The 57,671-nt window shown below is 54.8% G+C and carries 57 protein-coding genes (1 of these 57 running past the window's edge); 43 read left to right on the top strand and 14 right to left on the bottom strand.

The genetic code is table 11. The annotated features are described in order from the left end of the window. The 13 genes from rfbB to HZB34_00880 form a co-directional block, all read left to right on the top strand. Positions 1–332 carry the 3' end of a dTDP-glucose 4,6-dehydratase gene (gene rfbB, locus HZB34_00940; protein ID MBI5314518.1) on the top strand. 781 nt of this gene lie to the left of the window's left edge, so 332 of the gene's 1,113 nt are visible here — the last part of the coding sequence; the start codon falls outside the window, past its left edge; its stop codon occupies positions 330–332. Positions 333–503: 171 nt separating this feature from the next. Further along, entirely contained in the window at positions 504–1,403 is a 900-nt protein-coding gene (gene rfbD, locus HZB34_00935) for a dTDP-4-dehydrorhamnose reductase (protein ID MBI5314517.1), read from the top strand. A 66-nt stretch (positions 1,404–1,469) separates the two neighbouring features. Next, positions 1,470–1,781 carry a four helix bundle protein gene (locus HZB34_00930; protein MBI5314516.1) on the top strand — a complete coding sequence of 104 codons (312 nt, stop codon included), beginning with the start codon at positions 1,470–1,472 and terminating at the stop codon, positions 1,779–1,781. Then, positions 1,778–2,710 carry a glucose-1-phosphate thymidylyltransferase RfbA gene (gene rfbA / locus HZB34_00925; protein MBI5314515.1) on the top strand — a complete coding sequence of 311 codons (933 nt, stop codon included), beginning with the start codon at positions 1,778–1,780 and terminating at the stop codon, positions 2,708–2,710. The genes HZB34_00930 and rfbA overlap by 4 nt, the downstream gene beginning before the upstream one ends. Before the next feature lie 314 nt (positions 2,711–3,024). After that, positions 3,025–3,537, top strand: a complete 513-nt coding sequence (locus tag HZB34_00920) for an HAD hydrolase family protein (GenBank protein ID MBI5314514.1) — start codon at positions 3,025–3,027, stop codon at positions 3,535–3,537. 16 nt (positions 3,538–3,553) lie between these two features. After that, positions 3,554–5,041, top strand: coding sequence for a mannose-1-phosphate guanylyltransferase/mannose-6-phosphate isomerase (locus tag HZB34_00915; GenBank protein ID MBI5314513.1), 1,488 nt, complete (start codon positions 3,554–3,556; stop codon positions 5,039–5,041). A gap of 95 nt (positions 5,042–5,136) precedes the next feature. Further along, positions 5,137–6,540, top strand: a complete 1,404-nt coding sequence (locus tag HZB34_00910; GenBank protein ID MBI5314512.1) for a phosphomannomutase/phosphoglucomutase — start codon at positions 5,137–5,139, stop codon at positions 6,538–6,540. A 126-nt stretch (positions 6,541–6,666) separates the two neighbouring features. Then, positions 6,667–7,446: a DUF3108 domain-containing protein gene (locus HZB34_00905; GenBank protein ID MBI5314511.1), complete on the top strand. Its 780-nt coding sequence runs from the start codon at positions 6,667–6,669 to the stop codon at positions 7,444–7,446. 55 nt (positions 7,447–7,501) lie between these two features. Further along, on the top strand, positions 7,502–8,506 hold the full coding sequence (fbp, locus tag HZB34_00900) for a class 1 fructose-bisphosphatase (protein MBI5314510.1): 1,005 nt from the start codon (positions 7,502–7,504) through the stop codon (positions 8,504–8,506). A 118-nt stretch (positions 8,507–8,624) separates the two neighbouring features. Next, a complete protein-coding gene (locus HZB34_00895) occupies positions 8,625–9,548 on the top strand; it encodes a class I fructose-bisphosphate aldolase (GenBank protein ID MBI5314509.1) in 924 nt (307 codons plus the stop codon). A 76-nt stretch (positions 9,549–9,624) separates the two neighbouring features. Then, positions 9,625–11,142 carry a DegQ family serine endoprotease gene (locus HZB34_00890; protein MBI5314508.1) on the top strand — a complete coding sequence of 506 codons (1,518 nt, stop codon included), beginning with the start codon at positions 9,625–9,627 and terminating at the stop codon, positions 11,140–11,142. Positions 11,143–11,397: 255 nt separating this feature from the next. After that, positions 11,398–12,132: a 2-C-methyl-D-erythritol 4-phosphate cytidylyltransferase gene (gene ispD, locus HZB34_00885; GenBank protein MBI5314507.1), complete on the top strand. Its 735-nt coding sequence runs from the start codon at positions 11,398–11,400 to the stop codon at positions 12,130–12,132. A 32-nt stretch (positions 12,133–12,164) separates the two neighbouring features. Then, a complete protein-coding gene (locus HZB34_00880) occupies positions 12,165–12,644 on the top strand; it encodes a 2-C-methyl-D-erythritol 2,4-cyclodiphosphate synthase (GenBank protein ID MBI5314506.1) in 480 nt (159 codons plus the stop codon). Positions 12,645–12,806: 162 nt separating this feature from the next. Here HZB34_00880 and HZB34_00875 read toward each other — a convergent pair whose 3' ends face one another. The 3 genes from HZB34_00875 to HZB34_00865 all read right to left on the bottom strand — a co-directional run bounded on the left by HZB34_00875 (position 12,807) and on the right by HZB34_00865 (position 15,479). Continuing rightward, positions 12,807–13,127 (bottom strand): phosphate starvation-inducible protein PsiF, encoded by a 321-nt coding sequence (locus HZB34_00875; GenBank protein ID MBI5314505.1) that lies wholly within the window; start codon positions 13,125–13,127, stop codon positions 12,807–12,809. A gap of 302 nt (positions 13,128–13,429) precedes the next feature. Beyond that, positions 13,430–14,167 (bottom strand): tRNA pseudouridine(38-40) synthase TruA, encoded by a 738-nt coding sequence (gene truA / locus HZB34_00870; protein ID MBI5314504.1) that lies wholly within the window; start codon positions 14,165–14,167, stop codon positions 13,430–13,432. 28 nt (positions 14,168–14,195) lie between these two features. Further along, the gene (locus tag HZB34_00865) at positions 14,196–15,479 is read right to left on the bottom strand and encodes an N-acetylmuramoyl-L-alanine amidase (protein ID MBI5314503.1); all 1,284 of its coding nucleotides are present in this window, start codon (positions 15,477–15,479) and stop codon (positions 14,196–14,198) included. A gap of 242 nt (positions 15,480–15,721) precedes the next feature. Here HZB34_00865 and HZB34_00860 point away from each other — a divergent pair, with 242 nt between their 5' ends. Further along, positions 15,722–16,255, top strand: a complete 534-nt coding sequence (locus tag HZB34_00860) for an NYN domain-containing protein (GenBank protein ID MBI5314502.1) — start codon at positions 15,722–15,724, stop codon at positions 16,253–16,255. Here HZB34_00860 and HZB34_00855 read toward each other — a convergent pair. Both HZB34_00855 and HZB34_00850 read right to left on the bottom strand, forming a co-directional pair. Next, positions 16,242–17,021, bottom strand: a complete 780-nt coding sequence (locus tag HZB34_00855; protein ID MBI5314501.1) for a TatD family hydrolase — start codon at positions 17,019–17,021, stop codon at positions 16,242–16,244. The two genes, HZB34_00860 and HZB34_00855, sit on opposite strands and share 14 nt — an antisense overlap. Positions 17,022–17,114: 93 nt before the next feature. Then, positions 17,115–18,173, bottom strand: coding sequence for a 3-deoxy-7-phosphoheptulonate synthase (locus tag HZB34_00850; GenBank protein ID MBI5314500.1), 1,059 nt, complete (start codon positions 18,171–18,173; stop codon positions 17,115–17,117). A gap of 199 nt (positions 18,174–18,372) precedes the next feature. On the opposite strand from HZB34_00850, the gene HZB34_00845 reads away from it, so the two are divergent. From HZB34_00845 to HZB34_00830, 4 genes are all read left to right on the top strand, one after another. Continuing rightward, complete coding sequence (locus tag HZB34_00845) at positions 18,373–18,705, top strand: hypothetical protein (protein ID MBI5314499.1); 333 nt, start codon at positions 18,373–18,375, stop codon at positions 18,703–18,705. Positions 18,706–18,801: 96 nt separating this feature from the next. Then, on the top strand, positions 18,802–21,216 hold the full coding sequence (locus HZB34_00840) for a TonB-dependent receptor (protein MBI5314498.1): 2,415 nt from the start codon (positions 18,802–18,804) through the stop codon (positions 21,214–21,216). Between the two features lie 335 nt (positions 21,217–21,551). Next, positions 21,552–21,980, top strand: a complete 429-nt coding sequence (locus HZB34_00835) for an energy transducer TonB (protein ID MBI5314497.1) — start codon at positions 21,552–21,554, stop codon at positions 21,978–21,980. Positions 21,981–22,119: 139 nt separating this feature from the next. Continuing rightward, a complete protein-coding gene (locus tag HZB34_00830) occupies positions 22,120–22,665 on the top strand; it encodes a phosphatase PAP2 family protein (GenBank protein MBI5314496.1) in 546 nt (181 codons plus the stop codon). On the opposite strand, the gene HZB34_00825 is transcribed toward HZB34_00830, so the two are convergent. The 7 genes from HZB34_00825 to HZB34_00795 form a co-directional block, all read right to left on the bottom strand. Then, positions 22,658–23,632 carry a GTP-binding protein gene (locus HZB34_00825; protein MBI5314495.1) on the bottom strand — a complete coding sequence of 325 codons (975 nt, stop codon included), beginning with the start codon at positions 23,630–23,632 and terminating at the stop codon, positions 22,658–22,660. The two genes, HZB34_00830 and HZB34_00825, sit on opposite strands and share 8 nt — an antisense overlap. A gap of 151 nt (positions 23,633–23,783) precedes the next feature. Then, complete coding sequence (locus HZB34_00820; protein MBI5314494.1) at positions 23,784–24,728, bottom strand: cation transporter; 945 nt, start codon at positions 24,726–24,728, stop codon at positions 23,784–23,786. Positions 24,729–24,913: 185 nt separating this feature from the next. After that, on the bottom strand, positions 24,914–25,579 hold the full coding sequence (locus HZB34_00815; protein MBI5314493.1) for a methyltransferase domain-containing protein: 666 nt from the start codon (positions 25,577–25,579) through the stop codon (positions 24,914–24,916). Further along, entirely contained in the window at positions 25,576–26,316 is a 741-nt protein-coding gene (locus HZB34_00810) for a hypothetical protein (protein MBI5314492.1), read from the bottom strand. Before HZB34_00810 ends, HZB34_00815 begins: the two co-directional genes overlap by 4 nt. Positions 26,317–26,438: 122 nt before the next feature. Next, a complete protein-coding gene (metG, locus tag HZB34_00805) occupies positions 26,439–28,436 on the bottom strand; it encodes a methionine--tRNA ligase (GenBank protein MBI5314491.1) in 1,998 nt (665 codons plus the stop codon). 37 nt (positions 28,437–28,473) lie between these two features. Beyond that, positions 28,474–29,502: a DNA polymerase III subunit delta' gene (holB, locus tag HZB34_00800; GenBank protein MBI5314490.1), complete on the bottom strand. Its 1,029-nt coding sequence runs from the start codon at positions 29,500–29,502 to the stop codon at positions 28,474–28,476. Then, on the bottom strand, positions 29,489–30,178 hold the full coding sequence (locus HZB34_00795; GenBank protein MBI5314489.1) for a dTMP kinase: 690 nt from the start codon (positions 30,176–30,178) through the stop codon (positions 29,489–29,491). Before HZB34_00795 ends, holB begins: the two co-directional genes overlap by 14 nt. Positions 30,179–30,310: 132 nt before the next feature. On the opposite strand from HZB34_00795, the gene HZB34_00790 reads away from it, so the two are divergent. From HZB34_00790 to glgA, 17 genes are all read left to right on the top strand, one after another. Further along, positions 30,311–30,979 carry a DUF502 domain-containing protein gene (locus HZB34_00790; protein ID MBI5314488.1) on the top strand — a complete coding sequence of 223 codons (669 nt, stop codon included), beginning with the start codon at positions 30,311–30,313 and terminating at the stop codon, positions 30,977–30,979. A gap of 65 nt (positions 30,980–31,044) precedes the next feature. Next, positions 31,045–32,601: a bifunctional UDP-N-acetylglucosamine diphosphorylase/glucosamine-1-phosphate N-acetyltransferase GlmU gene (gene glmU / locus HZB34_00785; protein ID MBI5314487.1), complete on the top strand. Its 1,557-nt coding sequence runs from the start codon at positions 31,045–31,047 to the stop codon at positions 32,599–32,601. A 2-nt stretch (positions 32,602–32,603) separates the two neighbouring features. Beyond that, on the top strand, positions 32,604–34,433 hold the full coding sequence (gene glmS, locus HZB34_00780; GenBank protein ID MBI5314486.1) for a glutamine--fructose-6-phosphate transaminase (isomerizing): 1,830 nt from the start codon (positions 32,604–32,606) through the stop codon (positions 34,431–34,433). Positions 34,434–34,627: 194 nt separating this feature from the next. After that, complete coding sequence (gatC, locus tag HZB34_00775; protein ID MBI5314485.1) at positions 34,628–34,930, top strand: Asp-tRNA(Asn)/Glu-tRNA(Gln) amidotransferase subunit GatC; 303 nt, start codon at positions 34,628–34,630, stop codon at positions 34,928–34,930. 11 nt (positions 34,931–34,941) lie between these two features. After that, positions 34,942–35,307, top strand: a complete 366-nt coding sequence (locus tag HZB34_00770) for an aspartate 1-decarboxylase (protein MBI5314484.1) — start codon at positions 34,942–34,944, stop codon at positions 35,305–35,307. Next, on the top strand, positions 35,307–36,773 hold the full coding sequence (gatA, locus tag HZB34_00765; GenBank protein MBI5314483.1) for an Asp-tRNA(Asn)/Glu-tRNA(Gln) amidotransferase subunit GatA: 1,467 nt from the start codon (positions 35,307–35,309) through the stop codon (positions 36,771–36,773). Before HZB34_00770 ends, gatA begins: the two co-directional genes overlap by 1 nt. Before the next feature lie 64 nt (positions 36,774–36,837). After that, positions 36,838–37,245 (top strand): DUF948 domain-containing protein, encoded by a 408-nt coding sequence (locus HZB34_00760; GenBank protein MBI5314482.1) that lies wholly within the window; start codon positions 36,838–36,840, stop codon positions 37,243–37,245. Next, positions 37,235–37,558 (top strand): YtxH domain-containing protein, encoded by a 324-nt coding sequence (locus HZB34_00755; protein MBI5314481.1) that lies wholly within the window; start codon positions 37,235–37,237, stop codon positions 37,556–37,558. The genes HZB34_00760 and HZB34_00755 overlap by 11 nt, the downstream gene beginning before the upstream one ends. Positions 37,559–37,561: 3 nt before the next feature. After that, entirely contained in the window at positions 37,562–39,049 is a 1,488-nt protein-coding gene (gatB, locus tag HZB34_00750) for an Asp-tRNA(Asn)/Glu-tRNA(Gln) amidotransferase subunit GatB (GenBank protein ID MBI5314480.1), read from the top strand. Between the two features lie 168 nt (positions 39,050–39,217). Then, positions 39,218–40,504 carry a phosphopyruvate hydratase gene (gene eno / locus HZB34_00745; GenBank protein ID MBI5314479.1) on the top strand — a complete coding sequence of 429 codons (1,287 nt, stop codon included), beginning with the start codon at positions 39,218–39,220 and terminating at the stop codon, positions 40,502–40,504. Positions 40,505–40,520: 16 nt separating this feature from the next. Then, complete coding sequence (locus HZB34_00740) at positions 40,521–40,850, top strand: septum formation initiator family protein (GenBank protein ID MBI5314478.1); 330 nt, start codon at positions 40,521–40,523, stop codon at positions 40,848–40,850. 25 nt (positions 40,851–40,875) lie between these two features. Continuing rightward, a complete protein-coding gene (gene era / locus HZB34_00735) occupies positions 40,876–41,760 on the top strand; it encodes a GTPase Era (GenBank protein MBI5314477.1) in 885 nt (294 codons plus the stop codon). A gap of 208 nt (positions 41,761–41,968) precedes the next feature. Beyond that, the gene (mgtE, locus tag HZB34_00730) at positions 41,969–43,306 is read left to right on the top strand and encodes a magnesium transporter (protein ID MBI5314476.1); all 1,338 of its coding nucleotides are present in this window, start codon (positions 41,969–41,971) and stop codon (positions 43,304–43,306) included. 293 nt (positions 43,307–43,599) lie between these two features. Then, a complete protein-coding gene (gene recO, locus HZB34_00725; GenBank protein ID MBI5314475.1) occupies positions 43,600–44,358 on the top strand; it encodes a DNA repair protein RecO in 759 nt (252 codons plus the stop codon). A gap of 192 nt (positions 44,359–44,550) precedes the next feature. Beyond that, complete coding sequence (locus HZB34_00720; protein ID MBI5314474.1) at positions 44,551–44,907, top strand: DUF971 domain-containing protein; 357 nt, start codon at positions 44,551–44,553, stop codon at positions 44,905–44,907. Then, positions 44,904–45,428, top strand: coding sequence for a hypothetical protein (locus tag HZB34_00715; GenBank protein ID MBI5314473.1), 525 nt, complete (start codon positions 44,904–44,906; stop codon positions 45,426–45,428). Before HZB34_00720 ends, HZB34_00715 begins: the two co-directional genes overlap by 4 nt. 277 nt (positions 45,429–45,705) lie before the next feature. Then, on the top strand, positions 45,706–47,205 hold the full coding sequence (gene glgA, locus HZB34_00710) for a glycogen synthase GlgA (GenBank protein MBI5314472.1): 1,500 nt from the start codon (positions 45,706–45,708) through the stop codon (positions 47,203–47,205). Positions 47,206–47,295: 90 nt separating this feature from the next. Here glgA and HZB34_00705 read toward each other — a convergent pair whose 3' ends face one another. Continuing rightward, entirely contained in the window at positions 47,296–47,784 is a 489-nt protein-coding gene (locus tag HZB34_00705) for a hypothetical protein (GenBank protein MBI5314471.1), read from the bottom strand. A 202-nt stretch (positions 47,785–47,986) separates the two neighbouring features. Next, positions 47,987–48,595, bottom strand: coding sequence for a response regulator transcription factor (locus HZB34_00700; protein ID MBI5314470.1), 609 nt, complete (start codon positions 48,593–48,595; stop codon positions 47,987–47,989). Positions 48,596–48,950: 355 nt separating this feature from the next. Here HZB34_00700 and HZB34_00695 point away from each other — a divergent pair, with 355 nt between their 5' ends. From HZB34_00695 to HZB34_00660, 8 genes are all read left to right on the top strand, one after another. Then, positions 48,951–49,298, top strand: a complete 348-nt coding sequence (locus HZB34_00695; GenBank protein MBI5314469.1) for a PilZ domain-containing protein — start codon at positions 48,951–48,953, stop codon at positions 49,296–49,298. A gap of 1,054 nt (positions 49,299–50,352) precedes the next feature. Continuing rightward, positions 50,353–50,979 carry a polysaccharide biosynthesis/export family protein gene (locus tag HZB34_00690; GenBank protein ID MBI5314468.1) on the top strand — a complete coding sequence of 209 codons (627 nt, stop codon included), beginning with the start codon at positions 50,353–50,355 and terminating at the stop codon, positions 50,977–50,979. Between the two features lie 79 nt (positions 50,980–51,058). Further along, positions 51,059–51,658 (top strand): polysaccharide biosynthesis/export family protein, encoded by a 600-nt coding sequence (locus HZB34_00685; GenBank protein ID MBI5314467.1) that lies wholly within the window; start codon positions 51,059–51,061, stop codon positions 51,656–51,658. 238 nt (positions 51,659–51,896) lie between these two features. Beyond that, complete coding sequence (locus HZB34_00680; protein ID MBI5314466.1) at positions 51,897–54,287, top strand: AAA family ATPase; 2,391 nt, start codon at positions 51,897–51,899, stop codon at positions 54,285–54,287. 136 nt (positions 54,288–54,423) lie between these two features. Beyond that, entirely contained in the window at positions 54,424–55,404 is a 981-nt protein-coding gene (locus HZB34_00675) for a TIGR03013 family PEP-CTERM/XrtA system glycosyltransferase (protein ID MBI5314465.1), read from the top strand. Between the two features lie 14 nt (positions 55,405–55,418). Further along, positions 55,419–56,336: a DUF3473 domain-containing protein gene (locus HZB34_00670; GenBank protein MBI5314464.1), complete on the top strand. Its 918-nt coding sequence runs from the start codon at positions 55,419–55,421 to the stop codon at positions 56,334–56,336. 39 nt (positions 56,337–56,375) lie between these two features. Continuing rightward, positions 56,376–56,870, top strand: a complete 495-nt coding sequence (locus HZB34_00665) for a hypothetical protein (GenBank protein MBI5314463.1) — start codon at positions 56,376–56,378, stop codon at positions 56,868–56,870. A 183-nt stretch (positions 56,871–57,053) separates the two neighbouring features. After that, a partial coding sequence (locus tag HZB34_00660) for a hypothetical protein (GenBank protein MBI5314462.1) occupies positions 57,054–57,671 on the top strand: 618 nt, incomplete at its 3' end.

The raw sequence follows: 57,671 nt of genomic DNA, 5'->3' as shown, positions 1-57,671 counted from the left end.
TTGTCCATACCCTCTGCGATATCCTGGATGAGCTAAAGCCGGTGAGTGGTGAGTGGCAAGTGGGAAGTAGGAAGTGGGAAGTAGGAAGTGGGACCCCCCCACTCCCCACTTACCGCTCTCTGATTACCTTTGTGAAGGATCGCCCGGGTCATGATGGCCGTTATGCTATTAACGCCGGCAAGATCGAGCGCGAATTGGGCTGGAAACCTGCTGAAACTTTCGAAACCGGCATACGCAAAACCGTGCAGTGGTACCTGGATAACCAAAGCTGGGTTGCCAACGTAACCAGCGGTGCCTACCGCAACTGGGTCGAAAGGCAATATGGTAAGTAGTGGGTAGCGAGTGGTAAGTAGGAAGTTGGGAACGGCGAGTAGTAAGTAGTGAGTGGGAAGTAGAGAGTAGGGGGGTATGAAATCGGGAATGGCCAATCTTAGACGATCACTCCACACAACGCTTGGGGCATTTTCCACTTGCCACTGGCTACTCACTACTCACCACCGAGCATGAAGATACTATTGACCGGCAAACAGGGCCAGGTCGGTTTTGAGCTACAGCGTGCACTGGCCCCCTTGGGGGAAATCTGTGCCGTAGATCAGCCTGAATGTGATTTGGCCGATGGACTTGCAATCCGTGACCTGGTCCGGTCGTTGAAGCCAGATGTGATCGTCAATCCCGCAGCCTATACCGCAGTGGACAAGGCAGAATCTGAGCCGGAGCTGGCTCACGCCATCAATACCGTCGCTCCCGGAGTGCTCGGAGAAGAAGCGGCGAAACAGGGCGCATGGGTCGTGCATTACTCGACCGACTATGTATTCGATGGCCTCAAGCCTGGCGCTTATACTGAAGATGACCTCACGGACCCGCAAAGTGTCTATGGCCGCACCAAGAGGGCCGGTGAGATCGCGATCCAGCAAAGCGGGGCGCGACACTTGATCTTTCGTACGAGTTGGGTGGTTGGAGCGCATGGGAGGAATTTTGCAAAAACCATCCTGCGACTGGCTGTCGAGCGCGATAGTTTGAACGTGGTAGCGGATCAATATGGCGCGCCAACTTCTGCTGCCTTGCTGGCTGATGTAACGGCGCAGCTGGTTCGGCAGCAATGGCGTGAGAGGGGCGGACACTTCCGCTTTGGTTTGTATCATCTGGTAGCTGGAGGTGAGACCAGCTGGTGTGACTATGCGAGGTTTGTTGTGTCGGAAGCCCTCGCTGCAGGTAAGTCACTCAATCTCTCACCGGATTCCATTCGCGCGATCACCACTTCCGAATATCCCACGCCCGCCACGCGTCCGGCCAACTCACGGCTGGATACGAGCAAACTGCGCAGTACGTTTGATGTGGAATTGCCCACCTGGCAAAGTGGTGTCCGGCATATTCTTCAAGAGATATTTGAGAGTAGTAAGTAGCAAGTGGTAAGTGGGGAGTAGGGAGTGGGGAAACCACATGAACAGCTGGAAGCTTGGAAATACGCGATGCAGTTGGTAGTGGCTGTCTATCAAATGACATCTGAGTTTCCATCAGAAGAGCGTTATGGCTTAGCTCAGCAGATGAGGCGAGCAGCTGTGTCTATACCGAGCAATATTGCCGAAGGCGCCGGCCGAAACAGTCCAAAGGAGTTCTTGAACTTCATTGGGATATCGCGAGGTTCGTTGGCTGAACTGGAAACCCAATTGCAACTAGCGGTTATGCTTGGCTTCGCCGTACCGGATCACCAAGTGTTTGAATTGGCCAATAGCACCGGAAAATTATTAACTGGTTTGCACAAGAAATTGAGCACCACATGACGCAACTCACAACTTCCCTCTCCCTACTTACTACTGGCCACTCACTACTTACCAGGAAAGGCATCATCCTCGCCGGCGGCGCGGGTACCAGATTGCATCCGGCTACACTAGCAATCAGCAAACAGCTGTTGCCGGTGTTCGACAAGCCGATGATTTATTACCCGCTCAGCACTCTGATGCTAGCGGGGATCAGGGATGTCCTTATCATTTCCACGCCACAGGACACCCCGCGGTTTGAGCAGTTGCTCGGGAGGGGTGAGCAGTGGGGTCTCAATCTCGTGTACGCCGTGCAGCCTTCACCCGATGGTCTCGCACAGGCGTTCCTCATCGGTGAATCGTTCATTGGAAATGATCTCTGTGCCCTGGTGCTGGGCGACAACATCTTTTATGGCCATAACTTCTACCGTCTGCTCGGCAACGCCATGGTCCGTTCAGAAGGGGCGACCGTGTTCGCGTACCACGTGCAGGACCCTGAGCGTTACGGCGTGGCCGAATTTGACTCAAGCGGTAGAGTGCTCTCATTGGAGGAAAAGCCCAAACAGCCGAAGTCCAGCTATGCCGTGACCGGTTTGTATTTCTACGATCGGCAAGTAGTTGATCTGACCAAAAGTCTCAAGCCCTCCCCCCGCGGTGAACTGGAAATTACCGACCTCAACCGTTTGTATCTGGAGCAAGGCAAGCTCCACGTTGAAATCATGGGCCGTGGTTACGCCTGGCTGGACACCGGCACCCACGAATCGTTGCTCGACGCCAGCCAGTTTATCGCCACATTGGAAAACCGGCAGGGCTTGAAGGTGGCATGTCCGGAAGAAATCGCCTACAGGCAAGGGTGGATCGACGCGGCCCAACTGGAGAAGCTCGCACAGTCCTTGACTAAAAATGGCTATGGGCAATACCTGCTGCGGGTGCTCAAGGAGAAAGTATTCTGAGGTATGGAGCGGGGTAGTGAGTGGTGAGTAGGAAGTAGCAAGTAGCAAGTGGGAAGTGGGAAGGGATGGCAGCTTCGGTTTTTACTTTGCCGCGCTAGGCACGGTCAGTTAGGATAGCCAGCGAAACGTAGAGAGATGGTTTGTCTGGTGTATTTCGTTTGTTTTGTTCATCTGGTTGACCTTGTTCAACTAACCAACGAGAAAACCAAAGAAACCAAAGAAACCAAATAAACCTCTTCATGGCCCCACGATCAGCAACCAAGAAAACAGCTCGTCCCCGGAATGTGTCACCCAAGCTGCTCAGTCAGATCCGCCTGTTTGCGACCGACGTGGATGGGGTCTTGACGGACGCAGGCATGTACTATGGTGAGTCCGGCGATGAGTGGAAGAAGTTCAACACGCGCGATGGGATGGGCATCAAGCTGTTGCAGCGGGCTGGAATCATCACCGCCATTGTCACACAGGAACGGACGAAATTGGTGGCGCGGCGGGCTGAAAAACTCGCGATTCCCGAGTTGCACCAAGGGGTGATGGACAAGTTGTCTTGTATCTGCGAGATGGCGGCGCGCCATGGGTTGACGTTGAGCCAGGTCGCCTATATCGGTGACGATATCAACGACCTTGAGGCGCTGAAGGCAGTAGGATTTTCAGCCAGCCCGGCAGACGGGATGACACAGATTGCGGCGGCGGTCGACTATGTCTGCCAGAAGAAGGGCGGGGAAGGGGCAGTCCGGGAGATTGTCGAAATGATTCTGGAAGCGCAAAGATCGAAAGTCGAAAGTCGAAAGTCTAAGGTCACTGTTCCGCATTCAGGGAATCGCTCGTAGGGTAGGAGATCGGTTTATGCCCTCCCTCAAACCTCAAACCTCGAACCTCAAACAGAGTTCGCATCTCTATCCCGTGATCATGGCAGGCGGGAGCGGGACGAGGTTTTGGCCACTGAGCCGGCAATTGTTTCCCAAACAGCTGTTGCGGATTATGGGAGATGAAACGTTGATTCAGCAGACCATGCGCAGGGTGGTCTGTGCTTCGGCGCCTGACCGGGTCATGATCTCTACGAATCCAGCCCAGGCCGAGTCCATTCGGGTCCAGTTGAGTGAATGGAAAGACGCGCTCAGGAACAACTTCGTACTTGAACCGGAAGGGCGCAATACTGCTCCTGCCATTGCGCTGGTGGCGTTGGAATTGGTCCGTCGGGATCCGGATGCCATTATGGTGGTTGTGCCTGCTGATCATATTGTGAAAGGCCAGCGCGATTTCGATGCAGCTGTGTCTCTCGCATCAAATCTTGCAGCAGAGGGACTTTTGGTCACCTTTGGGATTCAACCGATCCGACCTGAAACAGGTTACGGCTACATTAAGCCGAACCGGAGGACTGTCCTGGCGAAACAGGGCAAGCTCAAAGGGCATCCAGTGGCTCGATTCGTCGAGAAGCCTGATGCCGCCAAGGCGGCGCAATATCTCAAGGCCGGTGATTACTATTGGAACAGCGGGATGTTTGTGTGGCGTGCCGCAACAATTCTTGACGAGATCCGTCGTCACCAATCGGTTCTTTTTCGAGGTATCGAAAAAATCGGCCGTTTGATTGAGCAACATGCATCACGATCCACGATCGATGAGGAATATCGAACATTGCCCTCTGTGTCGATCGATACGGGAGTCATGGAGAAGTCTACAAAATCTGCGGTCGTGCCGGTCGCCTTTCGATGGTCGGATGTCGGGAGTTGGGGCAGCTTGGATGAGGTGGCATCGAAGGATAAGGCCGGCAATGTCATGGTCGGTCGCGTGGTCGATATCGACAGCCGGCGATCGATCTTCTATGGTGATCGGCGAGTTGTGGCCACGATCGGTTTGACGGACATGGTGGTCGTGGATACGCCCGATGCCACGCTCATCTGTCCCAAATCCCGAGCCCAGGATGTGAAGAAAATGGTGGAGGTGCTCAAGCATCAAGGTGCGCCGGAACATTTAGAGCATGTCACCGTCCATCGGCCCTGGGGTTCCTACACCGTCCTCGAGGAAGGTCCCGGCTACAAGGTGAAGCGGGTGACGGTGAATCCAGGGGGACGGCTGTCTTTGCAGATGCACCACAAGCGCAGCGAACACTGGGTCGTGATTGCGGGAACAGCCCGTGTGACCAGAGGGGACGAGCTGTTCGATCTGAAAGTTGGGCATAGCACAGAGATTCCGGTTGAAACTCCTCACAGGTTGGAAAATCCCGGCCAGGAGGTTCTGCACATTATTGAAGTGCAACACGGGCCTTATCTTGGCGAGGACGATATCGTGCGGTTTCAGGACGATTATGGAAGGGGTGTGAAGCGTGAAGCGTGAAGCGTATTTCGTTCCGGAGACGGACGCGTTATGTTTCGCGCCTGATTCTAGCGCTTCACGCTTCACGAGATACGCTTCACGACTAACGGAGACCCATGGGCCTTTTTCGCGAATATGACCTGCGCGGCATTGTCGGACAAGAGCTGACCGAGTCGATTGCCGAGCAATTTGGTCGGGCCTATTGCACCTATGTGAAAAATCGTGGGGTCAAGAGGATCTCGGTCGGGCGAGATGGCCGATTGAGTTCACCTGGACTCCATAAGGCTCTCGTACGAGGGCTCCTCGCCGGTGGATTGGATGTCGTGGATATCGGTATTTGTCCCTCCCCACTCGTGTATTTTTCGCTGTTTCAGCTGCCGATTGACGGCGGCATCATGATCACCGGGAGCCACAATGCGGCTGAATATAATGGATTTAAAATCTGCATTGGGAAAGAGGCGATTCATGGAGAAGAGATTCAGGCGCTTCGGGCTGTGATGGAAGAAGGGTCTTTTGTCTCTGGAACTGGAAGACTGTTGGAGCATCCTATCATTCCCGACTATCTGGCCTATATCAAGGAGAGCTTCGCCCACGTTGACGCCAAGCGCTTGCACATTGTCATCGACTGTGGAAATGGTGTGGCGGCTTTGGTTGCCAAACAGGCCCTGGAGCTCTTGGGTTGCACGGTCACAGGGCTCTATTGCGATCTCGACGGAAGATTTCCCAACCATCATCCCGATCCCACGGTCTTAGAAAATCTTGACGATCTGACTGCCGCAGTCAGAGAGCACAAGGCCGATGTCGGGATCGGCTATGATGGAGATGCCGATCGCATCGGGACTGTGGATGAACAGGGGAATGTCTTGTGGGGCGATCGTCTCTTGGTGATCTACGCGCGTGATATCCTGGTGGCAAAGCCAGGGGGCACCATCATCTCAGAGGTCAAATCGTCGCAGAGCCTCTACGACGATATTGCGAAACGGGGGGGGCGACCGATCATGTGGAAGACCGGCCACTCCTTGATCAAGACCAAGATGAAAAGTGAACAGGCGGTCTTGGCGGGGGAAATGTCAGGGCACATGTTTTTTGCCGACCGCTACTTCGGGTACGATGATGCGATCTATGCCTCGTGCCGGCTCGTAGAGATTCTGGCCAAAACCACTCGTCCTCTCTCTTCGTTGGTGGCGGATCTTCCGAAGACGACCGTCACTCCGGAGATTCGGGTTGACGTGTCAGATTCCATCAAATTCGAGTTGGTCAGGCATGTGCAGGACCGGTTGGCAGACTGTGCGAAGACCCGACAGGAGCTTGGCCTGGCCAAGCTGGTGATCCGCGATCTCGTCACCATCGACGGAGTCCGTGCCACCTTCAACGACGGATGGGGATTGATCAGAGCTTCGAATACCCAGCCGGCTCTCGTATTGCGGTTTGAAGCCTCCTCGCCGGAGCGGTTGGCCGCCATCCGCGGGGTTATAGAAGCCGAGCTGACTGCGGCCCAACAGGCTCTTGGTTACGAGTAACGGATTGTTTCTTTGGTTCATTTGGTTTGTCTCGTTTGTTTGGTTGAACCAGACTAAGTGGAAAAACCAAAGAAACAAGATGAACCAAACAAACCTGATCAACCCGCCCCGCCTGCCTCGCCTTTCATGAATCTGATCCTCCTCTCTCTCCTGTTGTTGAGCGTTGCCCTTGGGGGGGTGCAGGACTCCACGGCGCTTGCGGCAGAGACCGCTTCCAAGCAGGCCATTCAGCCCGGTGAGCAGCTGACCTACGATATTTCCTGGCTCTATATCACAGCCGGCACGGCTGTCATGGCTATCAGTGATACCGGTACGGACGGGGATCGGCCCCTGGTGAAATTGCTCACCACGGCACAATCGCGGCCCGCGATCACCAAATTCTTTCCCGTTGATAACCGTGTCGAGTCGATCATGGATCCTGCCACGCTGCTTCCTGTGCAGTTGGTCTTTCGGCGGCGGGAAGGGAAGAAGAAAGAGGATATCGAGTACACTTTTCATCAGAAAAAAGGGACAGTCACTGCTGTCAAAGGCGGAGCGCCCGAAACCTTGGAGATCCCGCCCGGCACCCAGGATGTCATCTCCTGCCTCTATTATGCGCGCAGCGAGTTATCGCTGCAGCCAGGGTCATCTCTGACGATGAACGTATTTCACGATAAAAAGAACCGGAAGGTAGAGGTGCGCGTAGAGGAAATTGAGACTCTCGGCGGCCCCTGGGGGGAAGTTGAAACGGCTCGTGTGTTGGTTATCATGCCGTTCCAAGGACTTTTTCTCAACCAGGGCAACATCCGGGTGTGGTTTACCACTGACGATCGGCGCATTCCGGTTCGCATGAAGGCCAAGATCATCATCGGGTCGATTGTAGCCGACCTCGTCAGCGGGTGGCAGGCCGCTTCACCAGCCCAATAAAGGAAAAGACCTTTCGTTGCCCGCCCTGGTCAAAACAGCTATACTCCTCTCTATCATGGGACAGTTTCCTCTTACTTTAGGCAGATTTATCGCTCTGGAGCAGGCGGATCATCCGGGAGCCACCGGGGAATTTTCAGCTCTTCTTTCCCAGATCGGTCTGGTTGGAAAACTTCTTGCGCAGGATCTCAGACGCGCCGGGCTCACCAATATTCTGGGGACGACCGGTGAGACAAATGTGCAGGGGGAAACAATCAAGAAACTCGATGAGATTGCGAACCAGACCTTCTTGAAGGTCTTTGACCAGAGCGGGCTTGTCTGCGCACTGGCTTCTGAAGAGATGGAAAAGCCGGTTCTGTTTTCGGAGAATTGGCCGGAGGCCAAGTACCTGCTGCTCTTCGATCCTCTGGATGGCTCATCGAACACGGATTGCAATATGCCGCTCGGCGCGATCTTTTCCGTCGTGATGTCTGCATCCGAAGAGCGGATGCCCGCTGAAGATGACCTTATCCGCAAAGGAACGGAGCAGGTGGCAGCCGGCTACCTCCTTTTCGGGTCAAGTACCATGCTGGTCTATACGGTTGGACAGGGAGTCCATGGCTTTACACTGGATCCCGACATCGGTGAGTATCTCCTGTCTCATGAGCAGGTCCATATTCCCGCGCGCGGCAAGGTTTACAGCGTGAACGAAGGCAACTCTCATAAATGGGTAGCTGGCACAAAACAATATGTGGATTACCTGAAAGTCCAAGATAAAGCCACAGGGCGGCCCTATGGTGGACGCTATTCGGGCTGTCTGGTGGCCGACGTACACCGGATTCTCCTCGATGGAGGCATCTATCTCTATCCCGGCGAGTTGAACAAGCCGGAGGGCAAGCTTCGGCTACTCTACGAAGCTAATCCATTGGCGTGGGTCGTGGAGCAGGCAGGAGGAAGAGCCAGCACCGGGACCCTGAGAATTATGGATGTCGAACCAAAGACGCTGCACCAGCGTGTGCCATTGCTGATCGGCAGCGCGGGTGACGTCAGCGACGCAGAGGAATTTATCCAAGGGAGACGGTAGCCGTTAATCGTGAACCGTGAATCGTGAAACGAGGGAAGTGTGGCCGGGTTCTTGACGATTGACGCTTCACGTTTAACGAATAACGGTTCACGAATCACGAATCCAGAGGAGGGGAGGCATGGCTGATCGAGTACAAGAGATCCTGAGTTGGTACAGCAGCGACAATGCGGGAACACAGACGAACATCGCCCGTTTGTTGCGCCATGGAAAGCTGGCGGGGATGGGCAAGCTGGTGATCCTGCCTGTGGACCAGGGGTTTGAGCATGGCCCGGCGCGGAGCTTCGCCCCCAATCCCGGGGGCTACAATCCCCTCTATCATTTTCAGTTGGGGATCGATGCCGGCTGCAACGCCTACGCTGCGCCACTGGGATTTCTGGAGGCAGGGGCGAGTCACTATGCCGGGCAAATCCCGCTCATTCTGAAACTCAACAGCCATGATACGTTGCACGACGAAAAGGATCCGTTGCCTTCCGTGACAGGCAGCGTGAACGATGCGCTGCGATTAGGCTGTGCTGCAGTGGGGTTTACAATCTATCCCGGTTCGTCGCACTGCAACACCATGTACGAGCAATTGAGAGAGATTGCAGAAGAGGCCAAGGACCGCGGGTTGGCAGTTGTCGTGTGGTCGTATCCACGCGGATCGGGGCTCAGTAAGGAAGGGGAGACGGCCATTGATGTCGTGGCCTATGCGTCACAGATTGCAGCCCAGCTCGGCGCCCATATTATTAAAGTCAAACTCCCTACCGCGCATCTTGAGCAGGCTGCGGCGAAGAAGGTGTACGAATCGACAAAGATTCCGATTGCCACATTGGCGGAGCGGGTGAGGCATGTGGTGCAGAGTTCGTTCGATGGGCGCCGGATTGTCATCTTCTCCGGAGGGGCCAAGAGCGAGGACGCGCATGTCTTCGAGGAGGCCCGTGCCATTCGTGACGGAGGGGGATTCGGCTCCATCATTGGGCGAAACTCGTTCCAGCGGCCCAAAGCAGAGGCGTTGAAATTCCTCAATACAATCATGGGGATTTACTCTGGCGAGATCCTCTAATGCGTTGGGACAGGCCATTTGTGTATGATGTGCATAAATCGTGTGGGCGACAAGAGATGAACCGCAGGAATCACCTATGAAACTCGTGCGAACATGGCTGGTGCCATTTACGTTAGTCACTGGGGGAATCGTCATCGGGGTTGTGATCGCATCCAACATGGGTTGGTTGCCGACCGGCAGCGCCGGGCCTGAGCCGATTCCAAACCCGATCATTCGGCCAGTGGCGACCGCCCCACAACCACCGATGGGAGGGGGGGACGGGAAAAATTTCGTTGAGATTGCAAAAATGGTGAAGCCGGCCGTCGTCAACATTGCGGCGACGCGAACGGGAAAATCCGGAGACAGTCCTCATGGCTCACCGTTTGATGACCCGTTTTTTCGCAAGTTTTTCGGCGATGAATTTTTGAAGCGCGATGCCCCTCATCGAGAGCCGAAAGAGCGGGGCCAAGGCTCCGGGGTCATTGTGGAAGCCAATGGTTTGATCATCACCAATAATCACGTCGTGAACAAGGCTGATGAGATCAGGGTCTTTTTGTCGGACAAACGGGAGTTTAAAGGCAAGTTGATCGGCACCGATGCGAAAACCGATATCGCGATCGTGAAAATCGAGGCGACGGGGCTCTCGACTATTCCCTGGGCTGATTCAGACCAACTGGAGGTCGGGGAATATGTGTTGGCCGTAGGAAGCCCGTTCGGGCTCACCCAGACCGTGACGATGGGGATCGTCAGTGCAGTTGGACGAGCCAGTATGGGAATTGCCGAATACGAAGACTTCATTCAAACTGATGCGGCGATCAATCCGGGGAATTCCGGGGGCGCGCTCGTGAATGTGCGGGGCGAATTAGTCGGGATCAATACGGCGATTTTCAGCCAGAGCGGCGGCAGTATGGGAATCGGGTTTGCAGTGCCGAGCAATCTCTCTCGCGCCGTCATGGACCAGTTGGTCAGGACAGGCAAGGTTGTTCGTGGCTGGCTCGGCGTCTCGATCCAAGATTTGACTCCCGAGTTGGCCAGCCAGTTCGGGATTACTGACACGAAGGGTGTACTTGTCAGCGATGTCCTGGCGGATAGTCCTGCGAAGAAGGCAGGGTTTGAGCGGGCTGATGTCATCGTTGAATATGACGGCAAGATCATGGATTCGCCGACGCATCTGAGAAATGCCGTTGCGCAGACTCCGATCGGGAAGAAGGTGTCGGTCAAGCTGATCCGGGACAAGAAGCCCAAAACGATTGAGGTTGCAATTGTGGAGCAGCCGAAGTCCTTGGGCCAGCCAGGCGCAGAGGAGAGCAGGGAATCAGCGGTGCCGACAGGGGTGCTCTCGGATCTCGATGTGCGGGAGATAAACGAAGAACTGGCTGCCCGATATGGGTTGAAGGGCATCGAACGTGGCGTGGTGGTGGTCAAGATCAAGCCGGGAAGCAATGCGGAGGAGATGGGTGTACGTGAAGGCGACATTATTCTCGAAGTCAATCGCAAAGCAGTCACGTCACTCAAGTCCTATGAACAAGCAGCTTCTGTCTTAGCCAAGGACCATCCGGTCCTCCTGCTGCTCAAGCGGAAAGGCCAAACGATCTATCTCACGCTGCGGCCCTAGTCGCTCGTTGTTCGTGAAGCATGAAGCGCAAGAAACTGATTGTCTCTCGTGTTTGTTTTGTTGTTTGGTTGATTTGGTTCATCGGGTTTATCCGGGTTAGTCTTGGTTCGACCAAATAAACAAGACAAACCAAATGAACGAGCCCACCGAAACGACGAGATGAACCAAATCAACCAAACAGACAAAACAAACCAGACAAACCGTCGGGGTTCTCTGGTAGTCGCGCTTGTGCCAGCCGCAGGCCGAGGGCTTCGAATGGGAGGCCCTGTTCCGAAACAATTCCTTTCGATCGGTGGTCAGCCGCTCATCGTGCAATCCTTGCGGGTGTTGCAGGCGGCTTCCGTGATCGACCAGATCATTCTGGCTGTGCCATCTGCCGACATCGCATATTGCGAGAATGAGATCGTGGCGCTGCATCGATTCACCAAAGTGACGAAGGTAGTCGCGGGTGGTGTGGAGAGACAGGATTCCGTGCGGAACGCGCTCGCACAGGTTCCCTCTGACACGGATATCGTGCTTATTCACGACGCGGTACGTCCATTTCTGACCCAACGGATGATCGATGAGGTTGTGGCTCGGGCAAGGAAAGAGGGAGCGGCGATTGTCGCACTTCCGATGCGTGATACCGTGAAGCATGTGCGGATCGACGGGATGATCGAACGGACGGTCGATCGCACGCCCTTGTGGCTTGCCCAGACTCCGCAGGCCTTTCGACGGGACTGGATCGAGTCTGCTCACAGCAAAGGGCACTCAGAAGGGGTGCGCGCGACCGACGACGCGTTCCTAGTGGAATGGCTGGGGCATTCGGTCTCGGTGGTCGAGGGAAGCGGAGAGAATATCAAAGTGACGAGGCCGGAAGACATGGTAATCGGGGAAGCGATTCTGGCAGAACGATTGAAGAGACGCGAGATGAGCGAGACTGGCGAGAAACGTGCGAGAAGCAGGACGAGCAAGTCTCGCTTGTCGCGCCAGTCCCGCCCGTCTCGCTGACGGACACGTGACGATTCACGAAAGGAAAATGCATGCGCATCGGTTGCGGCTATGACCTTCATCCTTTGGGACAGGGGCGAAAGCTGATTCTTGGCGGGGTCGAGGTGCCGCACAGCAAAGGCTTGTTGGGGCATTCCGATTCCGATGCCTTGGTGCATGCCCTTTGTGACGCCCTGCTTGGCGCAATGGGTGAAGGAGATCTGGGCCGGCACTATCCCAGTTCGGATCAGCGGTTTAAAGATATTTCGAGTTTGAAGCTGTTAGAGGATGTGGTCGGGAAGATGCGAGGGAAGGGTTATCGCATCGTGAACGTCGACACAGTCGTTATCGCTCAGGCCCCACGGCTCAGTTCTTACTTGGCAGCCATGCAGAAACAAATGGCGCAGGTGCTCGGGGTCGATGCCGATCTTGTTAATGTGAAGGTGAAGAGCGGGGAGGGGATCGGCATGATCGGTCGTGAAGAAGGGATTGCCGCACAGGCAGTTTGTTTGATCGAACGATGCACAAGCTGATCATGTTCCGTTTCTACCCCGGGGACAGGCTCCACCGTCCGCGGTGGCGCCTGTCCCCAGCTCCCGTGCTGCTTGTTTCTTTAGTTTGTTTGGTTTCTTTGGTACTTCAAACAAAACAAACCAAATGAACCAAACAAACCAGATGAACTTACCTCGCTCGCATTAGCTTGACAGGCAGGTGCTCATAAACGCCCTGCGTTCGTCGCCCTTGAGGCCCTTTGCGCCTGCTTCTTTATTGCAGGTTTTCATCTTGTTCTGCTGAGTCCCACCCGCCTTCACCGCCTTCGCCTGCTTTGCGGACATGCATTCGTGCATGAATGCCTTTCGCTCTTCTCCTTTTCCTTCACTCAATCCTTTCTCGTTCGCATGGGCGTTGCAGGCAGCAATTTTGTTTTGCTGACCTGGTTCCGCGATGGCAAACGGCGCAACGCATAGCCCGGACACAAAGAGGGATACCACCACGATGCCGGTTGTCTGTGTCATATGGGTCTCCTTTCGTGAATGTGAGAGTGGAGGGGGCGCACACAAGATAGCATGCCTATGCATAGCTGTCTCTAACTATTTTGGTATCCTCCATTAAATGGTTGCAATACTATTGGGGAGATTCCTGGAATCGAGATACGCTATGCCCGGCAGAGCCAAGCGAGAATGGCAGGGCGGGTAGATCTGGTCTATCTGGTCTCTCCGGTCTATCTAGTCGAAGATGTCTATTCTGTCTTTCTGGTCAACCGACCACGACAAGATTCATCAGACAGACCGAATAGACCAGACAGACCAGCGGACTTCTACTCGTAGTCTACGCGCATCAGGAAAAGACCATGAGCAGGAGCGGTCAGGCCCGCTGCAGACCGATCCCTGGCTCGAAGGACCTCTGTAAGGCTGGCGGGAGTTCGCCTGCCTAGCCCGACTTCGACCACCGTCCCAACGATTGCACGGACCATATGTTTCAGAAACCGGTCGGCGTAGGCCTCAATGAGGATCTGGTCGTCATGGCGGATGACGGTCAGTCGTTGCAGATGGCAGATGGGATTGTTGTTGTCTGTGAGGGCTCCTTCGAAGGATGAAAAGTCCTGCGATCCAATCAGCGACGTTGCCGCTTCTTGCATGGCAGCCTCGTCCAGCGGCCTATAGATATGCCATACGAATGCGCGATCGACAGTAGGGCGGGTTGGACGATGAAGGATTCGATAGCGGTAGAGTTTGCCGCGTGCATCATGCTGGGCATGAAAGCCTGGGTCGACGAGGGTCGTGGAACAAACGGCAATGTCTTTCGGCAGCACTGCGTTGAGCGCCCGCATCCAACTGGACGCGGGCCAATCACGCTCAGTGCGAAAGCTCGCCACCTGCCCGAGTGCATGCACACCTGCATCCGTGCGGCCTGCGCCGATAACGGACGTCACACTCTGGCTGACCTGTTGTATGGCCTGTTCAATGGCCTCTTGGATCGTAGGATGATCGGGTTGGCGCTGCCAGCCTGAGTAACGGGTCCCGTCGTATTCCAAGACTAGTTTGACTGTAGGCATCGAAGGGGGGAATAAAACAGTCGGGACGTCATCGCGTAACAAATTTCGAAGAGGCGAGGAAGGTGTTGATCCCTTCCATAAGCCCTTCTGCCACGTGCGTCGTGAAGAGGCCTGTTCGTAGCAGGTCTTCTTCAGCAGAGTTCGAGATATACGCGATCTCAGCCAGGATGCTGGGCATACTGGTGAAGCGGAGCACATAGAAGGGCGCGGTTTTCACCCCATGATCCACCAGGGCGTAATGGCCGTTCAGATTACTGACGATGGCTTCTTTGGCGGTCCAGGCCAGTTCTAGGGATTCCTCGATCTTCTTCGCCGTCAAAAGATCGGCAACGAGATATTCCCATCCCACACCGGTGCTGTTGAGCGGGGTCCCGTTTTCACGAGCTGCTACTTCCAGCGCCCGTTGATCCTTTGCCTGCCCAAAGTGGTAGATTTCGATTCCCTTTATGGAGCGCTGCGGGTGGGAATTCACATGGATCGAGACAAAGAGATCTGCTTCCTGCCCATTGGCAAACTTTGTCCGGTCTTCCAGCTCTACGAACTGATCTTCTTCGCGTGTCATGAGAACACGGACTCCAGGCTGTTTGCTCAAAAGGCTGCGCAGTTTCAATGCGACCTTCAGGGTAATATCTTTTTCCTCCGTCCCGCGCTGCCCACGTGCTCCGGGATCGCGCCCGCCATGTCCAGGATCGATCACGATGGTCTTAATCAGTTTGGCTCGCGGCTGAGTTGGTTGTGGGGGAGTCGGGAGTGGAATTCCTCGGTCGGTTGGTGCTTCACCCAGTGGAGCTGTCAGAGGCTCACTGGCCGGTACCACATCGATGACCAGCCGATGCGGATTTGCAAGAGAGAGTAACTTATAGCTTTGAAAAGATCCGGTCGGGAGAGACACCTCAACCGATCGTTCAGAGTTCTGCGTGATGATGAAGTGGCTAGAAACTTTACCGGCGGCAAGTTTTGCCCTGACGGATTGGCTCAAGGTGGTATTGGGAATTTCGATGGTTATTCCTTCGGCCTGGAGTTGGGGCTGTCTGTTGGGACGGGCTTTTGAGTCAAGATCGAGTACGAGCCTTGACCACCCCGGTGCACTGGCCGTCCGGACATTCTGGATTGTGGTCAGGCCAAGCCCGGTGGGAGACAGGCGCACAGGAGAGGTATGGGACCGCTTAGGTTTTGTAAGAGGCTCTTGAGGTGCTGTACTCGTTGCTGCATAGGCCTTGCCGCTGTGAAATGGGTCGAGGGCATGCCCATGGAGGTCGAACAGTCCGACCAAGAGGGCGAGGGTAAGGATGTGCCACAGGGCTGATCGCATGGGTCAGTACCGACTGTGATGGGATATGGAGTTTTTCTCAAATGCCAGTGCCGTTGTCAAGAGGATTGGCCATACTGGTTGGCGTAGGTGCTCTGGTTTGTTTGGTTTGTTTTGTTTATTTGGTCGAACGAAACTAACCAAATGAACCCAACAAACCAGAGCAACCAGTTTCGCGAGTCTCGCCCCGCTCGCTTGTCGCGCGCCGATTGACAGTGAACGGTGTGAGCGGTAGTTTATCTAGCATGGCACTTCATCTGATCGTTGATGGCTACAATCTCTTGGCTCAGACAAGCCGGATAGGTGGAGGACCGAGCCGGCATTCCGAAATGGCGCGCGAATCGTTGTTGCGAGATCTGGCCAGCTATCGTCAACGTAAATCCCATCCGATTACGGTGGTCTTTGACGGGTGGCAACAGGGGTGGGGTACGGAACAGCGGGAGCATCGGCTCGGTCTTCAGATCATCTTCTCTCGACGGGGAGAAAAGGCCGATCAAGTGATACAACGTATGGTTGCCGAATTCGGATCCGCCTGCGCCGTGGTGAGCTCAGACCATGAGATCATCGATTGTGCGAACGCGCGAGGGGCCTTTGTCATGAAGGCTCAAGAGTTTGCAGGGAAGCTTCGCGAGATGCCGGTGCCAGCCGGTCTGGCGCTGCACAAAGAACTGGACAGGGGGGAAGATCTCCGCCCGAAGCGAGGCACTGAAAAACGCGGGAATCCACGGAAATTGCCCAAAGCCATGCGGCAGCGGAGCCGTCAGCTTAAGCGATTTTGAACAGGCGTTTCGCGTTCTGGGTCGTGATGAACTCAATCCGGTCGACCGACATGCCTGGTGTATCGGTGTGAAGCTCGGCGAGCTTTTGTGCAACGAAAGATACGAAGGCCGGCTCGTTCCGTTTCCCGCGATGGGGGGCCGGCGTCAGATAGGGGCAGTCGGTTTCGATCAGTAATCGATCCAGTGGAACAGTCTTCGCAATGTCGCGCAGCATCGTCGCATTTTGAAAGGTGACTATCCCCGAAAACGAGAGATAGAACCCCAGATCCAGCGCATCCTTCGCCAGCCAGGCATCCCCGGAAAAGCAGTGGAACACCCCGCCGATTTCTGACGCATTCTCCTCTTTCAAGATCGCTATCGTATCCTCTTGAGCTTCCCGCGTGTGAATGATCACCGGAAGCGTCAGCTCGCGTGCGAGCTGGACTTGTTCGCGGAATCGCTCGCGCTGTTCTTTCGGTGACGAATGGTTGTAATGGTAGTCAAGGCCGATCTCGCCGTACGCGACGACCTTCTTGTTCTTGGCCAACAAGCGGAATTCGTCGTACCAGCCGTCGGCGATATGTTTCACTTCATGTGGATGGACGCCGATGGAGGCATAGATCGGCGGATGTTGTTCCGCCAGTGCGACTGCCGCCTGACTGGTCGCCAGATCGCAGCCGATGGTGACGAAGGTGTCCACACCGGCTTCGCGGGCACGGGCAATCATCGCCTCGCGATCATCATTGTAGCGGGCATCGTCCAGATGGGTGTGGGTGTCGAAAAGCATGCTGGTTATTTAGTTTGTTTGGTCTGTTTGGTTTATCTGGTTAGTCTGATTCAACCAAATAAACGAAACAAACTAGAGAAACCATACAACCAGTTAGGCGGGTTTGGCCACAATCATTTCGGCAAGTTCGGAAAGCAGAGATTCGGTTTCTTTCCAGCCAAGGCAGGCATCAGTGATGGAAACCCCATGGGCGAGAGGCAGGCCCTGTTTCCAGGTCTGCTTGCCGGGATTTAGATTGCTTTCGAGCATAAGCCCCATGATGGATCGGCGGCCCTCTCGGAATTGGCGGAGAACGTCGTGCGCGACCATCGTCTGTCGCCGATAGTCTTTACCGGAATTGTCGTGCGAACAGTCGATCATGATGGGGCGAGCAATGCCTTCGCTTGAGACAACGGACTCTGCGCGGGCTACGTGTTCGGCTTCGTAGTTGGTTTTGCCGCCGCCGCCGCGCAGAACGATGTGTCGATCAGGGTTGCCGGTGGTCTTGATGATGGAGGTGAGTCCGTCGGCGTTGATGCCCAGAAAATGATGGGGCTGTTTTGCGGCGACCATCGCATTCCAGGCCACTTCAAGATTACCCTCCGTGCCGTTCTTGAAGCCGACAGGCATCGACAGCCCGCTGGCCATTTCACGGTGCGGCTGGCTTTCGGTGGTGCGGGCGCCGATGGCTACCCAACTCCAGAGATCGGCGATGTATTGGGGTGACACAGGGTCCAAGGCTTCAGCTGCACAGGGAAGTCCGCGTTTGTTGATGTTGAGGAGGATTGTTCTGGCCAGTTCCATGCCGGTGGCGATGTCGCAGGTGCCGTCTAAATGCGGGTCGTTGATGAGCCCCTTCCACCCGACTGTGGTACGGGGCTTTTCAAAGTAGGTCCGCATGACGATCAGTAACCGATCGGATAAGGCATCGGCGAGCGGTTTCAATTGGTCGGCATATTCGTAGGCGGCTTCAGGATCGTGGATCGAACAGGGACCGACGATTACGAGCAGGCGTTCACGGTCTTGGCCGTGCAGAATCCGGCGAACAGCCTCCCTGGTTTCAACGACTAGTCCTGCCGCCTGGTCTGTAATCGGCAATTTGGACTTGATTGTCCGCGGCGATGGCAGCGGTTTGATTTCAAGGACATGCTGGTTATCGAGTGGTCTTGGCATGGTTAAGTCTTCTCACCCGGGAGTCGCCTGTATTATTCTCTGAAATGAACGGGGGCGATGGGTAAAGCGATAAAAATATAGCCTATATGACAGGAAATATCCACTGGTGGGGATACCTAATGCCTGGAGCTGCTCAGATTAGCAGGTTGATTCCTCTGTTTGACAGCCGAGAATGCCTATGTTATTTAGCTCGCCCACAATGACCCTACGTGCTTCCATACGACGTCTGCCCGGCTTTCTGCGTGGTACCATGGCGATCGGCCTGGTCCTCCTCTTGCTCGCGATTGCCCCATTCGCCGTGGCGCAGGATGTTCATCACGAGCTGGCGGCGGCTGACCACGACGGGCACGAACATTCCGATACCGACCTCTGCCAGTGGGTGCAGCATCACACGGCCGGGGCTCTGGATGATGGCGCTCCTCTCTTCACGGCACAAGACCTCGTTACCGTACTGGGACTTCCAGCGGACTCCGTTCTCCTATCTGTCGAACTCTCCACACCTGGTCCTTCCCGCGCCCCTCCGCTCAGCTAAACACGTCATTCCGATTCACGCTACCCCGCAGTTGTCGACTGGCTGTTGCTCGGGGGGCGTCGTCTTTGACCTTCCACATGATAGCTGGGGGATTATATGCAAACTATTACACGGTACCGGTGCATCGTTTGTATGATGTGTCTCTGTACCTGTCTCTGTCTTGTTAGTCGAGGCCGTGCTGTTGCGGCTGAACCAAACCTCATTACCGGATTGGTTCAGAGTCAGGATCTGCGTCGAGTGGGGCAAGTTGTCATCGAGGTAAAGGATCAAGAAGGAACGCTGGTGGCGACCGGAGTTTCGAACGATGCCGGCGAATTCAGAATCCCTGTTCCCGCCGATGGCACCTATTCTGTCAGCGCGGTGCAAGATGCGTATCGGAGCGAATATATTGTGCTGAAAATCGAAGGCGAAGCGCCCCACCCCATCACCTTGACCCTATCCAACACCAAAGAAATTGCGCTTGAAGTGCGTTCGCCTCTTGCGCCGATTCAATATAAGGCATCGAGCGAGACCTATTCGGTGAGTCGAAAGGATATTGAAGCGCTTCCCAGGGGCAATAACGTCGAAGTGTCCGACGTCCTGCTGACGGTGCCAAGCGTGGCCTATGGAGCCCTCAAGCAGACGCACATCCGGCAAGATCATGCTGGTCAGCAGTATCGAATCGACGGCATTCCCATTCCCGACACGGTCAGCGGCGCGTTTGCTGATATTGTTCCCCCGCGGGCCTGGGAACGAGCGGACATCATTCTGGGTGGAATGGAAGCGCAGTATGGCAATAAGGCGACGATGATCTTGGACATCACGAGCAAGAGCGGGACGAAACCGGGATTCGGGTCCGCACAACTCTTTGGCGGATCATTTCAAACAGTGAATCCGTCGTTTGAGTATGGAGGCACCGTTGGCGAAAAGGTACGCTACTATGGGTTGAATAGCTTCATCACAACGAGCCGTGGTCTGGAGCCGCCGACGTCGGGCTACACGAACAATCATAATCAGAGTGAGAAGAATAATACCTATCTGCGCGGTGATTACCAGCACGACAATCGCAATAACTTCAGCTGGGTTTTTCTCAATGCCGTAGCGAAGTATCAAATCCCGACTATCCCCAATCTCAGTGCGAATGCAGACGTCCTGACGCTGCTTCAGGGGCAGACCTCCGGCTTTACTCCGGGAGCCTCCCAGAACGTCGACCAATTTCAAAGGGAGAGTAATCAATACTCTCAATTGGTGTGGCGGCATGATCACAATGCCGAGAATTTCTCGAGCCTGGGACTCTATTTCCGGAGAGGCGAAGCGAATTTTCATACTCCGAGCTTCGACGCGTTGGCCTATAGCGACGATGTCAACAGCGCTCAAACGGCCAACCAGCGGCGAACGGCATATTCGGGAGGAGGCCGATTCGACCATACCTGGGTCCTCAACAACCAGCATCTCGTGAAAACCGGATTCCAGATCGACTACACGAGCGCGAGCAACCAGGCGCAGGTCTTCGCGTTTGACACCAGCGGCGGGGCCCCGGCCGGGCCGGTTCTCTCGCTGCAGAGCTCTAACCGGAATATCCAATGGCGAGAGGAGTTCTGGATACAGGATCAGTGGACCCCTCACGATCAGTGGACGTTCAACCTGGGTGTGCGAGGCGATATCATTCAAGGGTTCTACAATGAAGGGCAAGTGAGTCCCCGTGTCGGAGCCACGTACAAGCACAATCAATCCAACGTGTTCCATGCCTACTATGGCCGGCTGTTCACTCCCCCGAATGTCGAGCAGATAGCATTTACAAATCTCAATACCCGAAACACCACGGCTGCGCCGGACGACCCGACCGGCTTCAGACCTCGGGCGGAGCGTTCGCACTACTTTGAGGTAGGGAGCTACCACGCAGTCAGCCGGTACGCCACGTTGCAGCTGACGGGCTACTACAAGCTCGATCACTATATGTCGGACGCCGGCCAGTTCGGCAGCACCCCCATGCTGAATTACTTTGCGTTCCAAAACGGGTGGAAACGGGGTATCGACGCAGCATTGAAGGTGCAATTCAACGATAAATTGATAGGGCGCGGCAATGTCGGCTGGGGGCAATGCAAGGGGTACGGGCTGCAGTCGGGGCAATATCTCCTCGACAACAAGGAAATCTCCGACATCAATTCAAAGGGCGGGGTCTTTTGCGACCACTCGCAGCTCGTGACGAGTTCGGCTGTGGTGACGTATCGGCTTCTGGAACGAACGCATGTCACAGGTCAGATGTTGTATGGATATGGCTTGCGCACGTCAGTCGACGACGATGCAAAAACGAATTCTACTCATATGCCTTCCTATACCGTTTACAATGCATCGCTTACGCATGTGATCCCGTTACCCTGGCACGATCAAAAGCTGCTGCTGGGCTTCGACATCATCAATCTGCTAGACCAGCAGTACTTCTATAACAGCAGTGAAGGAAGCATCGGTCTGGGGATTGCGCATGCGGGGGCGCCGAGGTCGTATTTTTTCCGTGCTCAGTGGTTCTTCTAGCAGGATGCTGAAAAAGTCCGCCAGCGTCGTTCTCGCTTCGCTCAGAGGCTCAACGTACCGAAGCGTACGCCTCGCCTCTTCGCTCGCTGCGGCCTTGCTGGACGGCCATTTTGAGCATCCTGCGATTATTTTGCTACCAGCGCTATACATACGATTCCATTTACGCTTTATGTATAACCGAGTTTTTCCGCAGCCTGCTAGCCTGATGCTGAAACGGGCCATCAACTGCGTTCTCGGCTCGCACAAATCCTCAACGTACCCCAAGGGTACGCCTGCGGCCTTGTTGACTGGCCCGTTTGAGCATCCGGTGATTGATAGGATAGGATGCACAAGCCATGAGATCATTTTTCACGATATTTCTTACGGTAGTTTTGTCTTGGCCGGCCGTCGTGTATGCGGTGGTCGGCGATGAGGCCACGCATGAGGATGACCATCAGGAAGATGTGCTGGAGTTGCCTGAGGTCCATGTCCATGGCCTGCCGCTCAACAAGGATCAACAGCTAGGACCCGTTCCCAAAGCCACGCCCTGGCCGGCCATTCCTCCAGGATTGGACGGCAAAGAACTCGACGATTGGATGAAAGTGCGCATGTTGGTTTCCAAGCACGCGACAGTGACCGTGGTGGTGTTGGAGCCAGCCAAGCATCGGGAGCTCACCATTGCCGGGATGGCCGCCTTGAATCGTTGGACTTTCGATCCCCAAATGAAAGGCGACGAGCCGGTGGATGGGGAACTCACGGTGCGCATTCACTACCGCACGCATTGATCGCATAAGAGCCAATGGCGTATGGCTGATGGCACAGACGACCAAATATACTAATCAAACCAGATAGACCAGACAGACCAGATAGACCGTTTCAAGCTTGACGGTTGACGGGTGAGGCTTTATCGTCAGCCGTATGAGTGTGGACGAATCTCTTTTCCGTGCTATCAACAGCCTTACCGGACAGTTCGATACGCTCGATTGGCTTGCACTCACCCTCTCCAACTCAAGTCTTCTCTGGGCACCGGGAATTCTGCTCACTGGATATTGGTTATGGCTCTCCTGGCGGGAGGCCCTGCTTGGGGCGCCTCTTCTTGCTGCTTCTATCGGATTGCTCGATTTCCTGGGGGCTCGGGTCAAAGATCTCGTTGCTCGGCCACGTCCTTGTATGGCATTTCCGGACATCCATCAGATCGAGGCCTGCGGTAAGACCTTCGGATTTCCATCGAATCACGCGATTAACACCGCGACGGCAGCAGCCTTTTTCCACGTTCTGTACCCGCGTTCAGGTTGGATAAGTTGGCCGCTGGTCGGGCTGATCGGTCTCGCGCGCGTCTACATAGGCGCCCACTATGTGACGGACGTGCTGGGAGGCTGGGTGCTCGGCGGATTGTTCGGAGCCGGTGTTGCGTGGTTCCTTCTGCGTTATTTTCGCGTGCGCAGGTCACGCGAGAATCCTGCTATTTAGCCGTACACGTAGGGTTTTCAAGACAGGCTATAAGTTCTGCTTGGCAGCGCTCCTGGTCGTAGCCTCGTCCGATCAACACGATCGCGTGGCTTGGTTCGTCGAGCAACGTGATGGGCGTGATGGTGGCATCGCCTGGCGGCGCGTATTGAAATTCTTGGAGCTCTGGTCCTTTGGCGAAGCGGAAAAAGCCTTTCGCCCGTTCAAGTTCTGGGGGCAGTGTCTTCAACCAGCCGAGGAATCGTTCGAAATTCAACGGGCCTGGAAGGCGAATGGTCGTGGCGATGGGATGGTACGATGCCCGTGCGTTCGTAGCGGATGATTTCGGTACTCCGAACTCCACATTCACCGGAGGTGCCGTCGATATGCGGGTGATTGGTTTGAGTAGATCGGGGGGATCGACCCTGGCGTGGCTCGTCTCCCAGACCCTTGCGTAGGGGTTCTGTGAGATGATCGAGTTCTTGAATCCCTCCCAATGTCCAGGAACATAGAGGTCTCGCTTATTCAGAATGAGTTCGTCTGCGCATCGAATCGCTTGGTTGGTCACGACCCCCCCCATGCTCTCCCGGTCTGTCGGGATCGGATGGAGGAGAGCAATGACCTTTTCCAGGTGCGTGAGCCGCGCCGTGTAGAGGTCCGTCACGCCGTCGATGACTTCTGCCGGATTCGCCATGCCGGAGCACTCCAGTATAATGACATCAGACTCATAGTCTCTCACCAGTTGCGCGATCCCCCAGGACAGGTCTTCCTTCGTGTCGCAACAGACGCATCCGCCCGCGAGGTTCATCACTTGCTCGGCGATCGTGCCGGCGCGGGGCCCATCGATGCTCACCTCACCGGCTTCGTTCATCAACACGCCGGTTTTTTTGCCCTGGCTCTTCCAATATTCGAGCAGGCGCATGAGGAGCGTGGTCTTGCCCGCGCCAAGAGCACCGCAGAGAACATAAAAAGGGATCGAAGTCGTGGTCATCGTCTTATCCTGAATCGTCGATCCTACTCAAGCGAGACGGGCGAGACCCGGGTGGTTTCTCTTGTTTATTGGTCTGTTTGGTTTGTTTCGTTGAACTAGACCAACCAAATGAACAAAACAAACCAGATCAACCTCCCCCTGTCCCACGTTTTCAGTGGTGCGCATGAACAAGCGCCTCATCCTTGTGCTGCTTGGCCAACGTCGTGAGATCGCAGTGGATCTCCTCTTGGTGACAACAGTGGGTCCCCATCTGAATGGTCATATGTCTGATTCCGAATTCTGTGATGACTCGGGCGCGGATAGCATGGAGCAAATCATTGGTGATCGCCGAATCGTCTCCCTCGACCAGTATATGACAGGTCATCATAATCAAGCGAGGTTCGACTGCCCAGATATGGAGGTCATGGACATTTCTCACGCCGGGGATTGCCTCGATGGTTGCAGCTACGTGTGAGGCGCTGATCTTCGAGGGGGTTGATTCCAACAAGACGTCCAGCGATTCCTTGAACAGGGGCCAGGCCCCTCTGGCAATGGCGATGACGACCAGCATGCTGATCAGCGGATCGAGCAGGGTCCAGCCGGTGAATACAATGGCTCCGCCGCTGATCACGACACCCAGCGAGACCCAGGCGTCGCCCAACATGTGCCAAAAGGCGCTGCGGATGTTAAGGTCGTCTTTAGCCCCCTGCTTCAAGAGGAGTGCAATCCCTAAATTGGCGGCGAAACTCAGGGCCGCGATCGCCATAATCCAACTCCCGTCTACCGGAACGGGTTGCAGGAAACGTTTGATCCCGACGATGGTAATGCCAAAAGCCATCAAGAGCAGAATGAAGGAGTTGAGAAACGCCGCGACAATACCGGCTCGATGGTAACCGAATGTACGGGTTTCACTCGCAGGTCTTGCAGTCAGGACGTGCGCGTAGAGTGCGAGGAATAACGCTCCCTGGTCGACAAGGTTATGGCCGGCATCGCTCATGAGTCCCATGCTATCGAGCAGCCAACCACCAATGAACTCCGCGACGATGATGACCGCGTTCAGCGCCAAGGCAAGAGACAGTCGGGAGCGGAGATGTTCATACGAGGCATAGGTAGTCATATTCTATAGTGTCGCACGGGGTTCGTATCACGGCAAGTGTTGGAACAATGTGTGGTTATCCTGGCAAAACTTCTCATCCAGTGGGAGTTCCTCATCTGGAAGGATGGAGGTGAGAGTAAGGAGCCGTTTCGTGGCTCATGCGAAGCATGAAACAGCGGAGACCACGGCCATCAGGCCGTGGTTCTTTATTCTTTCGGTACGAATTCCAGAAAATATTGTCTCGGCAGGAAGCTGTGCTCATGCTCAAGCCTGTAGCCTGCGTCGGCCATTTCCTGGATAACGCGGTCCCGCGAGACGAGATGGTGTTTGGGGAATCCAAGCTCTCCGGATCGTTCGTCAGGGTAGAAGTCGATGATGGCGATGCGAGCTCCCTGCTTGAGAGACGACCGGAGGTCGCGGAAGTAGGTCGATCGTTTCTCAAGATGATGGACGGTGTTGCAGACGAAGAGGAGATCGATTGATTCGAATGGCAGCTTTGGACTATCAGGTCGAGCCAGGATGAACTCGGCCGTAAAAGCCGTATGCATGTGGATGACGCTCTCTTTCGTATAGGCCAGCATCTCCGGTTCGACGTCGATGGCATAGATGATCCCTGTCTCGGTGATGGCTTCGATGAAACGGCGTGTGAAGTATCCGGAACCGGAGCCAAGGTCGGCGACCGCCATTCCAGGTTTTACTTTGAGCGCCTCAATCACCTGGGAGGGTTTCTGGTAACGGTCCCGTTCTGTACTGTCGAGCTGTTCCAGATACTGTGTGATATCGTCCGGGCGACGATGTTGATGCTGATCTTGGGCGATCAGGGGTTCAGCGATGAAAAAGCAGAGGAGGATTAACAGTCGAAGTATTTTCACGGTGTTCGCTTTTGCCGCGGTAGTCGCTCGCTGAGCACGGGAAATTTTCCTTGGCTGACGCCGATGTTTCCGCTCGCCGGATCCGCTGCCACAACCCGCAGGGTGATGCCGTCCGGGGCGTCTTTGGACGGCGGCACAAAGAAGGGCGCTTCAAAGCCAGCGTCGTCGCCGGTGTAGAACATTTGCAACCGCTCGACGATGCGGTCGCCGATCAGTACCTCGCCATAGATGTGGACTTTCCTGGAGTCCCAATCCCCATGGGGCCTGACTCGTGCGCCGGACAGGGTTCTGATCGAGGCGCGGAGCATCACATCGTCTTTAGCGATCAGCTGATCGCCTGGCGTGGGGTGCTCGATGCGTACGATGTATCCATACAGGGTGAGCACAATGCCGTCCTGGGTCATGTCTTCGCCTGGAATGAGCCAGGTACGTTTGGTCACACGCTGGGCTGACGCCGGGTAGGACAGTGGGCCTTCTGCCATAATGTCCACGAGAATCGGGTGGGTCAAGTCCAGTGTAGTGGTGAAGGAAGCAGAGGCGCGCGAACTATAGAGAGGCTCCCCCATCATACGGGGTGTGCGCATGATCTGATTCTGATCTCCCGCTTCACCCTGTTGCAGGCCGGAGACGAGAATCCGCCCGCTAGTGACGTCCGTAATGGTGACTCGAGCTCCGCCCACGTCCTTTCCCAGTACCATCGATCCATGGGATACGACTCGAACAATAATCGTCGTCACCTTTGGCTCATTCAGGTGTTGGTCGGAGAGTGGGGATTGTTCAGCCGAGGTGGCGAGACAGGGCAGGAAAATCAGAAGAATCCATAGAGGAAGAATACGACGGAGCCCGATACTCGCGTGGTTCATTTCACTTTGGTGCCGGGATCGACTTCTTCCAGGATTGTCGCGAGGCCGTGAACTTCGCTATCGCCTGCAGCCAGGACCATCCCTTGCGATTCGATGCCCATCAGTTTGGCTGGTTTGAGGTTAGCGACCACAATGATTGTTTTGCCGACCAGCGCCTCTGGCTCGTATTTCTTGCCGATGCCGGCAACGATCTGCCGCTGCTCCCTGCCGATAGAGACTTGCAACTTGAGCAACTTTTCCGACTTCGGGACCCGCTCTGCGCTCAAGACCTTCGCGGTCTTGAGCTGAATCTTCATGAACTCGTCGATGGTGATCTGCGCTGGAGAAGGGGCTAGGGGTGCGGGGCTAGGGGCACTAGGGAGTGGAGTCTGTGCGGCGGAGGTCGGCTGAGGGGGCACTGATGATTCATTCACGATCTTTGCTCCTGGTGGTTTTGATTCGATGCGGGGGAAAAGGCCACTGCCCTTTCGGATCTTTGTTCCGCCTTGTAGTTCGCCCCACTTGATCTCTTGGCTTAAGAGCGGAGAACTAAAATTGACAACAACTCCTAATTGCTCAGCGATGTTTTCCGCAGTTCTCGGCATGAAAGGGTAGATGTAAAGGCTCAAAATGCGCAGGCATTCTGCTGCCGTATACAGGACAGCATTAAGTTCTTCGCGTTTGCCCGGATCCTTTGCGAGTTTCCAGGGTTCATGCTCATCAATAAATATATCTACGTCTGTAGCTCGGCTTGTGATGTGAAGGAGTAGATTATTGAATTCAAGATTCTCGAAGAACCCATCAAGAGACTTTCCCAAAATAAGAAGCTGTTCCTTTGCGTGAAGGAGGAGGCGGTATTTGGGGTTTTCTCTCTCAAGGTAGTCCTCGGGTACATCAGGGATAGTGCCTTCACAATTGCGATCGATCATGGTCAACGTACGGCTAAGTAGGTTGCCGATACCGTTGGCCAAGTCACTGTTTGCCCGTCTAGCCATCGCGTGTTCTGAAAAATCTCCGTCCTGTCCGAAGGGCACTTCACGTAAGAGGAAATAGCGGAAGGCATCGACGCCGAAGGTCTCGATCATTTTGTTGGGATCGACGACATTGCCGCGGCTCTTCGACATCTTCTCCCCATCCACGGTCCACCACCCGTGCGCGAAGATAGTTTCAGGCAGCGGGAGGTTCAGCGCCATGAGCATCGTAGACCAATAGACCGCATGGGTGGTGAGAATATCCTTGCCGACCAGATGCACATTTGTGGGCCAGAAGCGGTCAAGACCCGGCTTGTATTCGAGGGCCGAAATATAATTCACCAGCGCGTCGAACCAGACATAGGTGACGCAGTCCTTATCGAAGGGCAGTTCGATGCCCCAGGAGAGACGGGATGTTGGACGCGAAATGGACAGATCGCCGAGTTTCTGTGTGGTCAAGAAACCCAAGGCCTCATTACGGCGTGATTCGGGACGAATGAAGCCGGGATGCTGTGTGATGTATTGGATCAGGCGTTCTTGATACTGCCCCATCCTAAAAAAGTAGTTATGCTCACTGATTCGTTCAACCGGCCGTTTGCAGTCCGGGCAGAGGCCGTTCTCTACATCTTTTTCGGTCCAGAATCGCTCGTCGAATGTGCAGTACCATCCAGTATATTCTGCCTTGTAAATCAGCTGGTTGTCATAAAGTTTCTGAAGGTATCGTTGAACAGCATTCTTGTGCAGTAGATCGGTTGTCCTGATGAACGCATCATTGGAAATGTTCAGCCGTTTCCAGAGGGTCTGGAATTGAGGCGCCAGTTTATCACAATGGGCTTGTGGGTCGATGCCGGCTTTGGCCGCAGCCTGCTGAACCTTTTGGCCGTGCTCGTCAAGCCCGGTGAGGAAAAAAACCTCTCGTCCCCGGAGACGCCAATAACGGGCGAGGACGTCGGCAGCCACGGTGGTATAGGCGTGCCCGATATGCGGAACGTCGTTCACATAGTAAATCGGCGTGGTGATGTAGAACGTATTCTTGCTGCCCATGACTGTGTCGAAAGATACCAGGTTGGCGGCGAGGATGCTAGGCTGTGGCTCCTGTTGGCGTGAGTGCGAGTGCATCGCGCAGCCTCAGTAAAATCGTTTCCAGCGCCATATGAAGATTGAGGTTCCGCGTGGCGCGCTGCTCGGTCGTCTCAATTTCACGGAGCAGGTCCAACAGCTGATCGGTATTGGCATCCTGCGCGTATGACTCTAGCCCCCTCAGATCATCAAGATAGAGTAACTGGTCGCGGTCTCCTCCGACCTGAATCAAAATGAGGTCGCGGATCCAACGAGCGAGCCAGGCGAGGATGTCCTCTGCACGGGCGGCCTTTGCAATTGCTTCTGCCGATGAGAGAATCGACTCGATCGATTGTAAGGATTGAGGGCGGACCAAATTTATGAGTTCCTGCTGACGTGCACGAGTATCTTTCATATCGATTGTAAGGGCTTCCCCAAGTCGGCCTTCGCTGATGATGGCAAGGAATCGTGCGTCATCGGGAGACATTTCGCGCTTCAAGATCAGTGCGGCTTCGACCTGTGTGCGAGCCGGTGCCGTAAAGCGCAGACTTTGACAACGTGACCGAATGGTGGACGGGAGGGCGGCGGGCCGACTCGAGATGACGAGAAAGAGACTATGGTCGGGCGGCTCTTCCAAGGTTTTCAGTAGAGCGTTTGCCGCCCCGATCGTCATGCGATCGGCGTCGTCGATCAGGCAGATCTTTCGCTCGGCCATGAGCGGGCGGTACATGATCTGATGCTCGATCTCGCGGACTTGCTCGATCTTGATTTGCCTGCTGGCCTGTTCCGGATCCGGCTCGATGATGACGAAGTCCGGATGAGTATGGGATTCGATCTGCCGGCAGGAGCGGCAGGTGCCACAACTATCGAAGCCGTCCGCATCGGGAGGGTATTCGCAGCTGAGTGCTTGCGTGAGTCGAGTGGCCACCAATCGTTTTCCGATCGCCTCCTCGCCATGGAACAGATAGGCGTGGGCGAGGCGCTTATGTCTTACGGCGGCCTGTAAAAGAGCGATAGATGTGTGATGGCCGATACAGTCATGAAAGGGCATGTGAACTCCGGCGTGGGGAACGACGCGGTCGTGCGAGCCACCCTAGCACGATTTGAGTGATCTCGTCTTGGACCAGTTGCGAGGGCCGGTTCGCATTGACGATCTTCATGCGGCCAGGCGCTTCAGCCGCGAGCGTCAGAAATCCCCGTCGCACCTTTCGATGAAATCGTGCTGTCTCACGGTCCAGCCGATTCTGCTGTCCCCGATCGGCTCGCCGCCTGGCTAAGCCCACTGAAACCGGGACGTCGAGTACAAGCGTGAGGTCCGGTGTCAATCCATTCGTGGCAACCCTGTTGGCTGCCACGAGCCATTCCAGATCGAGGCCCCGCGCGAACCCTTGATAGGCAAGGGTGGAATCGGAAAACCGGTCGCATAACACCACGGTGGCTCGTCGGAGTGCAGGTGTGATGAGATGCGTGACATGCTGGCATCTCGCAGCGAAGATCAGCAGGGCTTCAGCTCGAGGCGTGATCGGTTCCTGAGAAGGCGCCGCGAGTAAAATATGCCGGATTGCTTCAGCTGAAGGCGTGCCACCCGGCTCTCTCGTTTGGAGTACTCGATACCCTGCCTGACTCAGCACGTCCGCGAGGTGGCGAATCTGGGTGCTTTTCCCACTGCCTTCGACTCCCTCCAGGGTAATAAACAGGCCACGAGTCCGCTGTCTTTTTGCTCTCATTACTTTGCCACCATCGGCGGTGAGGAAAACGGGCGGGATGGTATTCCAAGTGGTTGAAAATAGCAAGAAAAGGCTTGCGAGGCCCTCGTAAATCTCTGTATGATGACCCTCTACTTCTGTGGGCACGTATTTATGCTGAAAACCTTGCTAAAACGCTACTTTCTGACCGGCTTGCTCGTGATTATCCCGATCTGGGGAACGATCCTGATCCTGAAGGCCCTGTTCGTGGCCGTCGACGGTATTCTCGGAGATCTCCTGGCCCGATTGGTGCCCAGCCACTATGTGCCGGGTCTGGGGATTCTGGCGTTGATTGTTTTGGTCTTTGCGGCCGGCCTGTTTGCCACGAATTTTATGGGCAGGCGAATCGTGAAGTGGTGGGAGGATCTGCTGAATCGTGTCCCACTCGTGCGGGGGATCTACTCGACGTTGAAATCCGTGATGGATATTTTGTCGTTCTCGGATCATGCGTCCTATAATCGCGTCGTGCTGATTCAGTTTCCCAAGAATGGCCACTATTGCATCGCCTTTGTGACCGGTGTGACCAAAGGGGAGATGCAAGATCTTGCGCAGGAGCCGCTCATCCATGTCTATGTGCCGACGTCACCGAATCCGACGTCTGGCTATTTCCTGTTGGTGCCGGAACATGAGGTGACATCTGTCGACATGAGCGTGGAAGAGGCGATGAAGCTGATCGTCTCGGGCGGGCTCAGCGGACCCTCCACGTCCCTGTCATCGGCCGTAGCGGCCACGACGAAGTGGAGTGATGTGAAACAACCTGAATCGGGAGTGCCGATCGGATGATTCGTTCACGAGCCACTGACGTCGTGAAAGGGAAGCCACGGGTCAGCTCCGACCGACAGGGGAAGATTGCCGGCCTTGCGGTGGTTGTGATGGCTGCCGGACTTGGGAAGCGCATGCGTTCAAAACAGGCGAAGGTGTTGCATCGGGTGGCCGGCCAAGCCATGGTGCTCTATTCGGTGGGGCTCGGATTGCGTGTGGCTGGAGATCGTGTGGCTGTTGTGGTGGGGCATCAGGCTGATCTGGTTCGCGAGGTGATCAGCCGTGCGACGTCTGGAAAGAGCGGCAAGTCTCCCGTCGCGATTGTTGAACAACGGGAACAGTTGGGCACAGGCCATGCGGTCTTGCAGAGCCGCCCGGTATTTGCGGTGGGCAAACGGGGCGCTCCGTCCAGTTATCTGATTTTGAACGGCGATACGCCTTTGCTCCGAGAGTCCACCGTGCGTGAACTCCTTCACCTTCACGAGGCGAGCCGCGCAACCGTGACTGTTCTCACAGCGGTGCTTGACGACGCAAGCGGATACGGGCGTGTCGTCCGCACACAGTCTGCCGAGCAGGGGGTCTCTCGTATCGTCGAAGATCGTGATGCCAATATAGAGGAGCAAGCGATTCGTGAAATCAATGTGGGCACCTATGTGGTTGACGGGGAGTTTCTCTTTAGCGCAGTGGAAAAGCTCGATCCCAGCAACGCCCAAGGGGAATATTATCTGACCGATATTATACATCTCGCGGTAGAACAGGGACGTCGTGTAGCGGCCATGGCACTCGACAATCCCGAGGAAGGACTGGGAGTGAATACGCGCCGACAGCTTGCCGAGGCTGAACAGGTGGTGCAGCAGCAGATCCGGGATCGCTGGCTGGATGCCGGGGTGACGATGATTGATCCGGCCACAACCTGGATCGATGCCACGGTCGTGATCGGCAAAGATACGGTCCTCTATCCCAATGTGACACTTGAAGGGACAACGGTCATCGGAGAAGATTGTGTGCTGCGATCCGCTACCAGACTGAAGAATTGCATTGTCGGCAATGGTGTTGAGATTCTCGATCACTGCCTGTTCACCGATGCGCAGGTCGAAGACGACGCGCATCTGGGCCCGTTCGTTCACTTGCGTCCCGGTGTCATTGTGCGGAAGAAGGCCAAGGTCGGAAACTTTGTCGAGATGAAAAAGACTGATCTGGGCGAAGGATCGAAGGCGAACCATCTGAGTTACCTGGGGGATGCCAAGATCGGCAAAGGAGTCAACATCGGCGCCGGCACCATCACGTGCAACTACGATGGCCTGAGAAAGTTTGAGACGGTGATCGGAGACGGGGTCTTTCTCGGCAGTGATACCCAGTTGATTGCCCCGGTGACGGTGGGAGCGGGAGCCGTCATTGCAGCGGGCACGACGGTCACCGAAGACGTGCCGGAGGATGCCTTAGTGATTGCGCGGGTGCCCCAAGTCAATCGTGCAGGGTGGGCCGCGCGCCGGCGGGCATTACAGACCGGGGTAACCCGTGAAGCGTTAGACGTAAAAGGTGAATCGAAGTCCACTCGCCTGACGCCTGACGCCTCACGCCTTACAAGGACACTGTCGCAGGCTCCAAGTGGTAAGCAAGTAAAGAAACGGCTTAGAGGTTAAATATGTGTGGGATTGTCGGATATGTGGGTAATCAGGAGGCGGTGCCGATTCTCATCGAGGGTCTTGCCAAGTTGGAATATCGGGGCTACGACTCCTCCGGCGTCGCGGTGTCGCAAGGCGGGAAGATAGAGGTCCGGCGCGCGGTCGGTAAACTCTCCAATCTTCAGAAGTCACTCAAAGAGAAAGCGATCAACGGCACCGTGGGAATCGGTCATACGCGCTGGGCGACGCACGGGAAGCCCTCGGAGCAAAATGCCCACCCGCACCGTTCGAAAGGCTGCGTGCTTGTGCACAATGGCATCATCGAAAATTACCAGCCGTTGAAACAGCAATTGGAGAAAGAGGGGTATAAGTTTCATTCGGAAACGGACACGGAAGTCGTGGCGCATCTGATCGATCGATATCTCGAGCAAGGCATGAAGTTGGCCGAAGCGGTACGAGCTGCCACCAAGGACGTGCGCGGAAGTTATGCGCTTGCCGTCATTTCTGAGCGGGAGCCGGGAATGATGATCGCAACTCGCGCAGGATGCCCGCTCGTTGTAGGAACGGCCGCAAAGGCCTGTTTCGTTGCATCCGATGTGATGGCGATGCTCGCTCATACCCGTGACGTGACCTATCTCGAAGAGGGCGATGTGGCGGTTGTGACCTCGACAGACATCCGTTTCATCGATATCGAGGGACAGCCTGTCAAACGGAAATTGACGAAGATTACCTGGGATGCCTCCGCAGCGGAAAAGAGCGGGTTTCCACACTTCATGCTGAAGGAGATCCATGAACAGCCACAAACGATCCTCGACACGATGCGCGGGCGCTATTCCTACGATACCGGCGAGGCCGATTTGCCCGATATTGGATTGACGCCCAAGCAGTTTGCCGCAGTCGGCCGCATCTGGATCGTGGCTTGCGGTACCTCGTGGCATGCGGGGCTGGTAGGAAGGTATTTGCTGGAGGAGATGGTCCGTACGCCGGTGCAGGTCGACATCGGCAGCGAATTCCGCTACCGCGATCCGCTGGTCGGTAAAGACGATCTTTTCATCACAATTTCGCAGTCCGGCGAGACGGCGGACACGCTGGCTGCCGCGCGTGAAGCGAAGGAGAAAGGGGCCCGTGTCGTCTCGATCGTGAACGTGGTGGGCAGCACGCTGGCCCGCGAGTCGGACGGTGTCCTCTACACTCATTGTGGGCCTGAAATCGGTGTCGCCTCGACCAAGGCGTTTACGGCGCAACTGACTGCGCTCTACATGCTGGCCTTGCATTTGGGCCGTGTACGCGGAACCCTGTCCATTGCCGACGGCAAAGCCTGGCTCGATCGGCTGGTCCGACTTCCGGTGTTGGTCAAGCGGGTGCTCGGTCGCGAAGCGGAGATTGTCGCGATTGCCAAACGGTATCATAAGAAACGCAACTTCTTGTTCCTTGGTCGCGGCATCAATTTTCCGATCGCGCTCGAAGGGGCGTTGAAGCTGAAAGAAGTATCCTACATCCATGCGGAAGGCTACGCAGCGGGAGAGATGAAGCACGGTCCGATCGCGCTCATCGATAAGGACATGCCGGTAGTCGTGTTGGCGCCGAAGGACCGGTTGTACGAAAAGACCGTGAGCAATCTAATGGAAGTGAAGGCCAGACATGCGCCGGTGATTGCACTTGTGGCGGAAGGCGAGCGCGAGTTAGGAAAGTTCGCCGACTCAGTGTTCACGATTCCCGATACCCATCCGTTGCTCTCACCGATTTTGTTTACGATTCCATTGCAGCTCTTGGCCTACCATATTGCCTTGCTGTGTGGTGCGGATGTGGATCAGCCACGGAATCTAGCAAAAAGCGTCACGGTAGAATGAGTCGGATGTTGAAAATGGCTTCCAGCGGCGTTCTCGGTCGTCCGTCTCCCTGCGACGTACCCCCCGGTGACAGAGCTGTCTTGGCAGCTCGGGGTGGGCGGGTGGGAAAGGAATACGACTCAGTCGCCGGACTTCCTGCGGCCTTGCTGGAAGACCATTTTGAACATCCTTAAAGAGGGGAAGGGAAGAACAGAGTGGAAATTACGCAGCAAGAAGTCGAGAAGGTGGCAAACTTGGCCAGGCTTGCCTTGACGGATGGTGAGAAGGCTGCGTTTGCGAAACAGTTGAGCCAGATCCTCACGCATGTGGAAACCTTGAAACAGTACGATACCAGAGGCGTAGAGCCGACAGCGACCATGCCGGGGCACACGAATGTGTTTCGTCCGGATGATGTACGGCCATCCCTGTCGGTCGAGTCTGCCGTGGCCAATGCACCGGAGTCGGTCGACGGATTTTTTGTTGTGCCAAAAATTATCGAAGATCGGCAACCCCTTTAAACGAGGTCTGAATGTTCAGGCAAATGTTGCGGTCGAAAATTCATCGGGCCACGGTCACCGAGTCCTGTCTCGATTACGAAGGCAGCCTGACGATCGACGAGGATCTGATGGATGCAGCGGGAATTTTGCCCTATGAAGCAATCATCTGTTCAAACCTGAATAATGGCGAGCGTTTTATGACCTATGCCGTGGCGGGAAAACGCGGCGCTGGTGAGATCATCCTCAATGGGCCGACGGCAAGGAAAGGCGCCGTGCGCGATCAGATTATCATCTTCTGTTACGAGTATTACGCGGAAGAGGAAATCAAACGGCATGCGCCCAAGATCGTCCGGGTCAACGAGAAAAACCGGATTGTGGCAGGGAAGACGAAGCACTGATGTCGATTCACACACTTTCACTTTTCGATCTCCATGAAAAGTTCACCGCCGGCGCAGTCACGGCGGCGGAGATCGTTCGCGACTATGGATTGCGGATCGGTCAGGTGGAGTCCAAAGTGAAAGCCTACATCACCCTGGCCAAGGATGCGGCGTTGGCGCAAGCAGGCGCGCTTGATGCTTCCTTAAAAGGGTGGCGCAAGACATTGCCGATGATGGGTATGCCGCTGGCGATCAAAGACAACATCTGCACCGAGGGGGTGCTCACGACCTGCGCATCCCGGATCCTTGGAAACTTTGTCCCACCCTACGATGCGACCGTGATCGCCAAATTGCGTGCGCAGGGGTATCTGCTCCTCGGAAAGACTAACCTGGATGAATTTGCGATGGGTTCCTCAACCGAGAATTCCGCCGTGGGGCCCAGCCGCAATCCCTGGAATGTGCAATGTGTGCCCGGTGGATCCAGCGGAGGATCTGCAGCGGCTGTGGCGGCTGACGAATGTGCCGCGGCGCTCGGGTCCGATACCGGCGGGTCGATCCGTCAGCCTGCGGCGTTTTGTGGAGTGGTGGGTCTCAAGCCGACCTATGGGCGGGTTTCCCGGTATGGGTTGATCGCCTTTGCCTCCTCGCTCGATCAAATCGGACCGATTACAAAAGATGTGAGGGACGCCGCGTTCCTCCTCGGGGCCATTGCCGGCCATGACCCCTTGGATTCCACATCGGCCGATGTGCCGGTGCCGGATTATCTGAAGGCGCTCAAGAGGAAAGATCTCAAGAAGCTGAAGGTCGGTGTGCCGGTCGAGTTTTTTGCGGAGGGGTTGGATTCGGAAGTGGAAGAGGTCGTGCGGGCGGCGATTCAGCAGCTCAAAAAACTTGGTGGGGAGATTCAGGAGATCCAGTTACCACGGACGGACGCGGCAGTGGCGACCTACTATGTGATTGCCACGGCCGAGGCCAGTTCGAATCTCGCCCGATATGACGGTGTCAAGTTCGGGCTTCGCGCCAAAGAGACCAAGGATCTGCTTGAGTTGTATATGAAGACAAGACAGGAAGGCTTCGGGCCGGAAGTGAAGCGCAGGATCATGCTGGGGACCTACGTGCTGAGTGCGGGCTACTACGACGCGTACTATGGCAAGGCGCAGGCGGTGAGAACATTGATTCGTCAGGATTTCGAGGAAGCGTTTCAGAATGTCGATCTTATTGTGACGCCTGTAACGCCCACGCCCGCGTTCAGGTTTGGAGCGAAGGCCGACGACCCATTGCAAATGTATCTGTCTGACATTTTCACCATCTCGGCGAATCTTGCCGGTGTCCCTGCGATCTCGTTGCCCTGCGGATTCAGCCGAGCAGGGCTTCCCATCGGATTTCAGCTGATCGGCCGTCCCTTCGAAGAGGAGACGCTCTTGCGAGCGGCTTATGCGTACGAACAAAGTACGCAATGGCGAGCGAAGAAACCAGCAGTGCGGTAAAACGTGAGGCGTGAAGCGTTAGATATCCCCTCACGCCTGACGTCTATCGCATAACGGAGGAAGTATGACAATCATTGAAATGGCTGTGATTCTTGTGGCTGTTGCGTTTGCGGTATTGGTGGGCTATTTCGTGCCCATGTTGATTCAAGTCCGTAAGACTGTCGCAGAGTCCGAACAGCTTCTCGCCAAAATGAACACCGACCTGCCGCCGCTGATCGGTGAGCTCCGGGCGATGAGTCACCGTGTGAACGATCTGACGGAGCAAGCCCGTATGGGGGTCGAGCATGCTGCTGTTCTCTTACATGCAGTCGGAGAGGTTGGGGAATCGGTGCAACAAGTTCATAATGTCGTGAAGGGCTCGAGTGGATCGATGTTGACCAATATGGCGAGTGTCGTAGCAGGAGTTAAAGCGGCAACCCACGTTATGAAGGAACGATTTCGTGAAGAAGGAGGGCATCACAATGGCGGATGATCGAGGTTCCTCATCGGCAGGAGTTTTGTTGGCATTCTTGAGTGGTGCCGCACTCGGTGCGGTGGCGGCATTGCTGCTGGCTCCACAGGCCGGGCGTGAGTCACGCGAGCAGTTGCGTGGCTATGCCCGTCGCGCAGAGGGTAATCTTCGCGACTTGGCCGTTCGGGCAGGTGAAACGTTCGAAGAGGTTGTGGGGGAAGGAAAAGAATATGTGGACTCGAAAAAATCGGTCCTGCGTGAAGCGTTCGACGTCGGTCGTGAGGCGATGCGGCATGAGCGTGATCGGTTGCGTGGAGAAGAAGAACACGGCTGACCGATGATATACGAAGTCGTCATCGGCGTGGAGGTGCATGCGCAGCTGCGGACGAAATCCAAGCTGTTCTGCGGCTGCGGGACAATGTTCGGACTTTCGGCCAATAGCCAGACCTGCCCCTTGTGTTTGGGGCTTCCCGGCTCGTTGCCTGTGATCAACCGGGCTGCGGTCGAGATGGCGGTGCGAGCCGGCTTGGCATTGAATTGCACGATCGCGACGAACAATCTCTTTGCACGCAAGAACTACTTCTATCCAGATCTTCCCAAAGGCTATCAGATTTCGCAGTACGAGGCGCCGATCTGCGAGCATGGCTGGATCGAAATTGCGGGAAGTGAAGGTAAAAAACGCGTCCGTATCCGTCGTGCCCATTTGGAAGAAGATGCGGGAAAGAATGTCCACGTAGCAGGTGCGAACGGAAGCCGTGTCGATTTGAATCGCGCCGGAACACCGTTGCTGGAAATTGTAACTGAGCCGGATTTGCGTTCGGCTGATGAAGTCGTGGCCTATTTGAAGGGCCTCCGTGATGTGCTCATGTATCTCGAGGTATGCGACGGCAACATGGAGGAAGGGAGTTTCCGCTGTGAACCGAATCTTTCGCTCCGTCCGTTGGGCCAGAAGGAGTTTGGGACAAAGGTCGAGCTCAAGAACATCAATTCATTCAAGTTCGTGAAGGATGCCGTCGAGTACGAGATCAAGCGCCAGACGAAGGTATTGAGCGAGGGAGGTAAAATCAGTCAGGAGACCCGGCTCTGGAATTTCGATCGCGGCGAGACAGCAGTGATGCGGTCCAAGGAAGAGGCGCATGACTATCGCTACTTCCCCGATCCTGATCTGGTGCCGCTTCAGTTGGAGAAAGAGTGGATCGAAAGAATTCGTACTTTCATACCGGAGCTGCCGGCTGTACGCCGCACTCGGCTTGTAAATCAGTATGGACTCACAGAGTATGATGCTGGCGTGATGACTGCTGATAAAGACGTTGCCGATTTGTTTGAACAGACAGTTGCTAAACAGGCAGAGTCGGTCGGTGTATCTGGGGAAGTCTTAGGCAAGGAAACAGGAAATTGGATTATGGTGGAAGTCTTGGCATTGCTAAAGAAGACCGAAGCAGATGAGTATCAGTCGGAGGGAAAGACCCCTTTAGCCATTGCGGGAAGTCCGCTATCTCCAGATAAGTTAGCCGAGCTCTTGCTTATGAAACGAAACGGGGAGATCAGTGGACCAATCGCAAAATCAGTACTTGAGGAGATGTTCCACTCGGGTCAGCGACCCACTGAAATCGTTAAAGCAAAGGGGCTCATGCAGGTGTCCGATGAAGTGGTGTTGGTGGAGATGATCGACGAGATGTTGGCAAAGAATCCGATGCAAGTGGCGCAGTTTAAAGAAGGGAAACAGCAGGTGCTGGGATTCCTCGTCGGGCAGGTCATGAAGGCTTCTGGAGGTAAAGCAAATCCTGGGAAAGTGAATGATTTATTGAAGAAGAGACTGGGATGAGGATGGGTGGAGTAAGGAGTTGACTGTAATCTTGCAGGCTGCTCAAAAAGGCAGCCAACGAGGCCGCAGGGGAGAGAAAACCGGAGGCGTACCCTCTGGGGTACGGTGAGGATTTTGTCGACCCGAGAACGAAGTTGGGAGCCTTTTTCAGCAGCCTGAGGGGGGAGCATGAGCGCGATTCGCGAGATCAAAGGGCGGCAGATTTTGGATTCGCGGGGGAATCCAACGATTGAGGCGGAGGTCGCGCTAGAAAGTGGAGCGCGTGGAAGGGCGGCGGTGCCGTCCGGGGCATCAACCGGCGAAAAAGAAGCAATTGAATTGCGTGATGGCGACAAGAAGCGGTGGATGGGAAAGGGCGTTTCGAAGGCGGTTGCCAACATCGGCAAGCTGATTGCCCCGGAGTTGTTGGGGAAGGACGCGTTCGACCAGGTTGGTATCGACGAGACAATGATCGGTCTGGATGGCACGAAAACGAAGGGGAAACTCGGCGCCAACGCCATTCTCGGTGTGTCGCTCGCCGTGGCAAAGGCGGCAGCGGCGGAAACAGGCCAGCCGCTCTACCGATATCTTGGCGGAGCGAATGCGCGAGTGCTGCCGGTGCCCCTCATGAACATCATCAATGGCGGGGCCCATGCCGACAATCGTTTGGACTTGCAAGAGTTCATGATCATGCCGGTTGGAGCGACAGGTTTCGGCGAGGCGCTCAGGATGGCGACGGAGGTGTTTCATACACTTAAGTCGTTGTTGAAGAAAAAAGGGTTGAACACGGCGGTGGGTGATGAAGGAGGGTTTGCACCGGACCTCCAATCGAATGAAGAGGCACTCAGCCTGATTATGCAGGCGATCGAAGAGACCGGATATAAACCGGGGCGTGATATTGCCCTTGCATTGGACTGTGCGGCCAGCGAACTCTATGAGAAGGGCCGGTACTTCCTTGAAGCCGAAAAGAATCCGGAACGTTCCTCTGAAGAGATGATCAGTTATTACGGAAAGCTTCTAGACCGATACCCGATCCTTTCGGTCGAAGATGGGCTGAGCGAGTTGGACTGGAAGGGTTGGAAGATGATGACGGAGAAGTTGGGGAAACGGGTACAATTGGTCGGAGACGATGTGTTTGTGACGAACGTGGAGATCTTTGCCAAGGGGATCAAGGAAGGGATCGCAAATTCCATCCTGATCAAGCTCAATCAGATTGGCACGTTGACGGAAACGCTGGAGGCGATTGAATTGGCGAAACGATCCGGCTATACGGCAATTATTTCACATCGATCCGGCGAAACGGAAGATACGACGATTGCGGACGTGGCGGTCGCGACGAATAGCGGGCTCATCAAGACCGGATCGCTGTCCCGAACGGATCGCGTAGCCAAGTATAACCAGCTTCTCCGGATCGAGGAAGAGCTGGGTCGAAATGCAGTCTATCGGGGCCATGAGGCTGTGCCCGGGCGATGTTGATGGTGAGTGAGCGGCAATGATCATCAAGCGGAATCGTGGACGGCAGTGGCTGGACTGGCGGCGTCGCATGGTGACGGGCGCCCATTATGTCGGGGTTGCCATGTGTCTGCTGTTGCTCGTGGTGTTGATCTTTGGCGACATGGGTCTACCGGGCTACCTCTCCATGCGTGAGCACGCACAACGGTTGGACGCAGATATTCAGGAGTTGCAGCGGGCGACCCGTACACTTCGAGGGGACATTGATCGTCTGGAACATGACCCCTCGAAAATCGAGCAGTTGGCGCGTGAACAGCTCGGGTACGTGCGTAAAGGTGAAACTGTGTATCAATTGATCCCATCGCCATGACAGGAGCGGCGCAGCCGGTAGCATGATGAAGTTCGGGACAGTAGCGATTATCGGGCGGCCCAACGTCGGCAAGTCGACATTGCTCAATCAGTTGCTCGATCAAAAAATTGCGATCGTTTCAGACAAGCCGCAAACGACAAGGACGAGAATTCTCGGGATCATGCATGCGCCTGGCGCACAGATCGCCTTGCTTGATACCCCGGGATTGCATAAGCCCCAACACCTGCTCAATCGTCGCATGGTCCGCACCACGGTCGATGTGCTGGAGGAGGCAGACATCCTGTTCGTGTTGATGGACTCGACGAGTTCCCCCGGTCCTGGTGATCTATTGGTCGTCGACCATCTGAAGGGGGCAGTAAGGAAGCGTCCTCGCCCCGTGATTCTGGTGCTAAACAAGGTGGATCTGGTTAATAAGCTCAAGTTGCTTCCGGTGATGGAAGCCTATGCCAGATTATTCGAGTGGACAGACGTGGTGCCGGTATCGGCTGAAACGGGCGATAATGTCGATCGTTTGATGTCGGTCACGGTGGCCCATCTTTTGGAAGGAGATGCGGCCTATGATACGGACACAGTCACAGATCAATCCATGCGGACCTTGGCGGCGGAGATGATTCGAGAGAAGATTTTACGCCAGACCTATGAGGAAGTGCCCTATTCGGTTGCCGTAGAGATTGACGAATTTGTCGAGGAGGGGAAGCTTGCTCGCATCGGTGCGACGGTACTGGTCGAGCGGGAATCTCAAAAAGCGATCCTGATCGGGAAGCACGGAGAGAGGCTTAAGGCGGTCGGGACCGATGCACGACGCGACATGGAGCAGATCTTTGACATGAAGGTGTTTCTCCAGTTGTGGGTGAAAGTGAGAGAAGCGTGGCGAGAAGATGAACATGCCCTCACGGAGCTGGGATATTAGATAGTCGTGAAGGTGATAACGTCATCGTGTCCAGATCCAAGACTTGATGACATTTGGCATTCAGACTTTTAGACCGGATGTGACGATGCAACCGACCGAACGCGTAACAGAATCCAATCCGGCGGAACCTGGTCCTCGCCCTGGGGATAAAGATCTCCTCCGCGACACGCTACGTGATCAGGCTGATCGGGGCAGGACCAAGTCCGACATCGTGCTGTTGTCGGTGCAACGGCTGTTGCACCGGGGTGCAATCACCAATCTCGCGAAGATGCTGGGCCGAATGCATCAGGCCGATATTGCGCAAGTCATTACGCATCTCTCTTCCCCCAAAGAAAAGAGGGAAGTCTTCGAACTGGTGCGAGGTGAATCGAAGCGCGGCCAAGTGCTGAGCGAGCTTGACAGCGACAGTATCAATCAAGTGCTGGCGGATCTACTGCATTCGGATATCGCCTGGCTGATCAAAGACCTCGGCCCTGACGATGTGGCCTATCTCCTCGGGGTGTTGCCGGAAGAACGGGCCAAAGAAATCCTCTCGCTGATGCGGAAGGAGGACTCCACGGAAGTTGCCGACCTGCTGAAGTATCCGAAGGGTACGGCAGGCGGCATCATGACGACAGAGTTCTTTGCGCTTTCGGAAGATGCAACGGCGCAGGATGCCATCCAACGTCTCCAGCTGGCGACCGATACGGAAATGGTGTTCTATATTTATGTGATCGACAAGGATGAGCGCTTGGTCGGGGTGCTCTCACTGCGGCGGTTACTGACGGTCCCTCCTTCGACGCCGCTGAAAAACTTCGTGACGCGCGATATTATCAGTGTGACTGTCGACATGGACCAAGAAGAAGTCGCCCGTCAGGTAGCGAGTTACAACTTGCTCGCGATTCCGGTCCTCGACAACGACAACAGATTGGTCGGTATTATTACGGTTGACGATGTTGTAGACGTGATCCGGGAAGAAGCGACCGAAGACATGCTCAAGATGGCCGGTGCGATTGAGGAGGGGACGGCCTCAAAATCTTCCAGTGTGGCGTCGGCGAAGCACCGGCTTCCGTGGCTCTTTACGAATCTGGTCGGCAGTCTGCTCTCTGGTGCAATCCTGTGGGAGTTTCGGTATACGATTCAGGAAGTCGTGGCCATCGTGACTTTTATTCCGGTCATCGCCGCCATGGGGGGAAACGTGGGCCTCCAGTCCTCGACCCTTATCATCCGAGGATTGGCGACAGGGCTGATTGAACTGACGGATGTGCGCGCTGTCTTTTTGAGGGAAATCAAGATAGGGCTACTGATGGGGCTTGCCTGCGGTGTGATTCTCACTGTCGTCGGTTGGATATGGCATCAAGAGTTCCTTGGCATGGTCGTTGGGGTATCGCTGATTTTGGCATTCATGGTTTCGACCAGTATGGCGACATTCATGCCTATCTTTCTGAAGCGCATGGGGGTGGATCCTGCCGTAGCGGCCGGCCCCTTTGTGACAACGGCGAATGACATTACGGGTATTACCATCTATCTCTCTCTGGCCACAGTATTCATGGGATACCTTCGCTAGCAGGATGCTGAAAAAGTCCGCCAGCGTTATGGGAAGGTTAAGGCTGAGACTAAGGTTGAGCAAACAAGAACCTGCTCGACACTTGACCTTAACCTCGACCTAAACCTTCTCTATTCGCGCGGCCTTGCTGGACGAACTTTTTGAGCATCCTGCTGACCGTCAAGCGCTATCACCATACGTATTATCACAGCTGTGTGTCACACAAAAACTGAGTTGTTCAGGAAACTGATAATGGGAAAGACTGCGCAACCTGGCGGCCATGCCTATCTTCTGTCTCGACAGGGGTATTTCCCATGCCGCTGATCAAGACTGCGGCCATCACGCTGAAAAGTCGGAAGTGGGGCGATGCCGATCGTATCGTGACCTTCTATACCAAGGAGCGGGGAAAGGTTCGGGGTGTGGCGCGTGGAGCTCGTCGGATGAAGAGCCGTCTCGGCGCATCACTCGAACCCCTTACCGTCTGCCATCTGAACCTGTTCGAAAAATCTGGGGATTCACTCTATAGAATTTCTCAAGTCGATCTCGTGGAACCGTTCATGAGTTTCCGCGAAGACTTGACGCGGATGACCGCTGCCGCACGGATGGTCAATGTGGTGGGCGCGGTGACGCCAGACGGGGATCCAGACCAGCAGCTCTTCGAGACGCTTGAACAGGGATTGCACGCATTAGTCATGAGCCAGGACCCGGCATTGACGGCCCTCTTGTTTCAGATTCGACTGCTGGGCCTTATCGGGTTTCGCCCTCAGACCGATCACTGCACCGCCTGTGGTCAGAGTCGGTTGGTGGGAGAGCCGCAGTTCTCACCTCTGTCAGGAGGCCTGGTCTGTGTCGCCTGCGCCGCGCGCCAGGCGTTCCGCTGTGTGCCGCTCTCGCGAGGGAGCTTGGCATTTCTTCAGCAGGCGTTGCGGCTTTCGCCTGCTGTGATCGATCGTCTGAAAGCCGCCGGGCAGGTTCGGCACGAGGTGGAGAATGCGATTGAAGGGTATGTGACGGTAGTGGCAGGCAGACAACTCCCTCCTGTGAATTTTCTCTCGATTCCGTCACGCGGATGAGGCGTTTGTCAGTAGGAAAGTCACTACGCAGGTAGATAGACTGAAGGCTGTTTAGGCTGAAGGCTAGGGGCACAGGCCGAAGGGGTTCAGGCTGAAGTGTTCGGAAATCCGATCTTAAGTCTTCTGCCTTTGGCCTAAAAGCCTTCAGCCTGAATCCCTGATCAGTGACGTCGTAAGAAGGAATGCGTGAACATGGCCGAGACGGTGTGTGAGCCGAGAGACATGACCTGGATTGAGAAGGGGGTGTTGGGTATCGAATGGAATGATGGGCACAAGGCCGTCTATCCTGTCCGGTATCTCCGTCAGCAATGTCCCTGCGCAGCTTGCGTAGATGAGTGGTCTGGCGCTCGACGATTGCAACCGAATGATGTGCCGCTCTTAATCATGCTGCAGGATGTGCAGCCGGTCGGGCGGTATGCATTGCAATTTACCTGGAGCGATGGTCACGACACAGGGATATACTCCTATGCCCTTCTTCGGCGGCTTTGTCAGTGTGATAGCTGTCAGCCTGTGAAGCCTGTTGAACCAAGGAGTCGGCGTCTATTGTGATGAACTTCCCCGGCATCGTTGGGCCGACCTGTTATGGTGGACAGTGGCCCGGGCGTTTTGGTTTTGTGTGGCGCTCTGGATGGGCCTGGGTGTTCATCGTAATGGCGCTTGGGTCGGTTCTCAATTGCAGCGGGATGCCAGCATTGGAAGTACAAGAGGAGCATGTGCGAAACAACCAGTTGCTGCTCCATCAGTTGACTCCCCGCGCATTTGTGGGGGCTTGGGGGGAGCCGACATATCAACATACCGAATTTATGCAGTTCTTCGGCATGAAAGACGACTCGCTGATTCCACGATCAAGATTGGCAAGCGGAGAACCGCCTCGAGGGTGGGAGGTTCGTATCGAGGCCGGCGATGCGTTGTTTCTGGCTTATCCGGACCATGGGTGGCTGGTGGTATTTTTTGAGGAGCGGCTTGTTTATAGCGAGGCGCTAACCTCGGCCGAACTCCATGCGTTAGGACGAAGTTGGAAGCACGAAGAGAAATTTCGCACCAGGTTCGAAGCCCCTGCTGCTCAATGATGGGATGCGTTTTCTAGGAGTTTGCCGATATTGATTTCTCTACTGCAGCGAACGATCCTCGGTTATCCGCATAGCGTTCTGCCCCCCGTGAAGCGTATTTCGTTACTCGCGTACGACTTGCGTGAAAAGCGGGACCGGTCAGAAGTCTATATTTTTGAGTCGCGCTTTTCCCGCGTGTCTAGCTTGCTTCGCTCACAATTCACGACCGACGAGATACAAACAACGAACCAGAGCGTCTCGTTCCGGCCGACAATGTGGACAGACTTTTAGGTCTTCCTTGACACAGCAGCCCCTGAATCTACTCATGGTTGCCTCAGAAGCGGTGCCCTATGCGAAGACGGGCGGGCTTGCCGATGTCGCCGGCGCCTTGCCTCTTGAGTTGGCGAAGCTTGGCCATGATGTCATTCTCCTCCTGCCGCACTATCGTTGTCTGAACGAATCTGGAAGATCTTTTCGTCCCATCTGTTGGTTGCGGGTCCCGACACCTCAAGGGCCTGTCGATACGTTGGTTGAAGAAGATATCCTTCCAGCCGGCGAAGGTGATCGTCAGTTGAGAGTGTGGACGATTCGGAACGAAGGCTTTTTCGACCGCCCGGGGCTGTATCAACATCAGGGTCTGGACTATCCTGACAATCTGAACCGGTTTTCATTCTTCTGCCGGGCGACGATTGAGGTGATGGCATATCTCCATACCGCTTGCAGGTGGAAGACCCATCTCCTCCATCTGCATGATTGGCAAACAGCTCTCTGCGCGGTCTATCTCAATACAATCGTGCGGGACCGGCAGGATGTCGCTGCTCCTGAGGTGCGCTCCGTGCTGACATTGCATAATGTGGGGTATCAAGGCCTTTTCCCTGGAGAGCAGTTCGAACGCACTGGTCTGCCCCCCTCGCTTTTTAATCCTGGAGCCATTGAGTACTATGGGATGGTGAATTTACTTAAGGGTGGAATTGTGTTTGCTGATTATATCACGACGGTCAGCCCCACCTATGCGCGAGAAATTCTGACGCCAGAATTCGGTTTTGGACTGGAGGGTGTGCTGCGCAATCGTGAGGATCAACTCCTGGGAATTCTCAATGGTATTGATGCCGATCGATGGAATCCGGAGACCGATTCCTATCTGCCGGCCAAATATTCGGTAATGGATCGTTCTGGGAAACTGCTGTGCAAACGATCGCTTCAGCAGGAGTTTCAGCTGCCAGAGACAACGGCTCCGGTTCTTGGCATGATTGCACGGTTGACGTCGCAAAAGGGTTTAGATCTTGTGGCAACTATTATTCCACAACTCATGGCAATGGATCTGCAGTTGGTGATCTTGGGAACTGGCGAGCCGGACCTCGAAGCCAGGTTTAAGGAACTTCAGGCTCGCTATCCCCATCGCATGGGACTTCGAATCGGCTTCGATGAAGGGCTCGCGCATCGTATTGAAGGCGGAGCAGATATCTTTGTCATGCCGTCTCGGTATGAGCCCTGTGGTCTTAGCCAGCTCTACAGCCTCCGCTATGGCACCGTTCCCGTTGTGAGAAAAATCGGTGGATTGGCTGACACAGTTGTGCCGCTGACTAGAGACGCTCAGCAGGTAGGACGGGCGACGGGGTTTCATATTGAAGAAGACGGGGCCGACGCTTTGCTGGCCGTCTTGCGCAGTGCTGTGTTGATATATCGAGATCGATCGATGTGGGATCAATTGATCGAAGCAGGGATGGCTGAGGATGTATCGTGGGCTCGTTCGGCGAAAGATTATGACAGACTATTCTTGTCATTAGTGAGGGGATGACAGCCACAGCGCTTGTCACGGCTTACGAACGGCCCCATCGGCGAAGCTTGATCCTGACGCGGTGAGGGACTTATGTGGGACTAGTCAGAGCTAACGGAGATTGAGTGTAACCTCTATAGCGCTTGGCTCGAGTTCGGAAAGTAAGGATTTTGCCTGGAGGCTGTAGTAGGAATACTCAGATTGAGGTTGATAGCTGAGGATTGGCCGGAGAAGGTCTTTGGCAACGTCGAGTTTCCCTGCTTCTACGGCAGCGAAGCCTGCCCGTAGGGAACAGGCAGCAGCCATGGCTTTCACATCAACTGCGAATCTGGCAGCTGGAGTGGATACAAGCTCTTCAAGCTTGTTTGGCAGGGGGAGAATAAAGCCTTCCTCGGTGAGCGAATGGTTAGCCGCCTTAGTCAGGGTCAACGCATTCTCTCTTAGTTGGGCGAAATCGCTGGTGGCTTGGCAATGAGAATAGATATTCCACAGGCTCATGAAGCTTCCGTTGTCAATTGAGGCTGCCTGTACCGGTTGTTCTAGCTGAAACCCAGCCAGGGAAACCAGAACACTTACCACAACTACGCGCAGGGTCTTCATATGGCCTCTGTCCTCAATTTGTCTTACATCAGTTCAGAATCACAACCATCAATGCATCTGTACTGAACCAACAGTGCAATCGACAGGCCAGAGCATCGCTATATAAGTCATTGATTTGCAATGAGTTATATAGCGACTCGGAATGAGCCGCTGTGTTGTATTTCGCGCACTATGGTATTTGCGACACAGGTATTGATGCAGATTACGAATTGAAGACGTGAACGAGGATTCCTGTCCTGGTCGTAGAGTTGGTTTTCCGCATGATGTGTTTAATGTGTTCTTTGACAGTCTGTTCAGTAATCTCAAGAGCGTTTGCGATCTCTTTGTTCGTCCATCCCTTGGCCAGATGTTCAATAACGGATTGTTCGCGATTCGTTAACTGAAACTTTTCCCTGGCTTGGTCGGTATTCAGTTGTTGTCGTCTGGCTAACTCTTCCAATGTGACGACGAGTCTTGCATGCTGAACCCCGCCTCGATCCGGTAAGCCAAACCCCCGCAGCAGGATTGGTTTTTCAGGATTTCCAGCCACACGCTTGATCTCGAATTGTTCCCAGTCTTTTGCTTCGGTGCGCACATGGAGGGCTTTGATGATTTCTCCGCAGAGTTCTGTCAATGCGGTCGGCAGGACTCCATGTCCGGACTTCCGGTTCGATTGAGTTTGTTCAGCCGCGTTGATGAGTTTTGACAATTCTGAAGCCTGACGGTTCATATGGAGGAGTTGCATGGAAGCTGAAAGGACAATAATACCTGAACCCACGCGCTGATCGGCGAGATTGTCTGTTGGATCTACAAGGGGCGACGAATCATTCATGGTTGGAGGAATACTTTCGCAGTCGTTAATGGAACAATGCTAAATGATCCGCCGTGTTCTGAATGCATCACGCTCAAAGAAGAAATGAAACTTCAGAGTGGAAATACTATCTAACCCTTTTAGGGGAGTCAACCATTTTAGGGAGAATCAACACCCACACTTAGGAGGAGCAAAGCCTACGTCCTCGGTATTGTCTCTACTTCTCACCCAACCTATAGTGTGAAACACAATCAGGGGAAGGCGCTGACTATTTTGGTTCAGTCTTCCATGCCATGGCATGGTACTCAGATAGAAAATCTTGAGCCGACCTAACAAAGTGAGCGGAGATATTTTTATGGAACAGAGGAGGCGCGACGTGGGACAGACAGAGTGGGAGTGGCCGATTGTAGATTCTCAGAAAAGTCACAGCGAGCGGGCGGCTCTCATCAGAGAGATACGGTACGAGATGACAGGGCCACCCAGAGCCTTGCCCATGTCGACCCAAAGTGGGCAGGCACTCTCACTGAACATCAGCAGCGGAGGGATGTTGCTCTTGATGGACCAGTCCCCGGAGGTTACGCAGGTATTAAAGGTTTATGTGCCTACCCCAATTTTGCTGGCTGGTACGCCGACCCTCGCTGAAGTGCGCTGGACGAAAAGGTTGCCGTTGGGCAAGCCCGGTGGGGTTGGGATGCACTTTGTTGGATTGAGGTTCATGTTTTAAGGCAGGAGCCGACAACAAGGCTATTTGTCATGCTCGTGAAAATCCCGGCCATTTCTTGAAGGTCAAGGCGCCACGCTCGCAAAGTTGGAAGGGGAACACCATGATCGATGCCATGTTGTACGTAGGAGTCTCGATGGTGTTGTTCATCGGGCTCTGGGCGATGAGCATAGGGATGGTTGCATCGTAGTGATTCGTGGATAAGCCCGCGAGGGCACTGCAACCAACGTAGTCAGCAAGGTTGTGGAGGATTTGAGCGGCTCGTCTTGTTCGGTTGTGATTGACCCCAGAATACGCGACATACCGGCTCAACCCCTCTCAGCACGTGACACCATACCCGGCTAAGGTTTGAGTGCAATACCTCCTCATGCGCGCTTCCTTCTGCAGCGCAAGGTCCCTCAATAATAGTTAGGGCAGACATTACCCCTCCAGCGATGCTGCCTGTGAGCCGGCTTGCCAAAGAGTGCCTTCCATCCTGCCTTAGCCTGTCCCCTGCTGCAGGCCACTCTGCACAGAGGCGTCTTTGGTTACGGGAAACGCGGAAGCCTCTGCGCGTAATTCATTGTTCAGAGTTCAACGGACTTCGGGTCTCCTGATTCATTTTAAAGATCGCGACGTCTAATGAGCATCAAGACGCGCTGTTCTTAAAATGAAAGGAGATGTCCGGCGCCTAGTGGAGAGTCCTACTTTGTAGGGGGTAGCCCCCCCAGAAGGGGAAGCCATAGAGTGTTCATACGCTCAAGACGCACGCGCAGAACTTGCGGGCACCTATCCGGCCTGGATTTGAGGTGACTCTGAAAATGTTAGCCGCGATGGGGGGCGCGCTTGCTCTAGATGACGGACTCTAGCGGATGTGATGGCACCGAGTCGGATGAAGGAGACTCCCGGCAACTTCTGAGGGGGATACCCCTCGGAGAGGGAATATTCTTCATGACCGCCCCACGCTATATATGGACTGCGGAACGGAATGGCGATGCAGGTATCTTGGCAAAACGGAAGATGTGAACTGAATCACAAGGCGGTGCTCATGATTATCGGGATGCGTGCTCTTTCAATAATGGGTCTGGCAGCCGTGCTGGCTACGCCGGCGTTGGGGCAATCGACAGCACCTGTCGTAAATCCGACCCGTGATTCCTCACACGAGAAGTCGTCGCTGATCGTGACGACAGACTACATCATTGGACCGGAAGACGTGCTGGACATCACCGTGTGGAAAAACTTGGATCTTTCTAAGACGGTGCAAGTGCGCCCCGATGGAAAAATTTCTTTGCCATTGATCGGGGACGTGGCCGCGGTCAGCCGAACCAGCGCGCAATTGACCGAGGAAATTTCTACTCGGTTGAAGTCATACATGGAAAATCCTACGGTATCTATTGTAGTGAAAGAGGTGAATAGCTATGCCATTTTTGTGTTGGGTGAAGTGGCTAAGCCTGGTCGCTATCCGTTGAAGAGTAAGACGACCTTGCTTCAGGCCATCACGCTGGCGAGCGGGCTTACCCCTGTGGCGTCCAGGAACAAGATCGTCATTTTCCGTTTTGCCAAGGATGGGGAACCGTTGATGAAAATCAAGGCAAGTTATGACGACATTGTCTTGCGGGATGGAACTGGTCAGAACATTGAACTGAAGCCTGGCGATACGATCGTCGTGCCGTCTGAATCGATGGTGGTTATCCCAGGCCAGTAGTGGCGCTCTAGTACATGTTCAGCTGAACCAGTCGGGGATAGGAAATAGCTGACAGGGTCTCTTGAGAAGGAGGAATCTGATGCGTTTCGTTACAAGTTGCTTCCTCGTTGTGCTACTAGCCTGCGGCGCGGCCGGCTGCGTAGAAGAGCAGGTGAATTACAAAGTCGATATGGTTGCGCCCAGTGAGTTTCTCTTGGGCCCGGAAGACGTGCTGGTCGTGACGGTCTGGAAAAACCAGGATCTTTCTCGAGAAGTGGCGATTCGTCCAGATGGCATGATCTCGATGCCGTTGATCGGCGATGTGCCCGCTGCGAATCTGACGGCTAATAGCCTCGCGAAGCGCATTGCCGATCGATTAACAGAGTACATGGCATCTCCCATTGTGTCCGTCCAGCTGAAAGAAGTGAATAGCTATTTCATCTATGTATTGGGGGAGGTGCCGAAGCCTGGCAAGTATTCTCTGAAGTCATATGCCAACGTCATGCAAGGTATTTCGCTGGGCGGCGGGTTTACGCCCTTTGCCAAGAAAAACCAGATTAAGGTCCTGCGTGCGACGTCAGAGGGGGCCAGCGTGAAACATCAGATCGAGATTCCGGTTCACTATGACGATATCGTGAAGGGTCATGCCGCTGTCGGCAATTTTTATCTCAGGTCAGGCGATGTCATCGTGGTGCCGTAGGTGGCCGACAGGGCGGGACATCTCCTTCTGGCAGGGATAGTCCTGGCAAGTTCGCTCGGGGTGGTGGCCGTCAGCGAGGCGCAGAGGATCGGGGGCGCGGGGGGCGGCATGGGAGGCCCGACCTGTAGTTATTCGCATACTAATCAGTCGTTCGGGGGGTAGGAGTTCCTGATCGAACGCCATCTGGTCCAGCTGAGCCTGGCCCAGGCCTCTTAGTTCACCAGCATAGGGATTACCCATGACGATTCAAACGATCACTCCAGAAGATCTCCTTAGAGTGTCATTCAAGCGAAAGTGGTGGATCCTCGCCAGCATGGTTTTGTGCGTGGCGTTGGGATATGTGGCGTGGAAATTCTTTCCGAAGACTTTCAAGTCGACTGTCGTCATGACGATTGATAACCCGAGGATTGCGAAAGAGTACGTCAAGGGGTTATCGCAAGGACCAGAGGGACGGTACAACGAGGACCCAACGGGTGTGGTTATGCAGCAGATCGCAATGGGACTTACGAACAAGTCCATTCTCGTGCCGGTTCTTGAGACGCTGAAGCCGTACCCCGATGCAGAGACAGTATCTCCTGACCAGCTGATGAAAAGACTTCGCAAGGCTGTGACATTTGGCAAGCCGAAAGACGGTGTGGGGGTGGCGGTATCGTACGTCAATCCAGACCCCTTCATGGCTCAAGCGGTGGCGGCTCTATTGGCTACCAAGCTGCATGAGGACAGCCTGAAGCGCCGTGAGGGCATCGTGGAAACCACCACGCAATTTCTCTCCATTGAGCTTGAACGGGTAAAAGGAGAGCTTGACGCCAAAGAACGTGCGATCTCGGATTTCAAAAGAATTCATATGGGAGAACTGCCGCAGCAGATGGAGGCCAATCTGCGCACCATCGACCGATTACAGACTGACCTCACAAATTCATCTGAAGCATTAAATAAGAAGGAAGAGCAGCTTGCCGGGCTAGAAAAGTCGATCAAGGAAGCATCTGATCTTGGCCCGGCTGTAATCGTTCCATTTGCTCGGGAAGGACGGGGGGGAGATGCCAGGCCGATTGATTTACAGGCCATACGACTTCGGGAACTGAAACAAAAGTTGAACGAACTTCTTGGCACATACAAGGACAACTATCCGGACGCGGTGTATCTGAAGGAAGAGATCCGTAGGTTGGAGTCAGCGCCACATGGTGATGTGAGTCAGCCTACTGTGGCTGAGCCGGCCGCAGGGAAAGTCGGGGGCAATGGCGGGGTCGCCCACAGGCCAACCGATCCGTATGTGCGAGAGCTGATGAAAGAGCGTAGCGAAGTGAAAAGCGAAATAAGTTTTCTGAAGGAAAAGCATGCCCATGTTAGTCGGCAGATCAACGAGCTTGAGGCGCGTATCCAGCGCATGCCCATTACGGAACAGGGGTTAGCCGTGCTGCTCAGAGACTATGAGAATATGCAAAAAGGCTATCAATCTCTTCTGGATAAGCGCACGAATGCCAGAATTTTAGAGAACTATGAGAATCGGCAGTTCGGTGAACAGTATCGGATCATCGAGCCTGCCAACTACCCAGAGGTGCAAGAACCGCCGACGCTATTGCATTTTCTACTTGGTGGCCTTGCGGTGGGCTGTCTTCTCGGGTTCGGCTCGGCCACTGGAATGGAAATGATGAAAATCGGGTTCCGCCGACCTGAGGAAGCTGAAGATTACCTCGGCCTTCCCGTGATCGCCTCTATTCCTTCCTTTTCGAGTGCGATGAGTGGAATCGGCATGGTGCAGTCACGTGCATTGCTGGCCGGTCCCGTCATGCCCATAGGTGCCGTCGGCGATGCCCCATCCTACCTTGGGCTTCCAAAGCGTGGCGCCAGATTCACCTACAGCAAGAGGGGGTCTCTGAATTCCGGCGGTGGCCTACCGCCGAAATTCCATTTGATCGCGAAGTGGGGGCCCGCCTCGTTGATGGTTGAGCAGTACCGAGTGGCGGCCACACGATTAATTCTCATGACCACTGAAACCAAAAATGTGGTGACGCTTGTCACCAGCAGTGTGATGGGCGAAGGCAAGACCACGACGGCAGTCAATCTCGCCTATATTCTTGCCCATGATCTCGGCAAGTCCACGTTGCTGATCGATTGCGATTTTAAACGCCCGATGGTGCACGAGTATATGGAGTTTTCTGCAGGGCCTGGCTTGGGCGATGTGCTTCATGGGAGTGAGATTCTTGAGAACTGTATCCGTCAGTGTGACGGTGTGCCGCTCTGGGTCTTGTCATCGGGATCTCCCACGGTCCGGCCCGTAGGCCTATCGGGCATTCAGTACGTGAAGAAAATATTGCCGGAGCTCAAGACACGCTACGACTATGTGATTTTGGACGGGCCTCCGGTGATGCCATTGGCGGACGTGAACATCCTCAGCGGCATGGCGGACATGATGACATTCGTAGTTCGCGCCAGCGGAACAAGTCAGGATGTTGCCAAGAAGGCATTGGGGACGATTGGTGAGATTCCTGGTGCCGCAGCCATCATCTTGACGCAGGTGGAAATGGAGTATGCGCCGTATTTCACCTACGCAGCAGCTTACATAAGTGAAGGCAGTCAAATGCGTCCGCAGCAATCGTCGTCGAATACCCATGCCGGGGGCATCGCATAAGGGACGAGCGCAGCGACGTCTGATCCGGCCAGGCTTCGGTGATCGGCTGGATCAGTTGACGTACGTCGGCACAGGGCTACGGGAGTCACAAGCAGGTGACTCATCGCAATATGAACGGAGAAAGTGATCGACTGTTATGTACGGTTTAACGAAGCAGCTCCTTATCCTTGGGACAGGGCCGTCGGCTGTCGGACTATGCCGCATCATTATGTCGGACCTGCGGCTGGTTAAGGTCGTCGGATTTCTGGACGGGAAATCAGAGCGAATAGGGGAACGGCTTGTGAATCCCGGCATTATCGGGACATATGATCAATTGGCTCAATTAGTCGAAAAGCATCACGTGGATACCATCGTGGTTTGCATGGAGGATCGCCGTTCTGTACTGCCGGTCCAGGCGCTTCTCGATTGTAAGGTCATGGGATTGGACGTTCTCGACGGCCATCACCTTTTCGAAGAGGCAGCCGGGCGTATCTCGGTCGACTCGCTTCATCCGAGCGCACTCATTTTCTCGGAGGGATTTCGCCGCCGCCTCATATCACGGATAAGCAAGAGGTTCCTTGATCTGGTGATATCAGCCGTGGGGTTAGTGGTGTTGATCCCTCTTTTCATCCTCGTCGCCGCGCTCATTCGAGTCGACACACCGGGTCCTATATTTTATCGCCAAACGCGAGTGGGGCTCCGCGGGCAACCGTACCTGATCTGGAAGTTTCGGTCGATGCATCTGGACGCGGAAAAGCATGGACCTCGATGCGCTGAAATGAATGACCCCAGGATCTCCCGGGTCGGTCGGTGGCTCAGGAAAGCGCGGATTGACGAGTTGCCTCAGCTTGTCAATGTGCTGAAGGGCGAGATGAGTCTCGTGGGGCCAAGACCCGAACGGCCGGTGTTTGTCGAGACATTACGCACGCAGATCCCGTACTACGACATTCGACATACGGTACGACCCGGCATCACCGGGTGGGCACAGGTGAAGTTTCGATATGGAGCATCGCAAGAAGATTCTCATATGAAACTGCAATACGATCTATTTTATGTAAAAAATTTGTCATTCCACTTTGATCTGACGATCTTGATTCGCACGATTCGGGTGATCCTGCTCGGAGAGGGGGCACGGTGATCTGTTCAGGAGAGATAGCTCAGGGGAAACCGAGGCATGTTCTGTCGTTTGACATCGAGGAACATTTTCAAGTTGCGGCGTTCTGGTCGGTTGCGAGAAGGCGCGAATGGGATCACCTGGCGAGCCGGGTCGAGCGCAATACCAGGAAAATCGCCGATCTGTTGTCGGAGCATTCGACGAAGGCCACCTTTTTTGTTCTTGGGTGGGTTGCAGAACGCCATCCGGGCTTGGTGAAAGATTTGGCGCAGCACGGTCATGAGATTGGGTCGCATGGTTATGGCCACGAACTTGTGCACACACAGGCTCCTGCTCAATTTCGTGAAGATATCAGGCGGTCAAAGCAGATCTTGGAAGATCTCATTGGCAGGCAGGTTATGGGATACCGTGCGCCGAGTTTCTCAATTACTTCTCGAACGAAATGGGCTCTGTCCGTACTGGTCGAGGAAGGGTACCGTTATGATTCCAGCATCTACAACCGGTTCCGAGGGACGCAGGAGCGTAGCATGGCAGGCGCTGGTGCATATCAGATTGAGACTGAGGCCGGCACGATATGGGAGGTGTCTCCATCAACCATGAACGCCTGCGGTCTTCAGTTGCCTGTCGCGGGTGGCGGATATTTTCGCCTCTTCCCCTATGCAGCATCGAAAATGTTTCTGAGGAGTCTTGAGAGACAGGGAGCTCAGCTTGTCATGTATCTCCACCCTTGGGAGCTCGATCCCCAACAGCCTCGTATGGATGGACCAGTGCTCTCCAAGATTCGTCACTACATGAATCTTGGCAAAACGGAACAACGATTGAGGTTGTTACTGCATGATTTTGACTTCGCTCCGATTCATGACGTCGTTGATCCTATTCGGGATATTTGTACAAGACCGGAAGCGCAGTCGGAGGAAATTGTAGCAAAACGAGAACCGGTGTTCTTGCCAGTGTGAATGTGTGGAAGCAACGAAGATTTCAAAAAAAGGAGAGTTATGAAGTCCTGGTACGCCGTGCACACAAAAACGCAATGTGAAGCCTTTGCGCGCGCAAGCCTAGATAGCCATGGAGTGGAGGTATTTCTTCCAATGCTAAGGGAGCGGAAGTTGCTTAACGGCAAGTACCGTCTCACGACATCGCCGTTGTTTCCAAGATATCTCTTTGCGAAGTTCGACGCGTCGAACCAATTGCGGGCGGTCACCTATGCTCGAGGGGTAAGAAATATCGTCACATTCGGCGGGGGACCTTCGATGGTTGATGAGTCGATCATTGATGCTATTCGGAATCAGCTCACAGATGGGGTCGCTGAACTCCCTCACGATAGATTTTCGCCTGGGCAGGTAGTGCGAATACTCAATGGGCCATTGTGTGGCTTGGAAGCCGTCTTTGAAAAGAAATTGGACGGGACCAGCAGGGCGGTCTTGCTTCTGAAGGCCATTTCCTTCCAGGCCCGGGTGATTCTTGAATCTCAGTGCGTCGCAAACATGTAAAGGTTTTGGCGATGTGTGCGTCGGTTTGTTAGAGGGCATTTCTGGATAAGCGGAGTTTCGATCCCGGGTGTCGTAGTGCCCAATGATAGTGGTACCCGTTCGGAAATGTGCCTCGGAATATGAGTTGAGTTTCCGCGTTTGACGCCGGGATGGCGGCAGCTTGTAAGGAAAGAGGTAACCCCGATGTATATACTTGGCATTTCTGCTTTCTACCATGATAGCGCTGCGTGCTTGGTGCGGGACGGCGAGATCGTTGCCGCAGCCCAAGAAGAGAGATTTACGAGAAAGAAGCACGACCCGGGGTTTCCACGTCGAGCCGTTGAGTATTGTTTGGGCCAGGCCGGCATCGGCATCAAAGACCTGAAATACGTCGTGTTCTATGACAAGCCGCTCATCAAATTTGAACGATTGCTGGAAACCTATGTCGGGTTCGCGCCCAAAGGGGTTCAGTCGTTCCTGGCCGCGATGCCGGTATGGTTAAAGGAAAAGCTCTTTCTGCGTAACTTGCTGAAAAAGGAAGTGCTGGCCTGTTCGAACGGCTTGGAAAAGTCAGCACTGCCGGAGTTTCTCTTCGGTGAACATCACGAGTCCCACGCGGCCTCAGCCTTCTATCCTTCCCCGTATGAACGGGCAGGGGTCCTGTGCATGGACGGAGTTGGCGAGTGGGCGACCACCTCGGCGTGGCTGGGGGAAGGACATACACTGACCCCGCTGTGGGACATTCCATTTCCTCACTCGATTGGCCTCCTGTATTCGGCCTTCACCTATTACACGGGCTTCAAAGTCAACTCCGGTGAATAC

Source organism: Nitrospirota bacterium, from assembly GCA_016219645.1.
Taxonomy (GTDB): domain Bacteria; phylum Nitrospirota; class Nitrospiria; order Nitrospirales; family Nitrospiraceae; genus Palsa-1315.
The sequence above is the reverse complement of the archived record's forward strand: the minus strand, read 5'-3'. Positions and strand labels throughout refer to the sequence as shown.

Excerpts from the sequence above, each read along its gene's own strand:
- era (MBI5314477.1), top strand. The coding sequence starts at position 40,876 with ATGAAGTTCGGGACAGTAGCGATTATCGGGCGGCCCAACGTCGGCAAG.
- HZB34_00905 (MBI5314511.1), top strand. The coding sequence starts at position 6,667 with ATGAATCTGATCCTCCTCTCTCTCCTGTTGTTGAGCGTTGCCCTTGGG.
- HZB34_00875 (MBI5314505.1), bottom strand. The coding sequence starts at position 13,127 with ATGACACAGACAACCGGCATCGTGGTGGTATCCCTCTTTGTGTCCGGG.
- HZB34_00835 (MBI5314497.1), top strand. The coding sequence starts at position 21,552 with ATGAGATCATTTTTCACGATATTTCTTACGGTAGTTTTGTCTTGGCCG.
- HZB34_00865 (MBI5314503.1), bottom strand. The coding sequence starts at position 15,479 with ATGCGATCAGCCCTGTGGCACATCCTTACCCTCGCCCTCTTGGTCGGA.
- HZB34_00680 (MBI5314466.1), top strand. The coding sequence starts at position 51,897 with ATGACGATTCAAACGATCACTCCAGAAGATCTCCTTAGAGTGTCATTC.
- recO (MBI5314475.1), top strand. The coding sequence starts at position 43,600 with ATGCCGCTGATCAAGACTGCGGCCATCACGCTGAAAAGTCGGAAGTGG.
- HZB34_00880 (MBI5314506.1), top strand. The coding sequence starts at position 12,165 with ATGCGCATCGGTTGCGGCTATGACCTTCATCCTTTGGGACAGGGGCGA.
- truA (MBI5314504.1), bottom strand. The coding sequence starts at position 14,167 with ATGCCTACAGTCAAACTAGTCTTGGAATACGACGGGACCCGTTACTCA.
- ispD (MBI5314507.1), top strand. The coding sequence starts at position 11,398 with ATGGGAGGCCCTGTTCCGAAACAATTCCTTTCGATCGGTGGTCAGCCG.
- HZB34_00790 (MBI5314488.1), top strand. The coding sequence starts at position 30,311 with ATGCTGAAAACCTTGCTAAAACGCTACTTTCTGACCGGCTTGCTCGTG.
- eno (MBI5314479.1), top strand. The coding sequence starts at position 39,218 with ATGAGCGCGATTCGCGAGATCAAAGGGCGGCAGATTTTGGATTCGCGG.
- rfbD (MBI5314517.1), top strand. The coding sequence starts at position 504 with ATGAAGATACTATTGACCGGCAAACAGGGCCAGGTCGGTTTTGAGCTA.
- holB (MBI5314490.1), bottom strand. The coding sequence starts at position 29,502 with ATGCCCTTTCATGACTGTATCGGCCATCACACATCTATCGCTCTTTTA.
- HZB34_00755 (MBI5314481.1), top strand. The coding sequence starts at position 37,235 with ATGGCGGATGATCGAGGTTCCTCATCGGCAGGAGTTTTGTTGGCATTC.
- HZB34_00825 (MBI5314495.1), bottom strand. The coding sequence starts at position 23,632 with ATGACCACGACTTCGATCCCTTTTTATGTTCTCTGCGGTGCTCTTGGC.
- HZB34_00760 (MBI5314482.1), top strand. The coding sequence starts at position 36,838 with ATGACAATCATTGAAATGGCTGTGATTCTTGTGGCTGTTGCGTTTGCG.
- HZB34_00890 (MBI5314508.1), top strand. The coding sequence starts at position 9,625 with ATGAAACTCGTGCGAACATGGCTGGTGCCATTTACGTTAGTCACTGGG.
- HZB34_00845 (MBI5314499.1), top strand. The coding sequence starts at position 18,373 with ATGACCCTACGTGCTTCCATACGACGTCTGCCCGGCTTTCTGCGTGGT.
- metG (MBI5314491.1), bottom strand. The coding sequence starts at position 28,436 with ATGGGCAGCAAGAATACGTTCTACATCACCACGCCGATTTACTATGTG.
- fbp (MBI5314510.1), top strand. The coding sequence starts at position 7,502 with ATGGGACAGTTTCCTCTTACTTTAGGCAGATTTATCGCTCTGGAGCAG.
- HZB34_00860 (MBI5314502.1), top strand. The coding sequence starts at position 15,722 with ATGGCACTTCATCTGATCGTTGATGGCTACAATCTCTTGGCTCAGACA.
- gatA (MBI5314483.1), top strand. The coding sequence starts at position 35,307 with ATGTCGATTCACACACTTTCACTTTTCGATCTCCATGAAAAGTTCACC.
- HZB34_00705 (MBI5314471.1), bottom strand. The coding sequence starts at position 47,784 with ATGAAGACCCTGCGCGTAGTTGTGGTAAGTGTTCTGGTTTCCCTGGCT.
- HZB34_00665 (MBI5314463.1), top strand. The coding sequence starts at position 56,376 with ATGAAGTCCTGGTACGCCGTGCACACAAAAACGCAATGTGAAGCCTTT.
- HZB34_00850 (MBI5314500.1), bottom strand. The coding sequence starts at position 18,173 with ATGCCAAGACCACTCGATAACCAGCATGTCCTTGAAATCAAACCGCTG.
- HZB34_00770 (MBI5314484.1), top strand. The coding sequence starts at position 34,942 with ATGTTCAGGCAAATGTTGCGGTCGAAAATTCATCGGGCCACGGTCACC.
- HZB34_00840 (MBI5314498.1), top strand. The coding sequence starts at position 18,802 with ATGCAAACTATTACACGGTACCGGTGCATCGTTTGTATGATGTGTCTC.
- HZB34_00895 (MBI5314509.1), top strand. The coding sequence starts at position 8,625 with ATGGCTGATCGAGTACAAGAGATCCTGAGTTGGTACAGCAGCGACAAT.
- HZB34_00675 (MBI5314465.1), top strand. The coding sequence starts at position 54,424 with ATGTACGGTTTAACGAAGCAGCTCCTTATCCTTGGGACAGGGCCGTCG.
- rfbA (MBI5314515.1), top strand. The coding sequence starts at position 1,778 with ATGACGCAACTCACAACTTCCCTCTCCCTACTTACTACTGGCCACTCA.
- HZB34_00930 (MBI5314516.1), top strand. The coding sequence starts at position 1,470 with ATGCAGTTGGTAGTGGCTGTCTATCAAATGACATCTGAGTTTCCATCA.
- HZB34_00685 (MBI5314467.1), top strand. The coding sequence starts at position 51,059 with ATGCGTTTCGTTACAAGTTGCTTCCTCGTTGTGCTACTAGCCTGCGGC.
- HZB34_00690 (MBI5314468.1), top strand. The coding sequence starts at position 50,353 with ATGGGTCTGGCAGCCGTGCTGGCTACGCCGGCGTTGGGGCAATCGACA.
- HZB34_00910 (MBI5314512.1), top strand. The coding sequence starts at position 5,137 with ATGGGCCTTTTTCGCGAATATGACCTGCGCGGCATTGTCGGACAAGAG.
- HZB34_00855 (MBI5314501.1), bottom strand. The coding sequence starts at position 17,021 with ATGCTTTTCGACACCCACACCCATCTGGACGATGCCCGCTACAATGAT.
- HZB34_00795 (MBI5314489.1), bottom strand. The coding sequence starts at position 30,178 with ATGAGAGCAAAAAGACAGCGGACTCGTGGCCTGTTTATTACCCTGGAG.
- HZB34_00700 (MBI5314470.1), bottom strand. The coding sequence starts at position 48,595 with ATGAATGATTCGTCGCCCCTTGTAGATCCAACAGACAATCTCGCCGAT.
- HZB34_00915 (MBI5314513.1), top strand. The coding sequence starts at position 3,554 with ATGCCCTCCCTCAAACCTCAAACCTCGAACCTCAAACAGAGTTCGCAT.
- HZB34_00820 (MBI5314494.1), bottom strand. The coding sequence starts at position 24,728 with ATGACTACCTATGCCTCGTATGAACATCTCCGCTCCCGACTGTCTCTT.
- glmS (MBI5314486.1), top strand. The coding sequence starts at position 32,604 with ATGTGTGGGATTGTCGGATATGTGGGTAATCAGGAGGCGGTGCCGATT.
- HZB34_00740 (MBI5314478.1), top strand. The coding sequence starts at position 40,521 with ATGATCATCAAGCGGAATCGTGGACGGCAGTGGCTGGACTGGCGGCGT.
- gatB (MBI5314480.1), top strand. The coding sequence starts at position 37,562 with ATGATATACGAAGTCGTCATCGGCGTGGAGGTGCATGCGCAGCTGCGG.
- HZB34_00720 (MBI5314474.1), top strand. The coding sequence starts at position 44,551 with ATGGCCGAGACGGTGTGTGAGCCGAGAGACATGACCTGGATTGAGAAG.